Origin of the sequence: Collinsella sp. MSK.8.10 (genome assembly GCF_019041915.1) — a bacterium.
GTDB lineage: Bacteria > Actinomycetota > Coriobacteriia > Coriobacteriales > Coriobacteriaceae > Collinsella.
The window spans coordinates 113,112-170,782 of sequence record NZ_JAHPYF010000005.1; the positions used below are offsets into that span (position 1 = coordinate 113,112).

Here is a 57,671-nt window from a genome sequence, read left to right on the forward strand (position 1 = left end):
ATCGGATAGCCGACAGGTGCGCCGCAAGCGTTCGAGGAGCCACCTGCTCACGCGAAAGCTCGGCAAGATAGCGACGAATGGTGCGCACGTCGGCAGCGAAAGCATCGATATCCTCGCGCTCGCACCAGGCAGCAAAGCGCTCCAACCGCGAGCCATAGGCCGTCACCGTGTTGGGAGAAAGACCCTCGACACGTGCGATGTAGGCGATAAACGAGTCGACGGTGTCGTACAGGTCACAGGCTATGACCGGTCGCCTCCAAACAGATCGGGGCGAGTGGCCAGATAGGCATCAAGGGCCTCAAGCGCACGGTCCGCATAGGCCTGGTAGCGGTCGCGCTTGCTGCGACGCTTACCGTCCTCGAGCGGCGGCACCAGGCCAAAGTTGACATGCATGGGCTGGTAGCCCACGGTGGCAGGATCGGTCGCATAGCCCACGAGCGCGCCCAGGGCGCCCACGCGGGGCAACTCGACGCCCGCGGCACCGATAGCCTCGGCATAGGTGTTGAGCGCCGCGAGCAGACCGGTCGCCACGGCTTCCATATACCCCTCGGTGCCGGTGATCTGACCGGCCAGGCGCACGCCGGTACCGGGCACGGCAAAGGTGCCATCGAGGACGTGCGGGGCGTCGACAAAGGTATTACGGTGCATGACACCGTAGCGGAAGAACTCAGCGTTCTCCAGGCCCGGCACCATATGGAAGACGCGCTTCTGCTCGCCAAAGGTCAGGTTGGTCTGGAAGCCCACCAGATTATAAGCGGTCTTCTCCTTGTTCTCGGCACGCAGCTGAATCGCCGCCCAGGGGCGACGTCCGGTACGCGGGTCGGTGAGGCCGACGGGCTTCATGGCGCCAAAGCGAATGGCGTCCTTGCCGGTGCGTGCAACCTCCTCGGCAGGCTGGCAGGCCTGGAACAGATCGCCGCCCTCAAAATCCTTGAGCACCACGCGGTCGGCCGTGGTAAGCGCCTCGATAAAGGCCTCGTACTCCTCCTTGTTGAGCGGAGCGTTGAGATAGTCGCCACTCCCCTGCTCCTCGTAGCGCGACTGCGAGAACAGCACGTCCATATCGAGCGTGGAGGCATCGACGATCGGCGCCGCGGCATCGAAGAACGCAAGGGCGTCGCCACCGACGAGCTTCATGACCTCTTCGCTCAGCGCCGGCGAGCACAAGGGGCCGGCGGCAATGACCACGTGACCCTCGGGAATCTGCGTGACCTCGCCGTGAATGATCTCGATATTGGGACGGGCGGCAACCTCGGCCTCGACAAGCTCGGAAAACTTGACGCGGTCGACCGCCAAGGCACCACCGGCGGGAACAGCGGCGCGATGGGCGCAATCGAGCAGGACTGAACCCATGCGCTGGAGCTCGGCTTTTAGTAGGCCAGCAGCGGAATCTGGACGGGTCGACTTAAACGAATTGGAGCAGACGAGCTCTGCCAGGTGATCAGTATGGTGAGCCGGGGAGCTCACCTGGGGGCGCATCTCGCACAGCTTTACGGCAAACCCGCGGTCTGCCAGCTGGATCGCGCATTCCGAACCCGCCAGACCGCCACCGATAACCGTCACCTGATCGAACTGCATCTGCAAACACCTTTCTAATTGACACGTTTTCCATTGTGACCGAAGGGCGTCTGGGCGTGAAGGGCAAACTTGGAGGGCGCATACCTTCCATCCATCATGCGCTCGATAAGGCCCTCGAGTTCAAGCGAACCCAAAAGTTTGAGTACGCCGACGGCATCGAGCGAGACGAGCGCCGCGATGTCGTCGACCTTGAGCGGAGAGGCGATGAGCGCATGCATCACGGTCTGCTGTGTTGGATCCAGGTCGGCAATGCCGGGAGCATCAGGGCGCGAGTAGCGCAGGGTGCCGTAGATACGTGAGATAGCCATCTCGATAGATTCCTCGTCGATGATGCAGCAGGCACCGTTCGCAATGAGGTAATTCGTGCCACGCGACTCGGGCGATAGGATCGACCCCGGCACGGCAAGAAGTTCGCGCCCCAAATCCATAGCAGCCTCGGCTGTAGAAAACGTCCCGGAAGGCATACCCGCCTCGGATACAAAGAGGGCTTGCGACAGGGCCGCGATCACGCGATTCCGGCGCGGAAAGGCAAACTTGCGCGGACCCATGCCCCACGGAGAGATCGACACGACCGCGCCACCCGTATCGAGCGTGCGAGTAATAAGCCCCGCGCTCGAACGCGGGTAGACCACGTCGGCGCCCGTCCCCAGCACCACGACGTGTTTGCCGCCGGCGTTGACCGCAGCCCAACCCGAGGCCTGGTCACAACCGACCGCGCCGCCCGAAACAACCGTCACTCCCGCCTCGACCGCCACCTTTGCCGCAAGCTCTGCCACGGCAAGACCATACGGCGAGGCCTTTCGCGCGCCGATGATGGAGAGCGCGGGCGTCGAAAGCGCCTCGGGGTTGCCGTGCACATAGAGCGTCTGAGGTACATCAGAAAGCTCCAAAACGGTCTCGGGATACAACGCGTCACCTGGATGCAGCTCGAAGGTCCCCTCGGCCATCATTGGTCCCTCCTTCCCTGGTACATCGCCGCCTCGAGCACGTGGTCCTGCGTCACTTGCTCGCTCTCGGCGACATCTGCGATCGTGCGCGCAATGCGAACCAGGCGCACGATGCCACGCCCTGTGAGATGCGTGCGTTTGGACAGACCGAGTACGCATTTCTCGGCAGCATCATCGAGCTCAAAGGTCGAAACGACGCCGTCAATGGACCGCGTCTCGTCATCCTCGGCCTCGGCATCCGCATCGTCCATACGAGACTCGCGCCAGGTGCGAAAAGCGCGACCGCGCACAACGTAGTCACGTAACTCGGCCGACGACATACCCTCCGCGCCCTCGATAATCACCTGGGGATCGGGACGGGTCACATCGATCATCATGTCGATACGGTCGGCCAAAGGACCGCGCAGCTTTGCCCGATAGCGCTCGACCATCGATGCCGAGCAGCGGCACGGCACCTCGCGGTCGCCCAAAAAGCCGCAGGGGCAGGGATTGCTCGCAGCGAGCAGCTGAAAGCGCGACGGGAAGGTAAAGGCCCCGTCGACGCGTACGATCCTCACATAGCCGCGTTCGATGGGCTGACGCAGCGTCTGCAGCACACCCGTGGGAAACTCGGCAAGCTCGTCCAAAAAGAGCACGCCGCCATGAGCAAGGCTAATCTCACCCGGGTGCACCGGGCGCCCGCCGCCGATAAGGCCTGCGGTCGAAATACTGTGATGGGGGCTTCGAAACGGCCGATGACCTGCCAATAAGCCATCGATGTTCTCGCCCAAGACCGAATGGATGCACAGTGCCTCCTGCTGATCCTCAACGGAAAGCTCAGGCAGGATGCCGGTCATACGGCGCGCAAGCATCGTCTTGCCCGATCCCGGGGACCCGATCATAAGCAAACCGAGCTCACCCGCTGCCGCCAGTGCCATGCCGCGTTTGGCAACCTCCTGCCCCAGCACGTCGGCATAGTCGAGTTCGGGCTCAAAAGTAGCCTCCACACCCTCGGAATCCAGATAATGCCGCGCGGCATCGCCCATGCCATGGGCAAGCTGAGACAAATGATCTATGAATCCGCAATCCACGCCCGCGAGTGGCACATGCTGGTCTGATCTGCCGGCGATAAAAGACAGCCCCAAATCACGCGCCAATAACTGAAACGCCACCTCGCCCTTGACGGGAAGCACCGTACCGTCCAAGCCAAGCTCACCGGCGATAAGACAACGATCGAGGTTGTCGCGGGGAATCTGACCATCGGCCGCCAATACCGCGATGGCGATGGGAAGATCAAAGCCGCTACCGGTCTTGCGAATATCGCCAGGTGCCAGATTGACCGTAATGCCCGAGCGTGGGATCTCGAACCCGGCGGAGCGCATCGCACAGCGAATGCGACCACGCGACTCCATCACCTCCATACTCGGGATGCCGAGCATCTGAATGCCCGGAACGCCGCCGGCAAGCGAGACCTCGACCGTGACGTGAATCGCCTCGACGCCGCGGATGCAGGCCGCGTGAACGGCAAACGTCTCGAACGCCATCACGACACCTGCCAATCGAACGCGTTGTACTGATGCTCGATCTCGGCGATATGCCCGCCGCGAATGGTGACACCCACGGCATCGAAGCGAATCGCCTTGAGCGGATAATGCTCCATGAGATAGCAACTTGCGATGCGGCGGTAGCGGCGTTGCTTTTGGGCGTCCACGGCTTCCTCGGGAAAGACCCGCGTGGTGCAATCCAGGGCGACGCGTCTGGTCTTGACCTCGGCCATCACCACGACATCGTCGAGCTCATCAAGCAGCACCAGATCGGCCTCGCCCTCGGTGCAACGATAACCCTGTTCCAGCAAGGTGTAGCCGCGCTCGTTAAAGTAGTCGATGGTGATCAGCTCGCCCAGCATGCCCAGCTCGCGGGGACTGAGTCCCTTGATAAACTCGGGCGTCATCGCCCCGCAGTCGAGCTCGCCGTTTTCCCAACGCTCCTTGAGCCGCTGCGTCTTGCTCTTTTTGCTTGCGGCACTCATGGGGTCTCCTTTCCCGCACACTGCATTGCCCCGATGATGAGGGCACCTTTCATGCGGGTAAGTACCGGAAGCAAACCAAAAGCTGACCAAATGCCAACAAAAAACGGGCCGTACGCAACAATGGTGTTGCATACGGCCCGCTACCAGCTGGTTTACAAAACGCCAGGGGTCCCTGTCTCCACAATTGACCTAGAAAAGCCGCTCAGTCTGCAGAAAGTTTCCGCAAAAGCTCACGCGGTGCAGAGGACAAAGTCCATGTTTGCGAATGGCCTCGATATGCTCGGGGCTCGCATAGCCCTTCGACTCGGCCAGATGGTACTCGGGATACTCGGCGTCGTACTCGACCATCATCTCGTCACGCGTCACCTTGGCCATGATGGACGCCGCGGCGATACAGGCGATTTTGGCATCGCCCTTCACCACGTCGCGCTCGTTGGGAACGGCGCCCAAGGGGTTACCATCCATGAGGACACAGTCGGGTTCAAGTCCCGTATCGGCCACGGCGCCCGCGACGGCGGCACGAATGGCACGCGCCATGCCCATCTCATCGATATCCTTAGGCGCGATATGGCAAAAACCGATCGCCGTCGCCACCTCGGCAATCTTCACCGAGAGCAGCTCGCGGCGCGCCGGCGTGAGCTTTTTGGAATCGTTGATGCCCCAGACGCGCGGCTTCATGGGAAGGCACACGGCGCACACCGTCAGGGGACCGGCCACCGATCCGCGACCCACCTCGTCGACACCAACGATCACCCCATCGCCGCCAAGCTCATGCATAAGCTCGTACATGCCATTAACGCGCTCGCGCTCGGCAACCTCTTTGGCATGGCGTTTGAGGGCGCGTTCACAAGCCTTGATCACCTGCTGGCGCGGGTCCTCGCGATAATGCTCCACGAGGGCGGGAGTCTCCTCAAACGTAGCGCTCGCCAACTCACCGGCAACCTGCGATGCCGAAACCGAGCTCGTCATGTTGGCCATACCAGGCCCTCCTTGCATGCAAATCAGATAAAAAGAAGGGCCACCCGAAGGTGACCCTTGTGTCCAAACGAGTGGACAGACGCTGCGATCTTCTTAGCGCTTCTCGGGGATGCGAGCAGCCTTGCCCACCTTGTCGCGGAGGTAGTACAGCTTGGCGCGACGGACGCGACCATGACGAACGACCTCGAGCTTGGCGATCTTGGGGCTGTGAAGCGGGAAGGTACGCTCAACACCGACACCGAAGGACATCTTGCGGACGGTGAAGGTCTCGCGGGCACCGGCGCCGGCCATGCGGATGACGTCGCCCTGGAAGACCTGGATGCGCTCGCGGTCGCCTTCCTTAATGCGGTAGTGAACCTTGACGTTGTCGGCGACGCGAACCTGAGGAATGTCCTCGCGGATCTGCTGACGCTCGATTGCGCGGATGTAATCCATGTGCAATTCCTTACTCTTCTAGAGGTGCCGTACCACCTTGGCCGGCACGTAGTTGAACAAACGTATTCGAGTATACACGCGCGGGTTTCTGCTGCAAGAACAATTTTTTACGCAGACAAAAAGACAAAACCCGCACATGATAATCGCCCGCCTCACGAATGAGGCGGGCGGCATGAAGGGGGCTACGCTAGGCGTCTATACCCAAAACGTTAGGCGGAGCGCTTCGCCTCGAGCTTGGCCTGGGCGGCAGCCAGGCGTGCGAGGGGCACGCGGTAGGGCGAGCAGGACACATAGTCCACATCGGCCACGTTAAACAGGCCCTTGATGGACTTGGGGTCGCCGCCGTGCTCGCCACACACGCCAAAGTGCATGCCGGGGTTGGTGGCGCGACCCTTCTCGACGGCCATGCGCACCAGCTCGAGTACCGCAGAGTCGATGGTCTCGAAGGGGTTATCCTTCAAGATCTTCTTGTGCATGTACAGCGGGATGAACTTGGCCTCGGCATCGTCGCGGGAGAAGCCGAAGGTCGTCTGCGTGAGGTCGTTGGTGCCAAAGCAGAAGAAGTCGGCATGATGGGCGATCTCGTCGGCGACCATGCAGGCACGCGGCAGCTCGAGCATCGTGCCCACGGGAATATTGAGCTCGACGCCTTCCTCGGCGGAAACCTCGGCGATCACGCGCTCGATGACCTCGCGGGTCTGGACATGCTCCGCCGTGATGGAGACGAGCGGGACCATAATCTCGGGACGCGGGTCGACGCCTTCCTTGATAAGGCGGGCAGCAGCCGTTGCCACGGCACGGACCTGCATGAGCGGCAGATCGCTAAAGACGACGGACAGGCGCACGCCGCGTAGGCCGAGCATGGGGTTCGACTCGACCATGCCGTCGATACGACGCAGGCGGGTGCGCAGGACGGCAAGCTCTTCCTCGCTGGCGCCAGCGGCTTCCTTCTTGGTGATGGCGACCTCGAGCTCGCGAGGATTATCCAGGAACTCATGAAGCGGCGGATCGAGCAGGCGAACGACCACGTCGCGACCGGACATAGTCTTGAACATCGCCAGGAAGTCCTCGGTCTGAACCTTGAGCAGGTCGGCCAGGGCCTGCTGCTGCACGGTCTCATCGTCAGACAGGATAAAGCTCTGGATGATGTTCTTACGGTCGCCCAGGAACATGTGCTCGGTGCGGCACAGGCCGATGGCCTCGGCACCAAACTCGAGGGCGAGCTCAGCGTCCTCAGGGTTGTCGGCGTTGACGCGCACGTGGTTGGCGTGGCCATCGGTCTCGTCCAGACGAATCTCGTCGGCCCAGGACAGGATGGTGTCCAGGTCGCCGGTGAGCTCAGCCGAAACCAGATCAACGGCGCCGTCGACGACGATGCCCTGAGTACCGTCGATGGAGATGATGTCGCCCTCATGCAGCACGCGGTCACTGCCCTCGATGTGCACGACCTTCTCGGCGGCGTCGATGTGGAAGCGTTCAACGCCGCAGACGCAGGGCGTACCCATGCCGCGGGCGATAACGGCGGCATGGCTCGTCTTGCCACCGTGACTGGTCAGGATGCCCTCGGCGGCGACCATGCCCTTCAGGTCATCGGGGTTGGTCTCCCAACGAACCAGAATGACCTTGTGACCCTCGTTGGCGCGCGCGACGGCGTCATCGCTCGAGAACACGACCTCGCCCACGGCGGCACCGGGGCTGGCGTTAAGACCGCTGGCCAGCGCCTCGTACTTCTTGGAGGCGTCAAACTGCGGGTGCAGAAGCTGGTCGAGCTGCGCGGGATCGATGCGGCTCACGGCCTCCTCGCGAGTGATCAGGCCCTCCTCGACCATTTCGATGGCGATGCGCAGGGCGGCGGTGGCAGTGCGCTTGCCCACGCGAGTCTGGAGCATCCAGAGCTTACCCTGCTCGATGGTGAACTCGATGTCGCACATGTCGCGATAGTGATCCTCGAGCGTCAGGAACACGCGCTCGAGCTCCTCGCCTGCGGACTCGAGGCCCGGGGTGGTCTTGAGGTCGGCGATGGGCTCGGTATTGCGGATGCCGGCGACGACATCCTCGCCCTGGGCGTTGACCAGAAAGTCGCCGTAGAACTCCTTAGTGCCGTCGGCCGGGTTGCGCGTAAAGGCGACGCCGGTCGCGGAGGTCTCACCCTTGTTGCCAAAAGCCATAGCCTGAACGTTGACGGCAGTACCGAGCTCGTCGGAGATGCCGTGCTGTTTGCGGTAGATGCAGGCGCGCTCGTTCATCCAGCTGCCAAAGACGGCCTGGATGGCAAGGCGCAACTGGAGCTCCGGATCATGCGGGAAGACGGGCTTGCCGCCGGTGACCTCGAGCTCGGGATACAGGGCGGCCTCGACGTTATCAGAGAAGATGCCCTTGAAGGTCTCGACAAGCTCCTGAAGGTCCTCGGCCGAAAGCTCGGAATCGACGCGAACACCGGCGACCAGGCGGGCCTGGGTCAGGGCGTTCTCGAACAGGTCGGCATCAACACCCATAACGACGTTGGAGAACATCTGGATAAAGCGGCGGTAGCTATCCCAGGCAAAACGCGGATTTTGCGTCTGGGCGATGAGCCCCTGAACGGAGTCGTCGTTGAGGCCCAAGTTGAGGACCGTGTCCATCATACCGGGCATGGAAAATGGAGCGCCCGAGCGAACCGACACGAGCAGCGGATCATTGTCGTCACCGAGCTTCTTGCCACAGCGGGCCTCGAGGTCGGCCTCGGCGGCAACGATCTCATCGAGTGCGCCTTCGGGCCAGACGTTGCCGGCACCGGAGTACTCGACGCAAGTCTGGCAGGTAATGGTAAAGCCACCGGGAACCGGCAGGCCGATGCGGCTCATCTCGGCAAGGTTTGCGCCCTTGCCGCCAAGCACGAAGTTCATGGACTTGTCGCCCTCAGTGACACAGGTGCCCTGGGCGTCGGTTCCAAAACGGTAAACCCTCTTGCAATCGCTCACGATACTTCCCCTTCCATGCGCTTACGCGCACGACCGTGGTAACGAATCGACCCGCCGGATGCGGGCCGTGAGGGAACTATACGGCCGGATTTGAACGGGCTTGAGCAGAGGATACGCGGTTTGGTAAACGTGCTAAAACTGGCGGTAAACGGTAGGTAAAGTTGGTTACCTTATGAAGATACCACTAGAGTGTAATTGCAGGTCAGAGGCGGTAGAAACTGCTAAATCGCTTTACCAATATCAGGCTTTTTAGCCGCTCCGATGAGTTTTCTGGGACGGGGATTAAAAAATCATTGAGTACCTAATGATTTTTTAATCCCCGTCCCAGAAAACTCATCGGAGAAAGGACTACTGCTGTTGGGCTCGGCGGGCGGCGCGGCGGGCGCGAGCTTCTTGGATTTCCTCCAAGTGGCTAATGATCTCGGCAGCGCTTTCCTCGATGGCCTTGCCGTCGGTACGCACCACAAAGCAGCCTAGGCGCTTCATGAGGGCACGAGCTTCCTCGAGCTCGCTGCGCACGCTCTCGGGCTCGGCATAGGAGCCGGCAACGGCACGGGCGTAGTCATCGCCCAAGCGGCTATCGCGAATTTCGGAAATCACATCGACGGTCGAAATCAGGCCGAACAGGCGCATCGGGTCGACCTCGTAAATCGACTTCGGCGGCTCCATGCCATGGGCCAACGGAACATTGGCAACCTTGTAACCTTGATAGGCCAAATACATCGACAGCGGCGTCTTGGACGTGCGCGATACGCCCAGTAGCACGATATCGGCACCCGACAGATCGTCGCAACCGCGCCCGTCATCGTGCTCAACGAAATACTCCATGGCCTCGATACGATGGAAATAGCGGTCATCGGTCTTGTGAATCACGCCCGCAACGCCCTTGGGCGGCACGCCGACGAGCGACGACAGCACGGCGAGCGTCGGGCCGATCAGGTCGACCGAACGGATATGCAGCATGCCCAGGTAATCGAGCACGCGGGCGCGAAGCGCCGGATCGACAATGGTGTGGAACACGGCGATATCGCGATGGTCGGCATCGACGCGCGGCCCCACAAATGACTTGACCTGCTCCACGGAGGCCACCTTGGGCAGGCGCAAAACGCGAAAAGCCCCTTCATCAAATTGCCCGGACGCCGCAAGCACCACCTCACAAGCGGTATCGCCGAGAGAGTCGGAGATAACGATAACGGTGGGACGAACGGCGACCGGGCAATCCATGCGGGGCTCCTTTTGCGCTTACGCGCAGGCTGGCTTACTTTTTGCGGGCAAACTCACCGATGTTGGCGATGCCGGAGAAAACGGCCTCGAAGCGGTTGAGCAGCTTAAGGCGATTATCGCGGAGCTGCTCGTCCTTGTCCATGACCATAACCTCGTCGAAGAAGCGGTCGATGGGGGCACGCAGAGCTGCAAGGGCGGCAAATGCGGCCGGGTAATCCTCGGCAGCAAGGGCGGCATCAACAGCGGTCTGAGCGGCCTCGGAGGCGTCGGCGAGCGCGAGCTCGGCCTCGCCCATCAGGCTGCGGTCGTACTCCGCACCCAGCTCGGGCTTGGAGATGTGCGCGGCGCGGGCATAGGCGGTAGCCAGGTTGTCGAAGGTCTCGGCATCGTTCTTGCGGGCCTCGTCGAGCGCGGCGCAGCGGGCGAAGAAGACGGACGGGGCGATGATGTGCACCGCGGAGACGGCGGCAACGGTATCGGCCGGGATCTTTTCGTCGCGGGCCATGCTCACAAGGCGGCCATGGAAGAAGTCGCGAACCTGCTGGGCGACCTCGGCGGCGTCGAACTCAATGCCCCGCTCACTGTAAAGCTCGAGGGCGAAGTCGATGAGCGACGTGGGGTCGATCGGCAGACGGTCGCGCAGGATGTTGATGATGCCGATAGCGGCACGACGCAGCGCGTAGGGGTCGGAGGAGCCGGTCGGGGGCTCGCCGATGGCAAAGATACCGGCGATGGTATCGAGCTTGTCGGCGCAGGCCACGATGCAGCCAGCGGTGCCCTCGGGCAGCTCGTCACCGGCAAAGCGGGGACGATAATGATCGCGAATGGCGTGGGCAACCTCGTCGTTCTCCCCCATCGCGGTCGCGTAATAACCGCCCATCACGCCCTGCTGGCTCGTGAACTCGACGACGGCGTTGGACACCAGGTCTGCCTTGCACAGGTGCGCGGCGCGAGCAGCGTCGGCGGCAAGATGGGCGCCCAGATGAGCCTCGCGGGCGATAGCGAGCGCGAGCTGCTCGATGCGCTCGGACTTGGCGAGCACGCTACCGAGCTTCTCCTGGAAGGCAACCTTGGCCAGACGCTCACGGAATTCGTCGAGGGAGATCTTCAGGTCCTCCTCGTAGAAGAACTTTGCGTCGTCCAGACGGGCGCGCACGACGCGCTCGTTGCCGTCGATCACGCGCTCGGCGTTCTCGGGCTTGCTGTTGGAGACGACCACGAACTCACGCGTGAGCTTGCCCTCGCCGTCATAGATCGGGAAGTAGCGCTGGTTGGTGAGCATGGACTCGCAGATGATCTCGTGCGGGACCTTGAGGAACTCCTCATCGAAGGTACCGACGAGCACCGTCGGCCACTCGCAGAGGTTGATAACCTCCTCGAAGACCTTCTTGGGCGTATCGACATGGCAGCCGGGGCGGGCAGCCTCGACCTCGGCGATACCGGCGAGGATGGCCTCACGACGACGCTCGGCAGAAAGCACGCCGGCGTCCTCGAGCACCTGCTCGTAGACGGCGGGGCTGGCAACCACATGGTCACCAGGGCCAAGTACGCGATGACCACGCGTGGTGTTGCCGCTCGTCACGTCGGCAAACGACACAGGCACAACATCCTCGCCCAAAAGGCAGCAGATCCAACGGACCGGACGAACAAAGGTCGCGTGCTCGTGGCCCCAGCGCTGGCTGCGGTAGTTGGGCCACTGCAGGCCGGCAATAGTCTTCTCGCACAGAGCGGTCAGAATCGGGGTTGCCGGTGCGGAGGGAATATTCTTCTCGGCGAACACATACTCGCGACCGTCAGTGTCCTCGCGACGGACCAGGTCCTCGGCAGCCACACCGCACTTGCGGGCAAAGCCCTGGGCGGCCTTGGTGGCGTTACCGTCAGCGTCGAAGGCAATGTTGGCCGCGGGGCCACGCTTGACCTCGTGAACCTCATCGGTCGCGGTGGCGACGTCGGCCACGAGCGCAGCCAGACGACGTGGGCTCGAGATCACGCGGACCTCGCCGTGGGCCAGACCGGCCTCGTCGAGGCCCTTGGCGATCATGGTGCCAAGCTGCTTGACGGCATTGTTCAGCGGTGCGGAGGGCATTTCCTCCGTACCGATCTCAAACAGGAAATCCTTAGCGTCTGCCATGGCTTACGCCACCTCGCCTTCCTGGTCGGCATTCTCGTTGACTCCGGCGACCTCGGCCATATAGGCCTCGCAGCACGCCTTGGCGACGGCGCGGACGCGCAGGATGTAGTTGGCGCGCTCGACCGCGGACAGGGCGCCACGGGCATCGAGCAGGTTGAAGGCGTGGCTGCACTTCATGACGCAGTCGTACGCCGGCAGCGGAAGCTTGCGCTCCAGGCAGGAATGGCACTCGGCCTCGTAGTCGTCAAACTTCTGACGCATCATCTCGACATTGGCGACCTCAAAGTTATAAGCACTGAACTCGCGCTCATTCTCCAAGAACACGTCGCCGTAGGTCATGGGCGTGCCGTCGGGCAGGTAGCTCCACACCAGGTCGTAGACGGAGTTGACGCCCTGGGCATACATGGCGATACGCTCCAGGCCGTAGGTGATCTCGACAGGCACGGGGTCGACCTCGATGCCGCCCACCTGCTGGAAGTACGTAAACTGCGTGACCTCCATGCCGTTGAGCCAGACCTCCCAGCCAAGGCCCCAGGCGCCGAGCGTCGGGCTCTCCCAGTCGTCCTCGACAAAGCGGACGTCATGGTCGTTGGGGTCCAGGCCAATGGCGGCCAGCGAACCCAGGTAGAGCTCCTGAGCGTTGACCGGCGAGGGCTTGATGAGCACCTGGAACTGATAGTAGTGCTGCATGCGGTTGGGGTTCTCGCCGTAGCGGCCGTCGGCGGGACGGCGGCAGGGCTGCGCATAGCAGGTGCGCCACTCGGCGGGACCGAGCGAGCGCAGCGTGGTCGCGGTATGGAAGGTACCGGCACCGACCTCGGAGTCATAGGGCTGCATAATGACGCAGCCCTGCTCGCCCCAGTACTGCTGGAGGCGCAGGATGATGTCTTGGAAGGAAAGCGATGAAGCGTTCATGCCTCTAATATCCCCTCGTCGAAACGATTACACGGTTAGGTACTGTACTATAGCGGTTTTTAGTCGATAGCGCCGATGCGGTTGAGCGGCCAGTAGCGCACAAGCGCCACAGCGATCAAATCAGAGCGATCGACGGGACCAAAGTAGCGTGAGTCGGCAGAGTTTTCGCGGTTGTCGCCCATCACCCACACGCACCCGTCGGGAACGGTGTAGGGATAGCTTACCTGAGCGCCGGGCGCTTGGACCGAAAGTGGCCAGCTCATGCCCGTCGTATAGTCCTCGTCGAGCGCTTGGCCGTCAACGACCACCTTGCCATCCTGCAGGTCGACCGTCTGGCCGGCCGTGGCAATAACGCGCTTGACAAGAACATCATGCTCGGAGGTGCCATCGGGGTTGTGAAACACCACGATATCGCCCTGCTTGACGGGCTGACCGAGCTCGAGGCTCACCTTTTGCGCCAGGATCTGGTCGCCAATCTCGATTGTGTCCTCCATAGAGCCGGTGGGCACCACAAAGGGCTCGACCACAAAGGTGCGGATCAGGAAGGTGGCCACAAGCGCGATCGCGATGACCGCGATCCACTCAAAAGCGCCCCTCAACGCGGAATGTTGCGTAGGAACCATACTCACTCCTCGCTCTGCGAATACGAAGCGTCAAGGATCTCCTGCGCGTAAGCGCGCTCCTCGGGCGTGAGCCGCGCAGTCTCGATCAGGTCGGGACGCCAGCGACAGGTGCGCTCGATGGCATTCTTGCGGCGCCAGGCATCGACCTTGGCGTGATCGCCGCTCACGAGCACCGGAGGAACGCCCTCGCCGTTGAACTCGGCGGGGCGGGTGTACTGCGCGTACTCGAGCAGGCCTCCGTCCTCGGCGGTCGAGAACGACTCGTCCACGTTGCTCATCTCGTCGCCCAGGGCGCCGGGAATGAGGCGTACGACGGCATCGGCAACGACCATCGCGGGCAGCTCGCCGCCCGTGAGCACATAGTCGCCGATCGACAGACGTTCATCGGCATACGCATACGCGCGCTCGTCGACGCCCTCGTAACGGCTGCACACAAACAGCAGGCGCTCACTTTTGAGCAGGCGCTCGGCCACATGCTGCGTAAAAGGCTCGCCACAGGGGGTAAAGAACACCACAGTGGGCTTAGGACCCTCTGCGCTAATGGCCTCGATGGCCTCTGCGATAGGCTCGACCTTCATGAGCATGCCCTGCCCGCCGCCGTACGGCTCGTCATCGACGGTACGATGGCGGTCGTGCGTCCAGTCGCGCAGGTTATACGCCTTAAAATCAAAAAGGCCGGCCTTGCGGGCGCGGCCCAAAATCGACGTGGACATGACAGGCTCAAACATCTCGGGAAAGACCGAAAGGGTCTCAATCAGCATGTTTTCCTCCCTACTTGTCCATATCGATAAGGCCGTCCATCACGTGGACGGAAATTGTTCCTGCATCGGGAAGATCGAGCACGACCTGCTCGATCACGGGAATCAGTACCTCGCCGTACCGATCACCCTCGACAACCCAAACATCGTTAGCGGGCGTCGACATGATCTCGACGATCGTGCCGAGCGAACCGAAGCGCTCGTCGACCACCTCGCGACCCATCAGGTCGGTATAGGCAGCGTCGAGCGAATCGAGCTCAAAGTCGTCGCGATTTGCCAGCACATAGCATCCCGTGATGCCCTCGGCGGCCGTCAAGTCGTCAATGCCCTCAAACGAGACCAGATCGCCATCGCCCGTATCGGTGACGGACACGACCGTGCAAAAGCGGTCGCGCTTGAGCGCCGGCGGCGTCAGGGCGACGCGCATGCCCGGCTCTAATACAGAAGGAAGCCCCCGCAGCGGCTGCGCGAGGACCTCCCCCTTCCTTCCGTGCGGCTTGACCACACGGGCGATGTTTTTGTACTGGGACCTCAAGGTCCTAGCCCAGAACCTCTACCTCGACAGCAGTGTCGAGGCGAGCGGCCAGTGCACGGGCGAGCGTGCGAATGGCCTTGATGGTACGGCCACGACGGCCGATGACCTTAGCGACGTCATCCTCGGCGACCGAAACCTCAATCGTGGAGGCGTCGTCACCATCGATGACCTCAAGGCTCACGGAATCCGGGTCGTCGACGATCTGAACAACGAGATATTCGACGAGATCGGCGATGCGATCTGAGAGCATTGCCTCACCCTCGAGCTGTGCAGCGTCAACCTCAGGCACGATTTACTCCTCGGCGCCCTCAGCGGCCTCAGCGGCAGCCTTAGCGGCCTCGGCCTCTTTGGCGAGCTGCTTCTTGGACTTCTTGACGACGGTCTCGGTCTTCTCGCCCTCGTTGGCGGCCTTGACCAGAGCAGCGACAGCGTCGGTGAGCTGAGCGCCCTTGGACTGCCAGTCAGCGATCTTCTCGAGATCGAGGTTGATGGTCTTGGGGGCGGTCATCGGGTTGTAGCGGCCGACCTCCTCGATGATACGACCGTCACGCGGGGCGCGGGAATCGGCGACGACGACACGGTAGTACGGACGCTTCTTAGCGCCGTGACGAGCAAGGCGAATCTTGACTGCCAAAGGAAACTCCTCCAACCAAGCAGCTTTAGGCTGCAACTACAAACAAACAGTTGAACATAATACGCCATCGACGCGGGCAGGTGAAGTCCGTGAGACCAACTTCTTCGGTGTAGTCGAGGGCAAATCCATATCTTAGACAAGAATTCGGGATTTGCAAGCACATACACGCACCCCACATGAGCTGCGCGGTATACTCATGACATGGAAAGACGCGAACATACATACGGTTATGAGGATGCCATGGGCGTCACACCGCCTCCCTGGACGGGCCCGGCGGTGGGTCTGATGGACCTTGATGCGTTTTTTGCGAGCGTGGAGATGCTCGATCATCCCGAGTGGCGCGGCAAGCCGCTCATCGTGGGCGGAGACGCCGATTCGCGTGGCGTCGTGTCCACGTGTTCGTATGAGGCGCGTCGCTTTGGTGTGCACTCTGCCATGGCCTCGGCCGAAGCGCGACGCTTGTGCCCGCAAGCCATTTGGACGCATGGGCACTTTGACCGATACCGCGAGGTGAGCGCGCAGGTCATGGCAATTCTCGCCGACGAGACCCCGCGCGTTGAGCGCGTATCCATCGACGAAGCCTTCATCGATATCACACCGGGTCGCTTTGCGCCCGAAGACCCGCTGCTGGTTGCGCGGCGTATAAGCGATCGCGTGGCAGAGCTGGGAGTGACGTGCTCCATTGGCGTGGGCTGCAACAAGACGGTCGCAAAAATCGCAAGCGAGCGGGATAAGCCGTTTGGGCTGACCATCGTGCGCCCCGGAACCGAGCAGCGCTTTTTGGCCGCGCTGCCGGTATCTGCCATGAGCGGCATCGGGCGCTCGGCCGAGGAGCGACTGCGCCGCATGCGCATCTACACCCTCGGCGAGCTATCACGTGCACCGGAATCCACCTTGGCCTCTATTTTTGGCGTCAACGGCGAACGCATGCGCCAGCGTGCGCAAGGACTCGAAATCTCCGAAGTCACGAGTCTCGATGAAGAGCGCGAGGTCAAATCGGTCAGCAATGAACGCACCTTTGCTAAAGATTTGACTGAGCGTGGGGATATTGAGGCGGCGATTGCGCTGCTGGGCGAGTCAGTGGGACGCCGCCTGCGCCGTCAGGGACTAACGGGCGCCACGGTGACGCTCAAGCTCAAGTATTCGTATGGAAACGGTCGCTCGGCACAGCGCCGGCTGCCTCATCCGACCGACGATGAGAACATCTTCGTGGCGGTTGCACTCGAACTGCTCGACAACATCTGGCAGGAAGGAATGCACGTTCGCTTAGCAGGCATCGGCATGAGCGACTTTGACCATCAGGGCGGCATCCAGACTGACCTGTTCTGCGAAGTCGACGACCGCGGAGCCCAATCGAGCGACCGTCGCGACCTCTCGGTCGCTATCGACGCCGTCCGAGACAAATTCGGCGACACCGCCCTTTCCTTCGGCCGCCAATCCCGCTTCAACGATTAACCGCCTTTGGGCAAAAAGAAAGCCGGGCAGGTGCGGAAAACCGCACCTGCCCGGCGATATGCGTGAGGGTAGCTAAACCCCGTCTCAAATGAGCTACTAGAGGAGGTTGAGGGGGAGCTGGGGGGCGTCTCCCCAGAGTTTCTCGAGGCGGTAGAAGTCGCGGGCTTCGGGAGTGAAGACGTGGACGACAACCGAACCGTAGTCCATGAGCATCCAGGTCTTCTGCTCGCGGCCCTCGATGGAGAACGGATGCTCGCCGCAAGCCTCGGCGACCTTCTCCTCGATCTCGTCGACGATCGAATCGACCTGGCGGTTGTTGGTACCGGTGGCGAGCACAAAGTAGTCGCACACATCGGAAAGCTCGGTCAGGTCGAGCACCTGCACGTCCTCGCCCTTCTTGTCGTAGGCGGCCTGCGCGGCGGCGCGGGCGACATCCTCGGCGGCGACACCGCTCGCGGACAGCGAGGCGGCAGTGCGGTCGGACGTGGCGACGAAGCTCTTGTGCTCCACACCTTCAAGAATCTGCTCGTCGGTCATGGTCTCGTCGGCCATGGAATACCTCTTTCTAGACAGCCCGAGCTAGCGCAGCTGGGCGTAATGGTTGTAAATCGTAATAGCCGTGGGATAAAGATAGCGCCCGGACTGGATCACATAGACCAGACCCTGCGCAAAACAGGAGAAGAACAACTCATCGAGCGTCGACTCCCCCACCATCTCGCGCAGGGCATGCGCATAGTCGCCGTGGCGGTTGGGCTCGATGGCATCGGCCACAAAGACCACCATATCGAGCGGCGTCATGTCGCAGGCACCCACGGTGTGACGGTCGACAGCCTGGAAAACGGCCGGCGACAACTCGGGGAAAAGCTGCGGAAGCTCATAGGCGGCAACAGGACCATGCAAAAGCGGCGTCGCGGCGGAAGGAGAGCCGGCAATCTTAATGCCGTAATGCAGAGCGCGCGTAACCAGCTCGTCGTCGGAGAGCACTTTGTCCCAGTCGTGGATCAGACCGGCAGCAGCGGCATCAAAGCGGTCAACGCCGTAGACCTCGGCCAGATGAAGTGCGGTCTCGGCAACACCCAGCGAATGCACATAGCGCTTGCGCTTATCCTTCATGCGAACATCGAGCAGCTCTTGAATGCGCTTGAGCAGCGCGCGCTCATCGCCCTCAAACTGATCCTCTACCGACAACGTAGACCCCCATCACTCAAAATCTTCTTGGCCCAATTCGGCATATAGCCTGCGTTTGCGAATGTAGCCGAGCACGGACTCGCTCGTAAGGTAGCGCACACTCATGCCGCGGGCAACTCGCTTACGAATGTTCGTCGAGCTGATCGCCAGCGCCGGAATCTGAATATAGCGCACGTCGAACGGCAGCCCCGACTCTTTAATTCGGGCACGCGCCGTATCGATATCAAAGCCCGGTCGCGTCGCCGCAATAAAGGTAGCAAGCTCAGCGATTCGTTCGGCATCATGCCAGGTCACGATATCGATAATCGCGTCGGCGCCCGTAATAAAGTAGAGCTTTACCTGCGGCGGGTAAAAGTCGCGAAGGGCATGAAGCGTATCGGCCGTATAGGTTACGCCCGGGCGGTCGATCTCGAACCGGCTCGCCAAAAAGGCCGGGTTCGCGGCGGTGGCGAGGACCGTCATGGCATAACGGTCCTCGGCAGGCGTCACCGGCTTGTCAAGCTTAAAGGCGGGAGACCCTGCCGGCATAAAGAGCACAGCGTCCAAGTCGAGCGACTCGCGCGCCTGCTCGGCAGTCACCAGATGCCCGTAATGGATGGGATCAAAGGTGCCACCCATAATGCCGAGCCTAAACTCCTGCCCGTCCTCTAGAGGAAGCTCGGGCAGACCGATTCCACCGCGCAGCGACATGGCTTACTCGCCCTCCGAGGTCTCGGCATCGCCCGCGGCATCCGCCGCATCGACAACCTCGACGCCTTCATCCGCAGCATCGGCCACGTCAATGACTTCAACGGCAACGTCCTCGCCAGCATCCTCGAGCTCCTCGTACTCCGAGAAGTCCTCAGCGCCCTCAAAGTCAAAGGCGCGCTGGCAAATGCGGACCTCGTCGCCCGCACGGCAACCGGCCTTCTCGAGCGCGTCGTCAACACCCATACGCGCAAACTTATGCTGCAGGTAAATGACGGCTTCCTCGTTTTCCCAGTCGGTCTGGATGACCATGCGCTCGATGGCACGACCGACCACGCGGAAGGCACCGGGCTCTTCCTGGACAATGCGGAAACGCTTCTCACGCTGCAGGCGGCGGCGCTCCCACTCATCGTCGCGCAGGTCGACCGGTTCATCGGAGACCGCCAGCTCGGCGCGGAGCTTGGCCACCTGCTCACCTACGGCAAGCATCAACGTATTGAGACCGGCGCCCGTCACGGCAGACACGGCAAAGAACATATGTCCATCGTCGAGCGCTGCGCGCTTAAGGTCGGCAATCTTGTCGGCCGTACCCGGCGCATCGCACTTGTTGGCGACGACGATCTGCGGACGCTCCGAAAGCTCGGCACCATACTGCTCGAGCTCGCGGTTGATGATTCGATAATCCTCGACCGGATCGCGATCCTCAAAACCACCCGTCATGTCGACGACGTGCATGATCAGGGCCGTACGCTCAATGTGGCGCAGGAACTGATGACCCAGGCCCTTGCCCTCGCTCGCGCCCTCGATAAGACCGGGGACGTCGGCAACGACGTAAGAATATTCGCCGGCACGCACCATGCCGAGGTTCGGCACGAGCGTGGTAAACGGGTAGTCGGCAATCTTGGGGCGGGCGGCACTCATGCGCGCAATGAGCGATGACTTACCCACCGAGGGAAAGCCCACGAGCGCGGCATCGGCCATAAGTTTCATCTCGAGCTCGATCCAGTGCTCCTCGGCCGGCTCGCCTAGCTGGGCAAAGGCCGGAGCGCGGCGCACCGACGTCACAAAGTGCGTGTTGCCCAGACCGCCGGCACCGCCGGGCGCCACGACGACGCGCTCGCCGTCGTGCACAAGGTCGGCAATCTCAAACATCGGGGTCTGTGTCTCGGGGTCGAGCTCGCGCACCACGGTACCCATAGGGACCTTGAGAATCAGGTCCTCGCCGCTCTTACCGTTACGACGGGCACCCTGCCCGTGCGTGCCACGCTCGGCGCGGAAGTGATGCTTAAAGCGGTAATCGATCAGCGAAGACAGCTGAGCATCGGCCTGGATGACGACATTGCCGCCACGACCGCCGTCGCCGCCATCGGGGCCGCCCTTGGGGACAAATGCCTCGCGCCTAAACGACATGCATCCGGCTCCGCCGTCGCCGCCGCAAACGTTAATGCGGCTGATATCGGTGAACTGTGACAACAGAATCGCCTCCTACAAAAAAGAGGGAGACCCTTGAATCCTAAAACTCAAGTGCCTCCCACATATGTGCTCTATGAAGGGTGAATTACGCGTTCGCGAGCGGGCGTACGCTGACCCTGTGCTTGATACCCTTGTGGAACTCAACGGTACCGTCGACCAGCGCGAACAGCGTGTCGTCCTTGCCACGGCCAACGTTCTCACCCGGGTGGATGTGCGTGCCGTGCTGACGGACGAGAATCGTGCCCGTGGTTACCGTCTGGCCGGCATAGCGCTTCGTGCCAAGGCGCTGACCGCGGGAGTCACGGCCATTACGGGAGGAACCGAGTCCTTTTTTGTGTGCCATTGTGTATACCTACTCTTTCGTTACGAGTGTAATCTACTCGGCGACGGGAGCCTCGGCAACAGCCTCGGCCTCTGCCTTGACAGCCTTCTTGGCGCGGGACGTAGCCTGGACCTTCACGATCTTCAGCTTGGTGAGCTGCTGACGGTGACCCTTCAGACGACGATAACGCTTACGCTTGTGGAACTTGAAGACCAGCTGCTTCTCGCCCTTGAACTGCTCAACGATCTGAGCGGTAACCTTGGCCTTGGCCAGCTTGTCGGGATCAGTGACGATCTTCTTACCATCGTTGAGGAAGATAACCGGCAGGGTGACCTTGTCGCCCTCATTGCCCTCGATCTTCTCGACGGTGATGACATCGTCGGTGGCGACCTTGTACTGCTTGCCGCCCGTGTTAACGATTGCGTACATGTTTACTTGCCCTTCATGCATCAGTTAGTGCAACAGCCGAATATAGTAGCAGGCGAAAATACCCCCGTCAACGAGTATGTGGAGCAAATCCACAAGTTCGCACAGGTATGGGGCTGACGAGTCGGCCCTCGTCGTCCTCGCATGCTTGATTCTGACGCTCGACATCGTAGGAGCAGATGGTCACGAGGTCTTGCATACCGGTGGAAACAATAGGTGCATCCACGCCCGGGGTCAAGCCCTGCAACAAAACATCAGCAGCGGAAAGCAAAATTTCCGGACGCATGGAGCCCTCGTTGTCGGCATGGGTGTCGAGCATGAGCACCAAATGGTCCGGGCGCTCCCCCGCCGTGAGCTCATAGCCCACGAGCGTGTGATCCAAATCCAATCGCTTGCTCTTTTTTCCGCGCGCGTAGTCGATGCCATGGTCCGCGCGCAGCGTGTCGATCGCACGACGCACCTCCTCGGCGCTTACGGGCGCCTCGGGATCTAAGTGCAGGTCGATGCGATACGACAGGCGCGTGAGCTGCGCCGTCAACGCCGGCGTGCGCACGTCGATGTACGCCGCCTCAATGGGCGCCAGATCGGCCGGAGACGCCGCAGCCAGGCGCCCAAACGCCTCGTCGAGCGCCACGAACTCGGTCATAAACAGGTCATACCACTCGCAGGTCGACGACGTACCCACCGGTAGCGCCGAAGAGAAGCCCACGCGCATGTGCGGAGAGAAGCCCTGAGTGACGGCATAGGGAAGTCCCGCACGGCGCACGATGCGCTCAATGGTATGGATTACTTCGAGATGGCCCAGGTACTTAAGGCGATCGCGCTTGCCATAGCGAACACGAAGTCTAAAGAGCGAGGGGTTGTCGGTCAGGCGCTCACTCATGCGCGATCACCCATCAATACATTCTTGGCGTGGAGCGTGGGGCAGATCCCGCAGCCGGTGCACGACGTGCGGGTGCAGTCGGGAGTCGTGACGCCCTCGAGCGAGCGACGGTACTCGCGCTCGAGGAAGCCGCGCGTGCAGCCGGGGCTCACGTGCTCCCACGGCAGGCGCCAGTCCAACTCGTAGGGCAGGTGCACGAGCTCATTGAGGTCGATGCCGTTTTTGGCAGCAGCCTCCTTCCAGTTATCGAGCGAGAAATGCTCTACCCAGGCGTCAAAGCGAGAGCCCGAGCGCCAAGCATCGATGATGACGGGCGTCATGTCACGACCGGCGCGGGACAGCGCGGCCTCGATGAGCGAGGTCTCGGCATCGTGGTAATGCACGCGGACGGCACGGTTGCGAACGCTCGTGACAAGCAGCTTCTGGCGACGCTTGACGTCGTCGTAGTCGAGCTGCGGGCACCACTGGAACGGCGTGGCAGCCTTGGGGATAAAGACCGAAACCGAAATGGACACCGAGATCGAGCCGCGACGAGCCTTGGGTACCACGGAACGACCGAGCTCCAGCACGTGATCGGCCAGATTGGCGATGGCCACGATGTCCTCGTCGCGCTCGCCGGGAAGGCCCATCATAAAGTAGAGCTTCATTCGGTTCCAGCCGGCCTCGAAGGCCGCCTTGGCCGCACGGTCCAGGTCCTCCTCGGTCACGTTCTTGTTAATGATGTCGCGCATGCGCTGGCTGCCGGCCTCGGGCGCGAACGTCAGGCCGCCCTTCTTTTCGCCGGCGACCGACTCGGCCATATCCACGCCAAACGAATCCAGGCGCTGCGACGGAATAGACACGCGAATACCCGTATCCTCCAGGCGACGGTTGAGCCTGCCGAGCACGTCGCGAATGCAGGAGTGGTCGGTCGTGGAGAGCGAGGTCAGAGACACCTCGTCATAGCCGGTCTTTTCCAGACCCTGAATCACCGACGAGACGATCTGGTCGGCCGAGCGCTCGCGCACCGGGCGATACGTCATGCCGGCCTGACAAAAACGACAGCCGCGGGCGCAGCCGCGCAGGATCTCGATAGACAGGCGATCGTGAACCAGCTGCGCGTAGGGCACGCATGACTGTGACAGCGGATTCGTGGCGCCGAAATCCTCGACGACGCGCTTGTAGACCACGGTCGGCGCATCCTTGCCCTCACGTGGCACGGTGTAGCCATGCGGCGAGCAGGGCTCGTCATGACGGACCTCATAGAGCGACGGCACGTAGTTGCCGGCAATGGATGCAAGCTGCTCAACAATCTGTACGCGCGGGACTCCTTCATCGCGCAGGCGGCGATGCAGCTGGCAGGTCTCGAGCAGCGACTCCTCGCCCTCGCCGATGAGGATGGCATCGAAGAAGGCCGCGTACGGCTCGGGGTTGTACACCGAGGGACCGCCAGCGATGATGATGGGGTCGTCTTCGCCTCGGTCGGCCGCTAACAGCGGAATGCCAGCGAGGTCGAGTGCCTCGAGGAAGTTCGTCACCGCCATCTCGTGCGGCACATGCAGGCCGACGATATCAAACGAAGCGACGGGCGCAGCACCCTCGAGCGAGAGCAGCGGAATGCCTGCCTCGCGCATGGCGTCGCCCATGTCGGGCCACGGCACATAGCCGCGCTCGCAGGAGATGCCCTCGGCCTGGTTAAGAATGTTGTAGAGGATGGCGATACCCTGGTTGGGCAGACCGACCTCGTATACGTCCGGATAGATCAGACAACAACGGTAATCGGCATCGGCCTTGGAAAGCGTGCCCCACTCGTGATCGATATAGCGGCTCGGTTTCTCGACCTTGGCGAGCAGCGGCTCAATTAAATGAAAACAGTCTTGGTATGCAACGCGCAACGGAAAACCCCTAAGCAGCGAGATCGGATGCGTCTTGGTAGGACGCCATAGGACGGGTAGCGCCCGCGACCGTGGTCACCAGATCGCGAACGCGGGAGAACGTGGCAGTGACCGCCTCGTTGGCACGGCTGTAGTCGACATCGCGCTCGTAGAGCGAAACAAGCGCACGGCCCATGCCGTAGGTGCCCGCGGCAGCAGTGAGCGCCTTGACGGCAAACCCAATATGCGGCGTCTGTTTGACGAGCGCGCGGGTGACCGCGCGGATCACAAGACCGCCGGCAAGCACGCCCACGACCTCGTAGCCGCGCTCAGGCTTAATGCCGCGTCCAAAGACGGCAGCGAGCTCAAAGAGCATGCCCACCTGCGCCAGCGCCATAACGGGATAATCGGCGCCTGGCAAAAACACCAGTGCACCGGTCGCCATATTGGTGAGCGCGCACGAGGTGATGATACGATTGGCCGCCGCGATGCGCATGAAGGCAAAGTTCGCCGCAAAAGCCGTTTCCTTGTCGGTGCGGTCGAGAATCCAGCGGGCAAGCGTCTCGAGCAGATACGTCTTATCGGTTGCCGCTACCACGCCGAGCATGGGCGTGGACTCCTCGATAAACGGCACCTCCACAGCAGACTCGGCAAGCACGCACACGGGCGCGCCGGCGATCACGAGCTCCTGCACGGCACTCTCCAAGCGGTCGGAACCACACGAGAGCACCAGCACCACATCGGTATCGGACTTTGGAGCAATTCGCTCCTCCCCCAGACGCTCGACGCGCACAATGCCCGAGGTCGTCTGCGGCACAAAGGCGTCACGCACCGTCTCGGCCAGAAAGCGCGAGGCGGACGAATCCAGATAGACCGAGACGCGCACCGGCGTATCGGAATCCTTCTTAACGGACGCGCCCATCTTAAAAGCGCGGGTCAGCTTATCTACGGGAATTTTCATAGCAAACCCCTCCAGCGGTTACGCGGCGCCCGAACGATGCCGCCATATGGATTGTACGATACCCACCGTCAGCAGCTGAATCATCATCGAAGACGAACCGAAGCTAATAAACGGTAGCGGAATACCGGTAATCGGCATCATGCCGATGCACATGCCGATGTTTTCGAAGGTCTGGAACGCCCACATGCCAACGATGCCCACACACGAAAGACGCAAAAACAGCGACTCACACTTAAAGGCGACGCGAATCGTCGAAAAGATCAGCAGCACGTAGAGGCACAGGAGCAAAAAGGAACCACAAAAGCCAAAGGTCTCGGACAGAAAGGCGAAGACGAAGTCGGTGTGGAACTCAGGCAGAAAGCCGCCGGCTGACTGCGTCGCATGGCCCAAACCCTTACCAAAGAAGCCGCCCGAGCCAACGGCGATAAGTGACTGCTGCAGGTTGTAGGCATCGTCCGAATCGGCATTATCGGGGTCGATAAAGACCGTCAGACGGTTCATCTGATACTGCTTGATGAGCACATCGTGGCCGAGCAACGAATCAAAGACCGAATCGAGCGCCAGGACGAGGGCCACCAGGCCCACGAGCAGGGCCAGGGTCGACAGCACCCATTCGCGGCGTGCACCGCTCATACAAATGACGATGGCGCCCGAAACAAGCACGACCAGGCCCGAGCCCAGGTCGCCCATGGCAACGACGGCCAAAAACGGAATGGACAGCATGCCGCAGAGCTTGACGTAGTCGCGAACGGTATCGATGCGACCGTTATACTGCGAGCCAAGCGTAGCAATAAAGAAGATGGTGATGAGCTTGGCAAGCTCAACCGGCTGAAATGTCAAGCCGATACCGGGAATCTTGATCCAGCCCGTCATGCCCAGACCGCCCGTATAGGACAGACCCGGAATCTTGGGCGAGAAGATCACGATCAGGTCGATGACGAGCAACGCCGTCGAGAAATTGGAAATACCGCGCAGGTCGGTACGCCAGACCAGCACCGCCAGCACCGCTCCGATGCCAATTCCCAGCAGATGGCGTGAAAACGAGGCATCGGCCTTAAACTGCGAAGCCGACCAGATAATGATGGCACCGTAGGCGACGAGCGCCACAGTAGCCACGAGCACACCGATATGCACCTTTTGGCGAAACGTGCCGCGCGAGGCCGAAAGTTGCTTGTTGACACGGTCCAGGCTGCTGCGAGAGCCGGTCTTGGTTGAACGGAACAGATCCGCCGGAGAAAAATCCATCGCAACCTCCTATCGAACCGAAGAATCGCCCGAGGCCGAAGAGGTATCGGGCTCGTCATAAATCACGCCGAGCACGTCGCGCACGACATGCATCGCGGTATCTGAGCCGCCGCCGCCCTGCTCCAGGACAGTAGCGATGACATACTTGGGATCATCGGCCGGTGCATAGGCGCAGAACCACGCGTATTCGTCCTCGCCACTTTTCTCGCCCGTGCCCGACTTGCCGTATACCTGCGGCGTCAGGGTGCCAAAGTGCGCCGCCAGGGACGTCGATGCCGTGTAAATCACGTCGTGCATGCCGTTGCGAACTAGAGCCAAATCCGAATCGCTGTTGATCTTGGCCTCCAGGCGCTTCTTCTTGCCCTTGCCATTGTACTTATAGGCATCGCCGTCGCCATCGCGCGACACGGCAGATAAAAACACGTGAGGCACGTACTGTTTACCGCCGTTGGCAAGACCCATATAGGCGCACGCCATCTGCAGGGGCGTCACCAGGATGTCGCCCTGGCCGATAGCAATGTTGGTCATATCGCCGGCATTCCACTTGCGGTCCTCGGCAGATGCGTCGGTGAAGTACGACTCTTTCCACTCGGCATCGGGAATACGGCCCGCGCCCTCACTCGGCAGATCGATACCGCAGGTCTTGCCTAGGCCCCAGCGACGAAAGACCTCCTGCAGGCCCTCGGAATGTTTCTCATCATAAAAGAACGCCTTGCCCATGTCGTAGAAGACGGGGTCGCACGAGTTGGCGATACCCGACTGCAGTGTCATGGTGCCGTGGCCGGAATGCAGCCAGCAGTACTTGCCCCACGACTTGCCCAGACCCGTCCAATAGCCCGTGCAGTTGGTCGTCTGCCCCGACGTGTAGGTTCCAAACTCAAGACCGGCCAGTGCCGAGAGCGGCTTGATGGTCGATGCCGACATGTACTGTCCGCTAATGGCGCGGTTGAGCAGCGGGTGCGAACCCTTGTCATCATTGAGCTCGGTCCACACGTCATTTGAGACGCCGCCGATAAAGACGGACGGATCGAACTTGGGCTCGCTCGCCATGCCCAGGATCTCGCCATTGTTGGGATCGAGACACACCACGGCGCCGTTGCCGGCATTGCTGTAGCCAGTGGTCTTGGCAAGCTCGATAGCGCTCGCCAGTGCCGTCTCACAGGCCTGTTGGATCTTAAGGTCGAGCGTGAGCTTAATGTCGGAGCCGGCCTTCGCGGGAACGGCGCCGGCCTGACCGGTCACGTTGCCCGAGGCATCGACCTTGACGGTCTGCTCGCCACGAATACCCTGCAGCAGGTTTTCGTAGTAGCTCTCAACGCCCGCCTGACCCACGATATCGCCCGACTGGTACGTAATCTTGCCAGCAGAAGCATCATCATCGCCAGAGGTTTTCTTATTCTGGGCCTCGAGCTGCTCGGAGGTAATGGTGCCGGTATAGCCCAAGATATGGCATGCCGTCTCGCCGTATGGATACTGGCGCTCGGTACGCTCGGCAATCTTGACGCCCGGGAACTCGCCGGCGTGTTCCTTGATATAGGCAACCGTGGAGCGACGGACGTCCGTCGCGATGGTATGCAGGCTCTGAGCGCCCTCTGTATTGTCCTGAATATTGCGAAGGACCGCCACATAAGGCATTCCAAGCACGTTGGCAAGATGGCGAACCAGAACCTCATCCTCGGCAAGGTCGCGGTAGGCCACGACAGCAAGTGAGGGACGGTTCTGGACAAGCGCCACGCCATTGCGGTCGAGGATGCGGCCGCGCACAGCGGGTGTGGTAACGGTGCGAGTCTGATTACTATTGGCCTGCTTCTCGTAATAGTCCGACGAGACCATCTGCATGCCCCACAGCTTGACGGCAAGTGCCGCAAACATCGCGCCCACACCCGTGGTGAGGATGGAAAAGCGGCCCTTAAAGGCGGTCGCCGCGGTATTGCCCTCGCCCTCGGTGGCGCGCGGAGCCGTTCCATGCTGTGTATCGTAGGTAAAACGGGAATCGCCTCGACGCATGATGACCAGCGCGACCACGATGGCCACAACCAGCACGATACCGGCGATAATAACCGTCATCTGGGAAGACATCTACGGGCCTCCCCTATTTGAGCTTGCGGGTCTTGGGCTTAAAGCGCATACCCGTCTGGCGTCCGCCACGTGCGGAGAATCCATAGCCGGACTGCGGCACGACGCCGGACATCAAAAACGGAATGGCAACCAGACCCGTCAGGATCGAGGACGGCAGCGCATGGCCGAAGATCGCCACGACAAAGCTCGTCTCCAAACCCATAAACAGCAAGATGATGCTGTAGATAACATTAATGACGAGCGCGAAGGCGCCCACAGTGACGCCGCGCGCACTCGGGGTACCGCCCGTCTGACCGACGGCGCTGTGCACCAGGGCAAAAGAACCCACGGTCAGCAGGAGCGACATAACGCCCACCGGCACGGCAGCGGACAGGTCATAAAACAAGCCGCTGCAAAAACCGCACACGACGGCACGGGTCGGGTCGCCCGAGAACACGCTTAGGCACACCAGGATAATCATGAAGTTGACGCGACCGCCCGCAATGGAGATCTGCGGTGCCAGGCCTGCCTGCAGCAGCACGCATACGATGGCGGCGATTACAAACGTGCGGGAGCTCATCCCCTGCTCGTGTAGATCCATGGACATGCCCCCTATTCGTTCGAGCCGGAATCGGTCGTCTCGGACGTGTCGGAACTGTCATCCGAGCTCTCGTCCTTCGTCTTGGTTGCAGCATCGCGCGACGTTCCCTGCGGCGTGCTGTTGGCCGTGCTCACGTCCTCATCCGAGGCCGACTGTTCGTCGGTCAGCGAGGTAATGACCAGCACTTCCTCGTTGTTCTCGGCCGTGGTCTGAGCGCGCACCACAATGGTGTAGTACACGTCGTTTGCCGATTTCTCAACCGACGAGACGGTGCCGAGCGGTAGACCCTTGGGGAACACACCGCCGATGCCCGAGGTCACGATGATGTCGCCGACTTTAACGTCGGAGTCGACGCTCACATACTCAAGACGCAGCGTGCCGTCAGCCTGACCCTGCAGCATGCCCTGGGCGCGCGTGTCCTGTACCATGGCGGACACACCCGAGTTCTCGTCGCCAATCAGGCGCACGGTGGACGTCTTGGCCGAGACTTCGATGATCTGGCCGATAACACCGGCCGAACTCGTCACAGGCATGTTGATGGTAAGGCCGTCGGCAGAGCCTTTGTCGATGGTTACGGTCGAGGTCCAGGCATCGCCCGAGGCACCAACGATACGAGCAGCGGTCGATTTGAGGTTGTAGGTCGACTGCAGCCCGACCAGCCCCTCCAGACGCTCGGCGGTCTTTTGAGCCTCGGAGAGCTCAGCAACCTTAGAGGTCAGCTCCTCGTTTTGCTTCTTAAGCTCGTCAAGCGTGTCCTGCGACGCCGTAAGGTTAGAGAACACGTTGCCGATCGCATTGAAGGGAGCCGCCACGGCCGAGCCCACAAAACGCACCGGCGAGGTAATCGTCGTTACGCCCGAACGCACGGCATGAATCGGCCCTGCCTCGCCCTCGCGGATGTAAAACGTGAGCAGCAACACCGAAATCAGGCTGAAAACAATCAACGGGCGCATACCCGTTGATTGTCGCTTGGTATTCAGATTTGTGGAGAAACCCGAAGATCGTGCCAAATGGAATCCACCTTTTGGAAATTAAGCATTGGTCTGGACGAAGCCGCCATCAAACGCATTGGCCTCGAGCACGCGGGCACAGCCGTTAACGACGTTATCGAGCGCCGTGGGGCTGACGTTGACCGAAACGCCGGTCTCATCGCGCAGACGCACGTCGAGTCCGCGTAGCAGAGCGCCACCACCGGTCAGCAAAATGCCGTAGTACATAAGGTCAGAGGCAAGATCGGGCGGCGTGGCATCGAGGGCGTCCTTGACGGCCTTGGCCATCTCGTCGAGCGGCTTGTTGAGCGCGCGACGAATCTCCTCGCTCTCGATGCGCACGGTCTTGGGCAGACCGGTGATCACGTCGCGACCGTTGACCTCGACGTCGAGCTCGTCCTTGAGCGGCACAGCGGAGCCGACCTTGATCTTGATGTCCTCTGCCGTACGCTCGCCGATGGCAAGGTTGTAGGCATCACGAACGTGCGTGAGGATGGCCTGATCGAACTCGTCGCCTGCAATACGGATGGACTGCGAGACGACGATGCCGCCCATAGCGATAACGGCAACCTCGGTGGTACCGCCACCGATGTCGATGACCATGGAGCCGGTGGGCTCCTCGACGGGCAGGTCGGCGCCGATAGCGGCAGCCATGGGCTCCTCGATCAGATAGGCCTGGCGAGCGCCAGCCTGGATCGTGGCCTCAAAGACAGCACGCTTCTCGACCGACGTGACGCCGGAGGGAACGCAGACGACAACGCGCGGACGCGGGGTCCACGGATAGCGCTTCTCGGACGCCTTATCGATAAAGTAGCGAAGCATGGCCTCGGTAACATCGAAGTCGGCGATGACGCCGTCCTTCAGGGGACGAACGGCCACGATGTTGCCGGGCGTACGGCCGAGCATGCGCTTTGCCTCGATACCGACCGCCAGGATGCGCTCGTCGTTCTTGTCGATGGCGACAACAGAGGGCTCGCGAATGACGATGCCCTTGCCGCGCACGGAGACAAGCGTATTTGCGGTGCCGAGGTCGATGGCAAGATCGCCCGCATAGCTACCGAAGAACATATCCATCAAAGAAAACAACGCAACTCCTGATGTGTTGGATGATTGCTGGAAAACTACTAGATCATCATACTAGCGCAAGCCCGGCACCTCACTTGCGGTGAAGCGCCGGGCAAAGCTAAATCCCATAAGGTCACTACTGGTTGTCAGCAGCCGAGAAATCCATATCGAGCGAGGAAACGGCCCAGCCGATATGGTTGTCGGAGCGCACGAATTTGACGGTGTACTCCTGCTCGCCGCCCTTGGACAGCGATGCCTTCACCTTAGCGGTCGTCTCGGTCATGGACTGATCCATGCCCTCGACGGACACGGTGGCACCCTGCGGAATCGAGGAGATGATCATCGACTTAGCGTCCTCGGACAGGCTCGATGCCAGGCAAGACTCGGCCTTTGCGGTGTCACCGTCGCCGGCAGCCTGGAACAGATCGGTAACGACAGACTCCTGGGACGGGAAGCCAAAGCCGCGCGTGTAGGCAAAGCCCAGACCGCCCGCGGCGATCAAAATGAGCAGAAGCAGCACGATGAAGACTTTGAGACCCGTGTGGCGATGGCGACGACGGACCTTGGCCTGCTTACGATCCTGACGGTCCTGCTGGACCATCTCGGACTCGGACAGCGTAAAGAAGCCGGTGTCCGAGGGATCGGGCATAAACTGACCGGTCGCGCCCGTAGGATCGAGCGGATCGACGGCAGGAGCGTCCATCGCGGGCGCCGGAGCCGTGGCCATAGCCGTCTGGGCAGACAGCGCGGCAAGCGAATCGTGCACGCGGGCAAGCTCATCGGCCTGCTCGGAGGTGAGCTGGTAGATGCCATCGGCAGTAGCGGCGTTAAAGGCGTCGAGTGCGTCGGAGGGACGGCCGGCGGCAGAAAGCGCCTGACCCATGCCGGCGTTGAGCGCACGCGTGTCGTCGCGGGGGCCGGCAAAGTCGATAGCCGTGCGGTAGGTCTCCACGGCATCCGCCGGACGGCCGAGCTTGATGAAGCAACGACCGAGCTCGCCGAGCGCGGCGGCAGGAGCCGGATTGGCGCCATCGATGGCAGCCTGACGGAAGGCAGTACCCGCGTTGGCATAGTCGCCCGACTGGAACAGCGCGTTACCCAGGCCCAGATAGGCCTTGAACGGCGTGGCATAAGAAGCGTCCTGCGTAGCAGCAGAGAACGCCTGAGCGGCCGTCGTGTAGTCGCCCACGGCGGCGAGCGCCTTGCCGCGGTTGGTGAGCAGCGCGCCGCGCTTGCCATAGGTGCCGTCGTTGAGGGCGGCGGCGTAGGCCTCGGCGGCCTCGGCATACATGCCCAGGTGCATCAAGGCGTTACCACGAAGGTGATCGGCCTCGCCCATAATCTCATCGGGAGTCTTTGCCGCCCCAAGCATCTGGGCTGCAGCGGAAAAATCACCCGCGCGGTAAGCGGCGCGGCCCTGTTGGATCAGCTGGCTATTCAAGGAAATCCCCTTTACTCGTGAACGATCTCGACATGGACGATCTCGTCGCCGGCACGCAGCTGCGAAATCACATCGAGACCCTCGACCGTGGTACCAAAGACGGTGTAACCGGAATCGAGGTTATGCTGGGCGCCCAGGCAGAAGTAGAACTGCGAACCCGCGGAATCGGGGTCCATGGAGCGTGCCATGGCAAGGGCACCGTCGACATGGCTGTTGCGCGGATTGGTGGCAAACTCGCCCTTGATGCAGTAGCCGGGGCCACCGGTACCGGGCATGCCGTCGGGGCCCTCAAGACCGGCAGCAACGTCGGCGCCGGACATGTCGCGGGTATTGGGGTCGCCGCCCTGGATGACAAAACCGGGCACATAGCGATGGAACTTAAGGCCATCATAGAAACCCATCGTGGAAAGCTCGCAGAAGTTCGCGACATGAATGGGAGCGCCCTCGCCGTCAAACTTGACCTTGATGGTACCCTTCGACGTCTCGATAACGGCGCACTCGTCGCCGGCAAGCTGATACTCGGGCGTGTAGAGCTCTTTCTTAAAACCAAACATGTGGTTCCTTCCTCGTGCGTTTAAAGCATATTTGTACGAATTGTAGCAATAAGCATGCGCTTACATCAATTGCGCACGTAGGTTATGCCGACTATGGCGAACTAATTTTGGGAACGCTGCTGCGGCTTCCAGGAGCCCACATTGGCGTCGTACTGGTTCAGCGCGCTGTTGCCGCCCTGTGCGATGGGCGCCAGGATCTCGCTTTGGTGGGAACTCATCGACTCGCCATCGGGAATGGCCAGCGAGATATCCCAGCTCTGGCAGATCACGTCGACACGCTCGTACATCCACTCGGCAAGCTGCTTTAAGTGGGCGATGTCGTCCGCATAGACCGTATCGTCCTGATACTTAAGGTTGTTAAGCTCATCTTGCGTCTTTTTGATCTGGTCGCGCAGGGCGTAGGCACTCTGCGACAGCTCCTGGCGGGTGGACAGCGGCGTTCGGAGATAGCCGTTGTTAAAGGAATCGATGACCTCGCCGATCTGGTCCTCGTCACCGTAGGACACGATGGCCTGATACAGACCGTCGAGCCTGGTATAGAGCTGATCATCGGTGAGCACGGTTTCTTCCTGGACCACCTCGGCAGAATCGTCTTGCTTGGTATCGTCCTCAGTCGCCTCGCCCTTTTGGCGCGTAGGGAAGGTCGTCTGCGCGGCCTGGCCAAACTGGTCATAGAAGTCGGGCATAACACCCATGGGATCGGCCGTCACGAACCAATAGGCACCGCCGCAAACGACGGCAAGAACCGCGATGACGATGAGCGGCTTGGGGATATGACGCTTGTGCTTGTGATAGGCGTCCTCGTCGGGGTGCACCTTGCGCTTGGGTTTTTGAGGATCGTCGTGCAGGGAAACCGGCGTGGGAATATCGACCTTGGGAATACCGAAATCCTTATCGAAAGCCGGCAGCACGCAGGTCTCGTTAGGATCGGCGGCGTCCGAAAGCACCGCAGCGGCAGAGGCCGGCGCATGAGGCACCTCGGTATCGATCTGCTCTTGCGTTAGGCGCGGAAAGCCCGCCGTGCGGCCCGCTGCCAGGTCGGATGCGGCCGCGTCCTCAGAGAGGATACCCGGAGCGGGGCGTCCGCATTTGGGGCACGTACGATCATGCGGAGAAAGACGGGCACCGCAACCCTCACAGAACACGAACTCGGTGTGCTCGGGACCATCGCCCGGACCCACATAGGCGTTGCAATAGGGGCAGAACGAGGCGCCGTCCTCGATAGTCTTAAGGCAATGCGGGCAGATCACGGCATCCTCTTTTCGAAGCAATTCAAACAATCGAGGTTAGAGCATAACATCGCCACGGCCCCACAGGAACAAGGCACCAATTCAACATCGCCAGGGCGCGTAGCTACTTCTTCTTTTTGCTTGGCATCGAGACTTTGATGCCTTGGGCGGACTTCGTCACGCGGGAGCGCTTGGCTCCGGCACTCCTCTTTTTCTTGGGCTGGGCCTGGGCCACGCCCTCGAGCGCGCGGGCCTCGGCCTCGCGAACGGTGCGATCTTCGCGGCGCTGCGCCATGTCGGCGGCGAAGCGCTTGGCAAAACGCTCGGCCGTCGAACCCGTCGAGCTCACCTTGCCGCCACCGCGACCCAGGCGGACGCGCACACCGCGGCCAAAACCAGTTGCGGCATGACGACGACGCGGCTTGAGCGAATCCATCATCGTGGCGAGCTTAAAGAACACCGAGCAGGTAAAGACCACGATGACAGCCAAGATAACCATCTGGCCCATCGACAGGTTGGCAATAGACAGCAGCTCCGGGAATCCGATAACGCCCACCAAGATGCCGGCGACTACAAACACAAAGAGCACCACACGTAAGGGCGTGAGCGGCTGCGAGATCCGCCAGATCAGGCTGACGCTCGCCGCGCACGACGTAAGCAGGCACATCGTAGACAGCGTGAGCTGGCTAAAGCCAAACACGCGCGCCACAAAGATATCAAGCGCCGCAGCCAAAATGACCGCAATCGACGCCGGCAGTGCACGCTTGAGCACGTTGGTCAAAAACGCACCCTTCACGCGAGCATTGTTGGGCTCCAGGCCCAACACAAAGCCCGGCGCGCCGATGCAGAAGAAGTTGATGAGCGTCATCTGGATGGGCTCGAAGGGGTACGGCGGCAGCGCGATGCACAGCGCCGCCAGGCCCATCGAGAACAGCGTCTTGGTCAGGAACAGCGACGCCGAACGCTGCAGGTTGTTGATGGAGCGACGGCCCTCGGCCACCACGGCGGGCATCGAGGCAAAATCATTGTCGACGAGTACGATCTCGGCCACGTTGCGCGCGGCATCGGAGCCGGCCGCCATGGCCACGGAGCAGTCGGCCTCCTTAAGCGCCAGCACGTCGTTGACGCCGTCGCCCGTCATGGCCACGGTGTGCTCGCGGCGCTTGAGCGCCTGCACGAGCTCGCGCTTCTGCTGCGGGGTCACACGACCAAATACATGGTAGCGGTCCACTGCGGCATCGAGCTTGGCCGGCGTATCGAGCGTCGTGGCGTCCACATAAGCGTCCGCCCCCGGCACGCCCACCACGCGCGCGATCGACGACACCGTACGCGGGTCGTCGCCACTGATCACGTTGAGGGTCACGCCCTGCTCGTTAAAGTAGCCGATGGTCTCGGCCGCCGAGGTACGAATCTCGTCGCGGATGGTCACAAAGCCCACGGGCTCGGCCTCGCCCACCATATCGCCATCGAGCGTAAAGCCTTCCACGCGCGCCACCACGAGCACGCGGCAGGTATCGGCAAGCTCGGCGACACGGTTCTCGACCTGCGAAAACACACGCTCCGAAAGCACAAACTGCGCGGCGCCCATCACATAGGAGCCCTGCGCAAACGAAGCGCCACTCCATTTTTTAGACGACGAGAACGGAATGACCGACAGCGGCTCAGACACCTCGACCGGGCGATCGGCGTAATAGTTGAGCAGCGCCTGGCAGGTCTCGTTGGCATCGGCCGAAGTCGCACGTGCCACGTTAGCCAGCGCAAAATCGAGCACCGTGGTATCGACGGGAACAGCCGCCTCGTCCGGGCCGGCGCCTAGGCTCACGCCCTCAACCGGCAGCGGATACGTGCCCTCGACCTCCATGCGGCCCGACGTGATGGTGCCCGTCTTGTCCAGGCACAGCACGTCGACGCGAGCGAGCGTCTCGATGCAGTAGAGCTGCTGTGCCAGCACCTTGCGGCGGGCCAGACGCACCGTGGCGATGGCGAGCACCGAAGAGGTCAGCAGTACCAGGCCTTGGGGGATCATGCCCAGCAGGGCGCCCACCGTGGACAGCAGCGCCGACGAAGGCACATGACCAGCCAACAACTCGGAGAAGCACCACGAAAGCGCGCTATCACCCGGGGTTCCCGCGGCATCCCACAGCTCGCTCACACTCGAGGCAAACAACGCCAAACCGAGCGGGATCATGATGATGCTCGCAAAGCGCACGATGGCGTTAAGCGCGTTCATGATCTCGGAATTGACCTTTTTGACGTACTTGGCCTCGTTATTAATTTTGGCCACGTAGTTGTCGGCGCCGACATGGATCACGCGGGCGCGCAGCAGGCCCGAGTCGATAAAGCTGCCGCTCATGAGCTCGGAACCGGGCTGTTTCTTAATAAGGTCGCTCTCGCCCGTCAGCAGGCTCTCGTTCACGAGCGCCTCGCCCGATACCACCACGGCGTCGGCCGGAATCTGGTCGCCGCGCCCCAGGCGGATGATGTCGTCGAGCACGATCTGGTCCAGGTCGAGCTCCACCTCGGCGCCGTCGCGCACCGCGATGGCCTTCTTGGAGGTCAGCAGTGTGAGCTTATCGACCATCTTCTTGGAACGCATGGACTGGATGACGCCAATAGCGGTATTAAGGAACACCACGAACAGGAACGTCAGATTCTTAAACGAACCGGTCAAAATGACCAGGAACGCCAAGATCACGTTGATCAAATTGAACAACGTGCAGAGGTTCTCGATGATGAGCTCTTTGACCGACTTGGTCTTGAGCTCCATGTTGCGGTTGATCTTACCGGCGGCGATGCGCTCCTCGACCTCGGCGGTCGAGAGTCCGCGCTCGATATCCGTTGCTGCCATACCACGTCCCATCACGTCGCGTCGGTATAAGAAAAACCGCCCGGACCATGCGAGGTTCGGACGGTCTTACGTTCGATGGTGCCCCATGTTGGATTCGAACCAACGGCCTTCTGCTCCGGAGGCAGACGCTCTAATCCCCTGAGCTAATAGGGCGAACGACTGGCATTATACCCAAGTGCGCCACGGGCTATCAAAATAAAAGAAAAAGCTTTGCAATTCCGAGGAAGACGCGGCGCAACGGCCCACTTTAGAAGGCAAAAGCGAGTCAGATAGTATAAACTCTCATGCACCATATATACACGGCTCGCGATGCGGGCCGTTTTTGCAAAAGTTATCCATCGAGGTGAGAGGCACACCATGATTGCAATTTTAAAGCAGAGCGCCAGCGACGAGGCCGTCGGCCATATCGTCAGCTGGATTGAGAAAAAGGGCCTGAAGACCGATGTCTCGCGCGGCGAGAACGAGACGATCATCGGCCTGGTGGGCGATACGACCAAGATCGACCCGTTCCTGCTCGAGTCCATGGATGTCGTCGAGCGCGTGCAGCGCGTCTCCGAGCCGTTCAAGCGCGCAAACCGCAAGTTCCACCCCGGGGACTCCGTCATCGACTGCGGCCACGGCGTCAAGATCGGCGGCGACCAGTTCCAGGTCATCGCCGGCCCGTGCTCCGTCGAGGGCGAGAACCTCATCCGCATCGCCCGCCGCGTGAAGGCCGCCGGTGCCACGATGCTGCGCGGCGGTGCCTACAAGCCCCGCACCTCCCCCTACGCCTACCAGGGCATGGGCCCCGCCGGCCTCGACCTGCTGTGCGAGGCGTCTGCCGAGCTCGACATGCCGATCGTCACCGAGATCATGGATCCACGCGACGTGCAGGTCTTCTTGGACAAGAAGATTGACGTCATGCAGATCGGCGCCCGCAACGCCCAGAACTTCCCCCTGCTCAAGGAGGTCGGCAAGACCCAGACCCCGATTCTGCTCAAGCGCGGTATGTCCGGCACGATCGACGAGCTGCTTATGGCAGCCGAGTACATCATGAGCGAGGGCAACGACAACGTCATCCTGTGCGAGCGCGGCATCCGCACCTTCGAGACCCGCACCCGTAACACCTTCGACCTCAACGCCGTGCCGGTGCTGCACCACCTGTCGCACCTGCCCGTCGTCGCCGACCCCAGCCACGCCACCGGCTACACCCGCTACGTCGAACCCATGGCGCTCGCCGCGACCGCCTGCGGTGCCAACGGCCTGGAGATCGAGGTCCACGACGAGCCGAGCCGCGCCTGGTCCGACGGCGCCCAGGCCCTCACCCCCGATCAGTTCGACGACACCATGCGCCGCATCCGAGCCATCCGCGAGGTTGTCTGCCAAGAGACCATGGAGTAGCCCATGGGTACGGTGAGAAACGCGCGCGTTAACCAGGGCGGCCCCAAGTGCGCCGGCATCGTCGGCCTTGGCCTCATCGGCGGTAGCTTTGCCCGCGGCTATGCACAGGCGGGCGTCCGCGTGCTGGCCTGGGACCCCGATGACGATGTCATGACGGCCGCCAGCATGGGCACTGTCGCCGGAGAGCTCAACGACAAGACACTCGGCGAATGCGACATCATCGTCCTGGCTTGCTACCCCGAGGCATGCATCGAGTGGCTCGAGACGCACGCCAAGGCGCTCGCCGACGCCACCGACACCGACGCCATCATGGGCCCCGTGGTAATCGACACGGTGGGCGTCAAGGGCATCGTGTGCGAACGCGCCTTTGAGCTTGCCCGTGAGCACGGCTTTTACTTTGTGGGCGCACACCCCATGGCGGGCACGCAGTACTCGGGCTACGTACACTCCCGCGCCGACCTGTTCCAGGGCGCGCCACTCGTGCTCGTGCCGCCCGCGGTGGACGATGCGCTCAAACTGGAGCTTTTGGGCCAGGTGCGCGAGATGGTGCGCCCCTTGGGCTTTGGCAAGTTCAGCGTGACCAGCGCCGCCGAGCACGACCGCGTCATCGCCTTCACGAGCCAGCTTGCGCACGTGGTGTCCAACGCCTACGTCAAAAGCCCCACCGCCCAGGTCCACCACGGCTTTTCGGCCGGTAGCTACCGCGATCTCACCCGCGTGGCGCACCTCAACCCGCAAATGTGGTCCGAGCTCATGATCGACGACGCCGACGCGCTTGCCTTCGAGATCGACCATCTGATCGACTCGCTTGGCACCTACAGCCGCGCCCTTAAGGACCGCGACCAGCGCTATCTGGAGAATCTCCTTGCCGAGGGCGACCGCATTAAGCGCGCACTCGACGACGAGGCCTCCCACTAGACCACCTATCACGCCAGGTCGAAAGGACCGAAGCTTATGGCGATTACCATCGATATCGACACTGCACGCCCCTACCGGGTGCATGTTGGCACGTTTTTGCTGGAGCAGGCGGGACCGCTCGTGCGCGCCACTGCCGGCGGCACCAAGGCCGTCATCGTGACGGACACCAACGTGGGCCCGCTCTACCAGATGCCCGTTAAGCAGAGCCTGGAGGCGTCAGGCTACGAAGTGAGCATCTGCACCTTCGAGGCCGGCGAGGCCCATAAGCGCGCCGAAACCTATGTTGCCATTTTGGAGTTTGTGGCCGAACACGAGCTTTCGCGCTCCGATGTGATCGTGGCACTCGGCGGCGGCGTCGTGGGCGACGTGGCGGGCTTTGTGGCCGCCACCTACATGCGCGGCTGCAAGTTTGCGCAGATCCCGACGAGCCTGCTCGCTATGGTGGATTCGTCGGTGGGCGGCAAGACCGCCATCGACCTGGCTGCCGGCAAGAACTTGGCCGGCGCCTTTTGGCAGCCGAGCGTGGTTATCGCCGACGTGGGGTGCCTAGCCACCCTCACGCCCGAGCAGTTCGCCGACGGCTGCGGCGAGGTCATCAAGCACGCCGTGATCGCCGACCCGGAGCTTTTCGCCGAGCTGGAGAAGACCCCGCTCACGCTGGAGCTGCTCAACCGCGATGTGGCCCGCGTAGCGCTCATCATCGCCCGCAATATCGACATCAAGCGCGCCGTGGTCGTTGCCGACGAGCGCGAGACCAACCAGCGCAAGCTCCTCAACTTTGGACACAGCGCCGGACACGCCGTCGAGGCCTGCGAGCACTTTGAGCTCGGACACGGCAACTGCGTGTCGATCGGCATGGGCATCATCACGCGCGCCGCGGCTCTGCACGGCATTTGCGATGCTGCACTGCCCGGTCGTATCGAGGAGCTCTGCGCCCGCCATGGCCTCAAGACCCGCTGCGACCTAGATGCCGATGCCGTTTTTGCCGAGGCGCTCCACGACAAGAAGCGCGCGGGCGACACCATCGACCTGGTGATTCCGCACGGCATCGGCCGCTGCAGCATCGACCGCACGCCGCTTTCCACTTTCCACGAACTCATTGCCGAGGGCCTCGGCCAGAAGGGAGACGCATTCGCATGCTAGCCCGCATCACCCCGTCCCCGCTTAAGGGCACCGTTCCCGCCATCGCGTCCAAGTCGATGGCGCATCGCCTGATCATCTGCGCCGCGCTTGCCAACGGCGAGACGCACGTTACCTGCAACACCACCTGCGCCGACATCGAGGCTACGGTGCGTTGCCTTACGGCACTGGGCGCTCGCATCGAGACCGTCGAGGATGGCTTCCAGGTCCATCCCACTATGAAGAGTATTGAGTTTGGCCTGCTCAAGGCACTTGCCGGCGGAACGCTTGACTGCGGCGAAAGCGGCTCCACGCTCCGCTTTATGTTGCCCGTCGCCTGCGCGCTGGGCGCAGAAGCAACTTTTGTGGGCCAGGGACGCCTGGGCGCCCGCCCGCTCTCCCCGCTCTCCGATGAGATCATTGCCGCCGGCTGCGACCTGCAGGGTCTGGGCGGTTTTCCGCTCAAGACGAGCGGCCGCATGCGCCCGGGCACCTTTGTGCTGCCGGGCAACGTAAGCTCGCAGTACATCTCGGGCCTGCTGCTGGCAGCCCCGTTGCTCGCCCAGCCCTCCTGCGTGCAGGTGACCGGCCTCATTGAGAGCCGCCCCTACATCAACCTGACGATCCAGGCCATGAAGGCCTTTGGCGTCGAGGTCAACGTCGAGCGTATTCCGGCCAAGGACGGCCAGCCCGAGGTCACGAACTTCCGCGTGAGCAGCGGCTCGTACCGCACGCCCGGCAGCGTAGCCGTCGAGGGCGACTGGTCCAACGCCGCCTTTTGGCTGTGCGCCGGCGCCATCGGCACCGACCCCATCACCGTCGAGGGCGTGTCGCTGAGCTCCGCACAGGGCGACCGCAACGTGCTTGCCGCGCTTTCGCGCTTTGGTGCCCGCATCGTGCGCTCCACCAACGCCGCCACCGTGCAGTCCGACAAGCTCGCCGGCTTTGAGATGAGCGCCCACGACATTCCCGACCTGGTACCCGTTATCTCGGCCGTGGCCTCGCTGGCTCAGGGCCGCACGTTCATCCGTGACTGTGCGCGCCTGCGCATCAAGGAATCTGACCGTCTGGTCACCACCACCCGCGAGCTCTCCGCGCTGGGCGCACAGGTGCGCATCGCCGGTGACGACCTCATCATCAAGGGTGTCGATGCCTTCACCGGCGGCGAGGTCGATTCGCACAACGACCACCGCATCGCCATGATGGCCGCCATCGCTGCGAGCCGTGCCACCGGCGAGGTCGTGATCCACGGCGCCGAGGCCGTCAACAAGTCCTATCCCGATTTCTTCGACCACTACCGCCTGCTGGGCGGCAAAATCACACTCGAGGAGGAATAGCATGTCCTCGACCTTTGGCAACGTCTTGCACTTAAGCATCTTCGGCCAATCGCACTCCCCCGCTATCGGCTGCTCGCTCGATGGCATCCCGGCGGGCATCGCCGTGGACCAGGAGGAGCTGCAGGCCTTCCTCGACCGTCGCGCCCCCGGACGCGACGAGACCGCGACCAAACGACGCGAGGCTGACGCAGCCCACATCATCGCCGGTGTTGTCGATGGACATACCACCGGCGCGCCCATCGCCGCGATTATCGAGAACACCAACACGCGCTCCAAGGATTACTCCGAGCTGCGCCGCAAACCCCGCCCCGGGCACGCAGATTTCCCTGCGCGCGTGAAGTATCACAACATGCACGACGTCGCCGGCGGCGGACACTTCTCCGGTCGTCTGACGGCTCCCTTGTGCATCGCCGGCGGCATTGCGCTGCAGGCACTTGAGGCCCACGGCATTCAGGTCATGGCGCACGTCGCGCAAATCGGCGGCATCTCCGACCTGCCGATGGACGATATGGTCTATCGCGAGGCCGACCGCAAGGCGATCCTTACGAACGATCTGCCGTGCATTGACGCCGCCGCAGCCGGCCGCATGCGCGAGGAGATCCTAGCCGCGCGCGACGAACTCGACAGCATCGGCGGCATCGTGGAGTGCGGCATTTACGGGCTTCCCGCGGGCATCGGCGACCCCATGTTCGACGGTATCGAGAACCGCATCGCACAGATCGCCTTTGGCATCCCCGCCGTAAAGGGCGTGGAGTTTGGCATGGGCTTTGCCGTCGCCGCCATGCGCGGCAGCGAGAACAACGATCCGTATCGCATCGATGCAGAGTCGGGCGAGATCGAGGTTGAATCCAACAACGCCGGCGGCATCCTGGGCGGTATTTCGACCGGCGCGCCCGTCATGTGGCGCATGGCCGTAAAGCCGACGCCCTCAATTGGCCGCGAGCAACAGACTGTAGACATGGACGCCATGGAAAATGCCGAGCTCTCGGTCCACGGCCGCCACGATCCCTGCATCGTCCCCCGAGCCGTCCCCGTAGCCGAAGCAGCCGCCGCCCTCGCGATTTGGGACGCTCTCCTCGAGGACGCAGGCCAGCTCTAACCCGACTCACCTGAGTTGCCCGTCAACTCTGCCATTACGCGAAAGGGGTCCCCATGGACCTTGCTGACATCCGCCGGGCCATCGACGGCATCGATACCACGCTCCTCAACAGCTTTGTCGAGCGTATGGACATTGCCACCGAGGTCGCCAAGTCAAAAATCGAGATGGGCAAGGCCGTCTTCGACCCCGCCCGCGAGCGCTCCAAGCTCAATAACCTCGCCAGCCGCGCGCCCGAGCGCTACGAGGCGCAGACCATCACCCTGTTCCGTCTCCTCATGAGCATGAGCAAGGCCGAGCAGCAGCGCTACATCAACGAGCTCAAGGGCATCACGGTGTCGCAAAAAGCCCATGCCACGGCCGCAGCCTTTGACACGCCCTTCCCCCAGACGGCCACCGTCGCCTGCCAGGGCGTCGAGGGCGCCTACAGCCAGATTGCCGCGTGCAAGCTCTTTGACGTGCCCGATATCGCCTTCTTTGAGACCTTCGAGGGCGTTATGCGCGCCGTACGCGACGGCTTTTGCGAATTTGGCGTGCTGCCCATCGAAAACTCAACTGCCGGATCGGTCAACGCCGTCTACGACCTGCTCGCCCAGTTCGATTTCCACATCGTGCGTTCACTGCGCCTTAAGATCGATCACAACCTGCTCGTCAAGCCCGGCACTAAGCTCGCCGACGTGCGCGAGGTCTACAGCCACGGCCAAGCCATTGCCCAGTGTGCCGGCTTTATCGAGTCCCACGACCTGCACGCCACCAAGTACCCAAACACGGCCATGTCGGCCGAGATGGTCGCCAACTCCGAGCGCACCGACGTCGCCGCCATCGCCTCGCGCAGCTGCGCGGCACTCTATGGCCTCGAGGTGCTGGAGCCCAATATCCAAGACTCGGACAACAACTACACGCGCTTTGTCGTCATCAGCCGCGAGCCGCGCGTCTACCCCGGCGCTAATCGCACCTCGCTCATGATCACCACGGCCAACGAGCCGGGCGCCCTCTATCGCGTGCTCGAGCGCTTCTACGCACTCAACATCAACCTCATCAAGCTCGAGAGCCGCCCCATCCCCGGCCGCGACTTTGAGTTTATGTTCTACTTTGATCTGGACTGCCCCTTTGGCAGCAAGGCCCTCGACGACCTGCTCGATTCCATCGACGACGTGTGCGAGAGCTTCACCTACTTTGGCAGCTACACGGAGGTGCTCTAGATGACCGATACCGCCGCAACCCGCCCTTACGGTGTGCTGGGCCGCGTGCTGGGCCACAGCTACACCCCGACCATCTACAAAGAGCTGGCGGGGCTTGAGTACGTGCGTTTTGAGCGCGAGCCCGAGGATCTTGAGGCTTTTATGACGGGCGACGAATGGGAGGGCACCAACGTGACCATCCCCTACAAGCGCGCCGTCATGGAATACCTGGACGAGCTGAGCCCGCTCGCCGAGCGCATGGGCAACGTCAACACCATCACGCGCCTGCCCGACGGCCGCCTACGTGGCGACAACACCGACTACTTCGGTTTTCAGTGCCTGGTCGAAGAGCTGGGCGTTGAGGTTGCCGGTAAGAAGGCCCTCGTGCTCGGCGCCACCGGTGGTGCCGGCACCACGGCAAGCATGGTGCTTGGCGACCTTGGCGCCACCGTGGTGCCCGTGGGCCGCTCGAGCGAGGTCAACTACGGCAACATCGCGCAGCAGTCCGACGCCGCCCTGCTCGTCAACTGCACGCCCGCCGGCATGTTCCCCCATTGCCCCGACGCGCCATGCACGCTCGAAGGGCTAGATGCGCTCGAGGGCGTTATCGACATTGTCTACAACCCCGCCCGCACGGGCCTGATGCTCGAGGCCGAGCGCCGCGGCATCCCCTGCATCGGTGGTCTGCTTATGCTTGTGGCACAGGCGGCGCAGGCCGTTGAGCGCTATACCGGCCAGGTCACCCCGCGCAAGCGCATCTTGGACGTAACGGAGCGCCTGTCCCGCCGCGAGCAAAACATTGCCCTGATCGGCATGCCGGGTTCGGGCAAAACCCGCGTGGGCGAGCAGATCGCAATGCTGACGGGTCGCGAGCACATCGACCTGGACCGCGCCCTCGAGGAACGCCTCGGCATGCCCTGTGCCGACTATATCGTCGAGCGCGGCGAGGCGGCCTTCCGCGAGCAGGAGACGGCGGCCCTGGCCGACATCTCCAAGCGCAGCGGCCTGGTGCTCTCCACCGGCGGCGGCGTGGTAACGCGCGACGAGAACTACCCGCTGCTGCACCAGAACAGCCAGATCGTGATGCTCGACCGTAAGCTCGATGAGCTCGCACACAAGGGCCGCCCCATCACCGCACGCGACGGCATCGATAAGCTGGCCGAGCAGCGCATGCCACGCTACCGCGCCTGGGCCGACCACATCATCGACTCACGCGACTGCGCCGCCAACACCGCCCAAGCCCTCCTCGAGACTCTCCCACCCGCTCTCTAACCTAAGCCACCACAAAGGGGACAGGCACCTTTGTGGTGGCTTTCCAACCGCAAAGGAAACAACCATGAAAGCACTCGTCATCAACGGCCCCAACCTCAACATGCTCGGCATTCGCGAGCCGGGCATCTATGGCAGTGACAACTACGACTGCCTGGTCCAGATCTGCCAGGAGGCAGGTGCCGCGCAGGGCTTCGACGAGGTCGAGGTCTTCCAGTCCAACCACGAGGGCAGCATCGTCGACAAGATCCAGGAGGCCTACGGCAAGGTCGACGGCATCGTCATCAACCCGGCAGCCTACACGCACACCAGCGTGGCAATCCTTGACGCCCTCAAGGCCGTCGCCATCCCTGCCGTCGAGGTGCACATCAGCGCCGTAGAGACGCGCGAGGACTTCCGCCAGGTGAGCTACGCCCGCCTGGCCTGCTTCGCCACCATCACCGGCGAAGGCCTGCAGGGCTACGCACATGCGCTAGAGCTGTTGAAAGAGCATCTGGAAAAGTAAAATGCCAACCCCAACAAACAGCAGCGGCTTGCTCGCGCTCGGCTCCAACAGCACACAAGATGAAAAAAGCCCAGACCACCAAGCGGTCTGGGCTTAATAAACGATGGTGCTCCATGGCGGATTCGAACCGTCGACCTTGGGATTAGAAGTCCCCTGCTCTATCCAACTGAGCTAATGGAGCAAATAACCGCACGCCCAAGCAAGCGCAAGCCTGTCAGGCGCAAGTAATTATAACCTAGTTGAACTGCTCGCGGTACGCCTTGCAGACCTCATCGACCGGGCCGTCCATGCGAAGGTCACCCTTCTCAATCCAAACGGCACGCTGGCAGATGCGCTCAACCTGCTCCATAGAGTGCGAAACGAACAGAACCGTCACGTCGCCGCTCTGGATAAAGTGCTGGATGCGGGCCTCACACTTTTGCTGGAAGAACACATCACCGACGGACAGCGTCTCGTCAACGATCAGAATATCGGGCTCGGTAATCGTCGCGATTGCAAAGGCGATACGCGCCACCATGCCCGAAGAGAAGTTCTTAAGCGGCATATCGACAAAGTTCTGCAGCTCAGCGAACTCGATAATGCCGTCAAAGTTGGCGTCGATGAACTCCTTGGTATAGCCGAGCAGGGCGCCGTTCAGATAGATGTTCTCGCGGGCGGTCAGCTCGGGGTCAAAGCCGGCGCCAAGCTCAATCAGCGGCGCGATGTTACCGTGCACCTTAACACTGCCCTCGCTAGGCTCAAGAACGCCAGCGATAATCTTGAGCATCGTAGACTTGCCGGAGCCATTGGTGCCGACCAGACCCACAACCTCGCCGCGATGAATATCAAACGAGATGTGCTTGAGCGCCCTAAACTCCTCAAAGAACAGCTCGTGCTTGGCAAGCTTAATGAAGTACTCCTTGAGGTTGGTCAGCGACTCGGACGCCATGTTAAAGATCATGGTGACGTCGTCGACCTCGACAGCCAGAGGCTGCTCGCTGTAATCAACAACAGATTCAGTCATCACAGCACTCCTTAGATGTAGAGGATAAATTTGCGCTCGGACTTATGGAACACGGTATAGCCAATAATAAGCGCAAGAACCGCCCAAGCGACGCACATACCAAACGTCATAAGCGAGGGCGTAGTCTGGAACAGGAAGATATCGCGCATAAACTGCAGGTAGTTGAACATGGGGTTCGCATACATCAAGATACGCACGAGATGCGGCATTTGCGCAATATAGTCAGTCGTCCAGAAGATGGGCGTAATGTAAGTCCACGCCGTAATGACGACGCTCCACAGATGCATAACGTCGCGGAAGAAGACCGTAAGGGCAGAGAGCATCATGCCCAGGCCCATGCAGAAGCACATAAGCAGCAGCAGGCAAACCGGCAACAGAATCAGGTGCCAAGAAGGCATAACGCGGAACCACAGCATGACGATGGCGACGGCGACCAGCGAGAAGGCAAAGTTGACCAGCGAGAAGAGCACCTTCTGCACCGGGAAAACCCAGCGGTGCACCTTAACCTTCTTGAGCAGAGGGGCAGCGCCCACGATCGACGTCAGGGCCTGGTTAGTAGACTCAGACATGACGGCAAAGGTGATGTTACCCACGATCAAGTACAGCGGGTACATCTCGGGCGTCATTGAGCCATTGCGGCCCTGGCCAAAAATCGTCGAGAACACGATGGCCATGACGATCATCATCAGCAGCGGGTTGAGCACCGACCATGCGACGCCCAAAACGCTACGGCGATACTTGATCTTAAAATCCTTGGTAACCAGCTGACGAAGGATAAACGCGTCCTTCTCAAATTCGTTCTTAGCAAACGTCGCAGGCAGACTGCGAGTTTCTTGTTGCTTTGTCTGATCCGACACGGATGCAACTCCTTTACTCGTAATCGTTGACAAACGAACAGTATAGACCCGACGGCCATGCAAACGATTCGCGCAACAAAACTGGAGAACTAACCCACATCTTAGGATGCCAGGCCCAAACGGCTATACTTTCTAGGATTGAATGTATAAGGAGCATTAAGTGAATTCTGAATCCATCGCCGTCATCATCCCTTGCTACAACGAAGCGCTCACGATCGGCAAAGTCATCGACGACTTTCACCGCGAGCTTCCGCAGGCGACGGTCTATGTCTATGACAACAACTCGTCGGACGATACCTCACGCATTGCCACCGAGCACGGCGCCACAGTCCGCTTTGAGCCCCGTCAGGGAAAGGGCAACGTGTGCCGCCAGATGTTTCGCGATATCGACGCCGATTGCTACCTGATGGTCGACGGAGACGACACCTACCCCGCCGAGGCGGCCAAGGCCCTCTGCGAGCCCATCCTTAACGGCACGGCCGACATGACCGTAGGCGATCGCCTTTCCAACGGCACCTACGCCGAGGAGAACAAGCGTGCCTTCCACGGCTTTGGCAATAATCTGGTCCGCGCCATGATCAAGTGGATCTATGGCTACAGCTTCGATGACGTCATGACAGGCTACCGCGCCATGAGCCGCCCGTTCGTTAAAACCTTCCCAGTGCTTTCCGAGGGCTTTCAGATCGAAACCGAGCTCTCGATCCACGCCGTCGACCACCGCTGGCGCATCAAAGATGTGCCCATCGAGTACCGCGACCGTCCCGAGGGTTCCGAGTCCAAACTCAACACCGTGAGCGACGGCATTAAAGTCGTTACGATGATCGGCACGCTGTTCAAGGACTACCGCCCGCTGAAGTTCTTCAGCCTCGTTGCGCTTCTGTTCGCGGTATTCGGCCTCGCCCTGGGCATGCCCATCGTTGTCGAATATTTCCAGACCGGCCTCGTCCCGCGCTTCCCCACCGCTATGCTCGCCGCCTCGTTTATGTTCCTGTGCGGCCTGAGCCTTGCGACCGGCTTCATCCTAGATTCTGTAGCAAAGGTCGAAAAAAAGCAGTGGGAGGTCAACGTGTACAGCAAATACGCCTACGACGACCAGCCCGGCCACCCTACTTCCATGCCAAGCGAGAGGTAGATCTTCCGCAAAATACTATTGGCACCACTGCGCAGATAGCCACCAACAAGAAAAGCCGCCGTTAAAGAACGGCGGCTTTTACTCTCGAAAAGTTAATAGCGGCTAGAGCGTCTTGATGTACTCCCCCAGCTCTTCCTCCCAGTCGGGCATGTGGAAGCCGGCAGCCTCGAGCTTGGACAGGTCGAGCGCGGAGTGGACCGGGCGCGGGGCGACGGGGCCGGCGGCGCTCGCGTAGTAGTCGGCGGTCGATACCGGCACGACCTTCTCGCCGTTGCCGTTGGCGGCCTCGAAGACGGCGCGGGCGATGTCGGCCCAGCTCCTCACGGCGCCCGCGCCGGTGCAGCCGTAGGTGCCGTAGGGGGCCTTGCTCTCCAGCACGTGGAAGATGGCGGCGGCCATGTCGCGCGTGAAGGTCAGGCGGCCCAGCTGGTCGTCAACGACGGTGACCTGCTCCAGGGCGTCGTCCGCGGAGGCGCAGCGGTCAGAGAGCATGCGCATGGTCTTGACGAAGTTGTGCCCCTCGCCGATGACCCAGGAGCTGCGCATGATGTAGTGGCGCGGGCAGCCGGCCACGGCGATGTCCCCCGCCGCCTTGGTCTGCCCGTAGACGGACAGCGGGCTGAACGGCTCGTCCTCGTCGTGGACCTCGGCGGTGCCGTCGAAGACGTAGTCGGAGGACACGTGGACGAGGGTGATCCCGTGCTCGGCGCAGGTGCGTGCGAGGAGGGCCGGCCCGGTCGCGTTGGCCTTCCAGGCGATGGCGCGGCCCTCGGGGGTCTCGGCCCTGTCGACTGCCGTGTAGGCGCCGCAGTTGATCACGGTGCCGTAGAGCGACCAGTCGTACTGCGCGTAGGCGTCCGGGTCGGACATGTCGAAGGTGTCGATGTCGCAGAAGTCGAAGTCCTTGGCGACGCCGCGCTCCTCGGCGAGCGCGCGGACCGCATGGCCCAGCTGGCCGTTGCAGCCGGTGACGAGGGTGCGCCTGGGCGCCATGGGGACGACGTCCCTGAGGTACGGGTGGTTGAGGTCGGCCTCGGAGACCGTGGCCTGGTCCAGCGGGATCGGCCACTCGATGGCGAGCTCGGGGTCGGCGAGGTTCACGAAGGTATAGGTCCTCTTCAGCTCGAGCGACCAGTGGGCGTCCACCAGGTAGGTGTAGGCGGTGCCGTCCTCGAGTGCCTGGAAGGAGTTGCCCACGCCGCGCGGGACGTAGATGGCCTTGGAGGGGTCGAGCACGGTCGTGTAGACCTTCCCGTAGGTGGCGCTGCCCTCGCGCAGGTCCACCCAGGCGCCGAAGACCGAGCCGCGGGCCACGGAGATGAACTTGTCCCAGGGCTCCGCGTGGATGCCGCGGGTGACGCCGCGGCTGTCGTTGTAGGAGATGTTGTTCTGGACGACCTTGAGGTCGGGGATGCCCAGGGCGGTCATCTTGGCGCGCTGCCAGTTCTCCTTGAACCAGCCGCGCGAGTCGCCGTGGACGGCGAGGTCGACGACCTTGAGGCCCTCGATGCCGGTCTCGGCGACGGAGAGGTCCTTCTCGAATGCGATGTCTGCCATGTGGGAAAAGCTCCTATCGAAGAGGTTGTATAACCGGGGCGCCCGCGCGGGGACGCAGGATCATCCCCATGCCCTGCGGCCCCGCGCGGGCGCCCCGCGGTGCGGTTCGCCGGGATGCGGTCTTACTGGCCCTGTGCGCGGTAGCGGGCCTCGGTGGCCTCCTTGGCGGGGCGCCACCAGGACTCGTTGGCGACGTACCAGTCGATGGTCCGCTTGAGCCCCTCGGCGAAGTCGGTGTGGGCCGGCCTCCAGCCCAGCTCGCGCTGGAGCTTGGTCGAGTCGATGGCGTAGCGGCGGTCGTGGCCGGGGCGGTCGGCGACCCAGTCGAAGTCCTCGGGGTCGCGGCCCATGGCCTCCAGGATCATGCGCAGGACGGTGATGTTGTTCTTCTCCCCATTGGCGCCGATGAGGTAGGTCTCCCCCATGCGGCCCTTGGTGAGGATGTCCCACACCGCGGAGCTGTGGTCCTCGGTGTGGATCCAGTCGCGGACGTTCTCGCCCTTCCCATAGAGCTTGGGGCGGACGCCGTCGACGATGTTCGTGATCTGCCTGGGGATGAACTTCTCCACGTGCTGGTAGGGGCCGTAGTTGTTGGAGCAGTTGGAGATCGTGGTGTGCAGGCCGTAGGTGCGGGTCCATGCGCGCACGAGCATGTCGGAACTCGCCTTGGTGGAGCTATAGGGGCTCGAGGGCTTATACGGCGTCTCCTCGGTGAACTTGGCGGGGTCGTCGAGCGCCAGGTCGCCGTAGACCTCGTCGGTGGAGACGTGGTGGTAGCGGACGCCATATTTGCGGACGGCCTCCAGCAGGCGGAAGGTGCCCTCCACGTTGGTGCGCAAGAACGGCTCCGGGTCGGCGATGGAGTTGTCGTTGTGGCTCTCTGCGGCGTAGTGCACGATCGCGTCGTGGCCGGGGACGATCCTATCGAGCAGCTCCGCGTCGCAGATGTCACCGACGACGAGCTCGACCCTGTCCTCGGGCAGCCCCGCGATGTTCTCGGGGTTGCCGGCGTAGGTCAGCTTGTCCAGGACGGTCACGTGGACGCCCGGGTGGTTCTTCACCACGTAGTGCACGAAGTTGCTGCCGATGAAGCCGCAACCGCCCGTGACGATGATGTTCTTAGGTTCAAAAATCTCAGACATGAAAATCCAATCTGAAGCAAGTACAGCTTCTTTAGTATGCCGCAGGAAGTGACGCCGCGACACTATTCAACAAAACTATCGGACATTTCGGCATGCGATAAGAGCCATGACCTTCGCAGAATTACTTCCCCTACAAAACGCCTCCGGAATGCAGTCTTTGTCGTACCGGAAGACCGAATTCCCAGTTTTATCGCGTAAGTACTTATAGAAGAAGTCTTCCCAGCTTTTAAACTTCTCACTGTTTACAAAGGCTTCTGGGGTTTCCAAAACCGCCTTAACATCTAACCCTGAAATTACGCCAGAGCTCAGCAGAAGCCACTCGAATGACTCGGGAAGACAAACCGTAACAGTATCGCGATGAATGTCTTGCAGCTTAAGGACGCGGTCCGCATAGCACCCAAATGCCGCTCCGTCCGCGACAACAAACACGCGATCGTCGAAATGCTGATCCAACCAGCCCAAAATCGCGCTGTTCGTCATGGCCGAAGCACAGGTAAGCTCACTATCAGCGAAATGCCGTTCAAAGAACTGGAAACCAGACTTACTGTCCTCGCATAGAAGGATAGAAAAGTCCTGTTTTGGCGCCGACCGGGAAATAGCATAACGATGATTCCCGCGATCTTGATAAACAGGGACGAAAGAATGGTATTTTCCGCTCGTCTTAATCTTGTAAATCTCATCCACGCTATACGGAAGATTGGGGAAATCAGCCCTTGAGATCAGCACGAAATAATTCGAGGAATACAGTACATGATGAGCAAACTCATCAGAATGGATCTCTTTTAAGCCCTCATCGACAAATACAATCGAGTCATGAACGGACGAAAGCTGGTTTCGCCAATCATAATCGGTCAAAGCGACACAGGGACAATCACATTGCAAGGAAACACCCGACTGCTCGCCCGTTCGCATGTAGTCTGCGACCATGTCAAACAGTGTCGTCTTACCCGTGCCGCTATCGCCACGCACAATAGTGATGTTCCGCTTGATGGTAAATGTGTACTTAGTTCCCCTACGGCGGGAAATCTTAACGAGATGCGAACCGTTCATAAGCAGTACCTACAGATACGGAATCGACTCGTGAATCAATTCGGCCATGTTGTGAACGATTCGGCCGCTATTCACGACTTTAATTTTAAAATCCTCGCGACCAAAGTCCATCACATGATAGAGATTCACAACGAGCTTGCGGCCTTTCGCCATGTCGAGAATCCACTTGGCACAGTTGTCACCACAGGTAGAAGCGTTAAAAATATGCTTACGATCAAATCTCATAAGCAGCAGCGTTTTCACGCCACCAGAAAGCTGGAGTGGGGAGATGGATCCAAGCACAGGGCTTTCGATGACGTTTTCGGAGACAACAACCGATCGATCGACATCTTTAATTATCGAGACTGCATAGGGATCCGTAATCCAAGAAGACCGGTAAGAGTTTTTGAAATATGTCGCTGTGTTGTAAATCGCTTCTGGCATATCGCCAAAGTAGACGCTTAACACATCCACTCCCAATCATATTGTCTTTATGGTCAACGTAATCATAACGAAAGGGGCCACCAGATAAACGGTGACCCCTAAAAGAAAACAAGCTTGCGCTAGTACTCGCGTGGGCTATTGACGATCTCGCCGGCGGCGACCTTCTTCAGGTGCTGCCCGTAGACCGACTTGCCGTAGGCCTTGGCGGCCTCCTCCAGCTCGGCGGTCGTGATCCAGCCGTTCTCCCAGGCAATCTCCTCGGGGACCGAGACCGGCAGGTCCTGGGAGTGCTCCACGGCGCGGACGAACTCCGCGGCCTCGTGCAGGCTCTCCATGGTGCCGGTGTCCAGCCACGCGTAGCCGCGGCCGAGGGTGACCACGGACAGCGTCCCCTCCTCCAGGTACATCTGGTTGAGCGTGGTGATCTCCAGCTCGCCGCGGGCCGACGGCTTAACCTCATGCGCCTTGGCGGCGACGTCGCCCGGGTAGAAGTACAGGCCGGTGACGGCGTAGGAGCTCTTGGGGCGCTCGGGCTTCTCCTCGATGGAGACGGCCCTGCCCTCGCCGTCGAACTCCACGACGCCGAAGCGCTCGGGGTCGTCCACGTGGTAGCCGAAGACCGTGGCGCGGCCCGACTGCGCGTTCTCGACGGCCTTCTTCAGGTGGCGGCTGAGGCCGTTGCCGTAGAAGATGTTGTCGCCGAGCACCAGCGCGCAAGGCTCGCCGGCGATGAACTCCTCGCCGATGGTGAAGGCCTGGGCCAGGCCGTCGGGGCTCGGCTGCTCGGCGTAGGAGAGGTTGACGCCGTAGCGCGAGCCGTCACCGAGCAGGCGCTCGAAGTTGGGCAGGTCGGTCGGCGTGGAGATGACCAGGATGTCCCGGATGCCCGCCAGCATGAGGGTGGACAGCGGGTAATAGATCATGGGCTTGTCGTAGACCGGCAGCAGCTGCTTGGAGGTCACGAGCGTGAGCGGGTATAGGCGGGTGCCGGACCCGCCGGCGAGGATGATGCCTTTCATAAAAATCCTCTCGATTGACAATCGTTGAGCAAAAGCCGCTGATTACAGATGCATAGTTAATTAAATTATACGCACCGGCAGCAACCTCCCCGTCTTCTTATTTAAATCGGACAGCAGAAACACGCAACTCTTTCTGCATTTCTAGCGAGGCAACAAATGAAAAAGTACAATGAGCAGTGTCCAACAAACGAAAGGCAAACCATGCGAGTCGTAACAACCGGAGTATGCAGAGGAAACTGGAAAATCTACCAGCAACTTAAAATCGAAGGCGTCCATGAAGCCTCCAGCGTAACAGCTCAAGCAACTACGGACGATAATCGCCGTTTGCCTTTATCCCTTCTAAATTTCAGGGACAATAGCGACGAACCGAACTCGTACGTTCTTGTAATCCCTGATCCCGATGTTCGCACCATCATAATTGAATTAAATGAAATTGATTCAGACGGTCGCACTCTGAGCAGCGACTCTATTTCACTCAATTGCAAGAACATAAAATGGGAGTCTCGTCTTAACTACAAAATAAAACCCGAAATGTGCAGCAAACTTAGAAACTATGATGACGTTTCAGAGTTTGACATGGCAACGATTGATTTTTGGCAGTGTATTGAGGATTCAAACGAATATATCCTTAGGTGTACGGTAAGAACTCCGTACCGTAGCGACTCACAAATCAAGGTTCGCTGCCTCGATCGATCCCTCAACGAAGTCAATTTGACTACCGTCGATTTCGGCTCAAATGTAACAAGCGTTGGATTCGCTGCTGGGAAAAAACAGCTTGAAACGCAGCTCTCAGTCCGAATGCCAAAAGCGTTCGATCGTTACTACTTTATTATTGACGATCAAAATCATCCTTCATTCAGCTCATTCGACTGTCTCACACCCGATAAACTTGGCTTACTTCTAGAAGAAACTAACTTCCTTTTTACCCATGCACAGTTTGATCCTGAATACCCCGAATGGTTCACGGAGCATAAGGCAACCATTGGAGCATTGGAAAAGCAGAGAAAAATAGCCTTTACCAGCGCTCCGAAGTTCAGCATTATTGTCCCTCTTTACAACACGCCTATTCCGTTTTTTAACGATATGGCGGAATCCGTTAAGGGCCAGTCTTATGCAAACTGGGAGCTCATCCTAGTTGATGCAAGTCCAGACAATCAGGAACTAAAGGCTCGCGTTGAGCATGAGGTAGCCCGCGACAACAGAATTAAATCAATTACCCTTGCCGAGAATAAGGGCATTTCCGAAAACACAAATGCCGGAGTAGCTGCTGCTTCGGGCGATTTCGTCAGCTTCTTTGACCATGACGACATCCTTGAACCGGATTTGTTGTTCTCGTATGCCGAGGCAATTGAAAACAATGATAACGTTGATCTTCTTTATTGCGATGAAGACAAACTCATGCCCGATGGAAAGCTGGCACAGCCGTTCTTTAAACCGGATTTCAATATCGATTTACTCAGAAATAATAACTATATATGCCACATGCTTACCATCCGTAAGTCCCTTCTTGACACTCTAGAACCGAATACGAAAGAGTTCGATGGAGCCCAGGATCATAATTTGACTCTCCGGGCCGTTGAAAAGGCAAGGAATGTCCACCATGTTGCAAAAGTTCTATATCACTGGCGCCTAAGCGAAACATCAACCGCGGCTAATGCCGACAGCAAGCCGTATGCCACTATCGCAGGAATCAAAGCAGTTCAGAATCATTTGGACAGGCTTGGGCTCAATGCAAAGGTCGAACAGGCACGTCGTCCCTTTACATATAAAGTAACCTATGCCGCGCCAGATTCCCATCCGCTCGTTTCGATCATCATTCCAACCAAAGATTACGCTAATATCCTCGATAACTGCATTACGTCAATTGTCGAGAAATCCACATACGACAATTACGAGCTTGTGATAATCGAAAATAACAGCACGGAAAATGCGACGTTCGAGTATTACGATAAGTTACAAGCCAAATACCCTGATATCGTTCGCCTTGTTACCTGGGAGCACGAATTTAACTTTTCCAAGCTCATGAACTTTGGAGTGGCCCGTGCCAAGGGAAATTATCTCTTGCTGCTGAATAACGACACCGAAGTGATTACGCCCAATTGGATTGAAACTATGCTTGGCATCTGCGCACGCGAGGATGTTGGCGCAGTTGGTGCAAAACTCTACTATCCCGACAACACCATTCAACACGCTGGCCTATGCGTCACGGGCGGCGTGGCAGGACATCTCTGCCAAAGCATGCCAAAAGACAACTGGGGCTATTTTGCACTCAACGATGCGCAGCAAGATTTCAGCGCCGTCACGGCGGCTTGCATCATGACCAAACGAAGCGAATACGAAAAAGTCGGAGGTTTCACCGAAGAGCTTCAAGTCGCATTTAATGATGTTGACTTTTGCCTAAAGCTTCGCGAGATTAACGATCTGATTGTATACACGCCCGAAGTCGAGCTGTATCATTACGAGTCAATTTCTAGAGGCGTTGAAAACAACACGGACAAGCAGATTCGCTTCCACAAAGAGGTCGCGTACATGAATTATCGCTGGGCAAACTACTATGTCGAAGGCGATCCATACATGAACCCGAATTTCACCGTGGGAGAACCTGGAAATCGCTATTACCACTTGTGAGATCCAAATGCAACCTCACAATAGGTATTAGCAATATCATTGCACTATAGATAAGGGGATGGGACCTCCATTCCCCCGTCCCCTTATTACGGCGACTTAATTTTGAGTTACTGATTCCTTTTTCTGTATTTAGAGAAAGAAATCTCATAGACCATTTCATTGGGGGTTGGCAAGAGGACTATTATGTAAGAAGACTCCAGCAAGCAGTTAAAGCTAATCTGAACCTCGCAACGCTAAAGTCACTGCCAGTTCCTGTTTTGAAGAATGGGAGAAGACTAGAATACGAGCGGAAGGTTATTCCATTGGAGAATGCCATGGAGAGCTACGCCGCCGAAAGCAGAACGCTAGCGAATTTGCGTGACACCTTACTTCCCAAGCTGATGTCGGGCGAGATTGATGTGTCGGGGCTTTAGATCGATTAGCATTAGTCGGGTCGGGTTAGGAATGCGGTTTTGAAGATTGCAGATATTTTATCCAATCACATTGTTCCTTTCGAGACGGAGGACATGAAGCTCAAAAGCCTCTTTAGCTTCTTTTTGCATCTTGCACCAACGATCAGCAGTTCGAGTGCGGGTGATATCCCGAAGGCTGGACTTGCTCGGACTTTGGCAAGCTTTCTTCGTGAAACGAGAATTCAGAATGACTCATTCCGATTCTATACGTCCGGAAGCATTAACAAAAAGCAACTCGAGCGTTATTCCCTATCCAGTTCTTCGACGGTGTCACGGAAAAGCAAGTGTTTCATCTGCAGCAGAAAATCTGCTGACGAATGCAAATGAGCTGTTTGCTAAGACATTTGCGCAATTCAATTGCCCACAGCAACGTGTATCTATTGAATAACAACCGAAAGTATATTCTCTTCGACGACTTCAATACCAAGCAGAATCGTTCAGCGAGAATATTGCTTTCGCAAGGTGATTTAAAAGTTTTGAAGAAATATTTACGCTGAATAATCGGTCTAGAAGTAGGTGGCGTAAATGGACGATGTGGTTATAACGGCAATTGCGACAGCGGGTTCTCAACTCGCCACTCTCGCTGCAAAAGGAACAGC

The 57,671-nt window shown here is 60.4% G+C and carries 53 protein-coding genes and 2 tRNA genes (1 of these 55 only partly in view); 12 read left to right on the forward strand and 43 right to left on the reverse strand.

Annotation, left to right across the window (positions count from 1 at the left end):
- From KTF55_RS06845 to rpsP, 16 genes are all read right to left on the reverse strand, one after another.
- Positions 1–244 carry the 5' portion of a tyrosine recombinase XerC gene (locus KTF55_RS06845; protein WP_217108181.1) on the reverse strand. It extends 677 nt beyond the left edge of the window, so 244 of the gene's 921 nt are visible here — the first part of the coding sequence; its start codon is at positions 242–244; its stop codon lies off the left edge, out of view.
- On the reverse strand, positions 241–1,578 hold the full coding sequence (gene trmFO / locus KTF55_RS06850; RefSeq protein ID WP_217108150.1) for a methylenetetrahydrofolate--tRNA-(uracil(54)-C(5))-methyltransferase (FADH(2)-oxidizing) TrmFO: 1,338 nt from the start codon (positions 1,576–1,578) through the stop codon (positions 241–243). The genes KTF55_RS06845 and trmFO overlap by 4 nt, the downstream gene beginning before the upstream one ends.
- A gap of 14 nt (positions 1,579–1,592) precedes the next feature.
- Entirely contained in the window at positions 1,593–2,525 is a 933-nt protein-coding gene (locus KTF55_RS06855; RefSeq protein ID WP_217108151.1) for a DNA-processing protein DprA, read from the reverse strand.
- Complete coding sequence (locus KTF55_RS06860) at positions 2,525–4,048, reverse strand: YifB family Mg chelatase-like AAA ATPase (protein WP_217108152.1); 1,524 nt, start codon at positions 4,046–4,048, stop codon at positions 2,525–2,527. Before KTF55_RS06860 ends, KTF55_RS06855 begins: the two co-directional genes overlap by 1 nt.
- Positions 4,048–4,533 carry a YraN family protein gene (locus tag KTF55_RS06865; RefSeq protein ID WP_217108153.1) on the reverse strand — a complete coding sequence of 162 codons (486 nt, stop codon included), beginning with the start codon at positions 4,531–4,533 and terminating at the stop codon, positions 4,048–4,050. The genes KTF55_RS06860 and KTF55_RS06865 overlap by 1 nt, the downstream gene beginning before the upstream one ends.
- A 189-nt stretch (positions 4,534–4,722) precedes the next feature.
- Positions 4,723–5,511: a ribonuclease HII gene (locus KTF55_RS06870; RefSeq protein ID WP_217108154.1), complete on the reverse strand. Its 789-nt coding sequence runs from the start codon at positions 5,509–5,511 to the stop codon at positions 4,723–4,725.
- Positions 5,512–5,604: 93 nt separating this feature from the next.
- Entirely contained in the window at positions 5,605–5,946 is a 342-nt protein-coding gene (gene rplS, locus KTF55_RS06875) for a 50S ribosomal protein L19 (protein WP_006236098.1), read from the reverse strand.
- A gap of 209 nt (positions 5,947–6,155) precedes the next feature.
- Positions 6,156–8,906: a pyruvate, phosphate dikinase gene (ppdK, locus tag KTF55_RS06880; RefSeq protein ID WP_217108155.1), complete on the reverse strand. Its 2,751-nt coding sequence runs from the start codon at positions 8,904–8,906 to the stop codon at positions 6,156–6,158.
- Between the two features lie 348 nt (positions 8,907–9,254).
- Positions 9,255–10,130: a pyruvate, water dikinase regulatory protein gene (locus tag KTF55_RS06885; RefSeq protein ID WP_217108156.1), complete on the reverse strand. Its 876-nt coding sequence runs from the start codon at positions 10,128–10,130 to the stop codon at positions 9,255–9,257.
- A 34-nt stretch (positions 10,131–10,164) separates the two neighbouring features.
- On the reverse strand, positions 10,165–12,261 hold the full coding sequence (glyS, locus tag KTF55_RS06890; RefSeq protein ID WP_217108157.1) for a glycine--tRNA ligase subunit beta: 2,097 nt from the start codon (positions 12,259–12,261) through the stop codon (positions 10,165–10,167).
- A 3-nt stretch (positions 12,262–12,264) separates the two neighbouring features.
- On the reverse strand, positions 12,265–13,176 hold the full coding sequence (locus KTF55_RS06895) for a glycine--tRNA ligase subunit alpha (protein ID WP_006236091.1): 912 nt from the start codon (positions 13,174–13,176) through the stop codon (positions 12,265–12,267).
- A gap of 59 nt (positions 13,177–13,235) precedes the next feature.
- Positions 13,236–13,799 (reverse strand): signal peptidase I, encoded by a 564-nt coding sequence (lepB, locus tag KTF55_RS06900; RefSeq protein ID WP_055285127.1) that lies wholly within the window; start codon positions 13,797–13,799, stop codon positions 13,236–13,238.
- A gap of 2 nt (positions 13,800–13,801) precedes the next feature.
- Positions 13,802–14,560, reverse strand: a complete 759-nt coding sequence (gene trmD, locus KTF55_RS06905; protein ID WP_055285126.1) for a tRNA (guanosine(37)-N1)-methyltransferase TrmD — start codon at positions 14,558–14,560, stop codon at positions 13,802–13,804.
- A 10-nt stretch (positions 14,561–14,570) separates the two neighbouring features.
- On the reverse strand, positions 14,571–15,092 hold the full coding sequence (gene rimM, locus KTF55_RS06910; protein ID WP_118405508.1) for a ribosome maturation factor RimM: 522 nt from the start codon (positions 15,090–15,092) through the stop codon (positions 14,571–14,573).
- A gap of 4 nt (positions 15,093–15,096) precedes the next feature.
- Positions 15,097–15,342, reverse strand: a complete 246-nt coding sequence (locus KTF55_RS06915) for a KH domain-containing protein (protein ID WP_171021534.1) — start codon at positions 15,340–15,342, stop codon at positions 15,097–15,099.
- A gap of 42 nt (positions 15,343–15,384) precedes the next feature.
- Positions 15,385–15,726 carry a 30S ribosomal protein S16 gene (rpsP, locus tag KTF55_RS06920; protein ID WP_022094749.1) on the reverse strand — a complete coding sequence of 114 codons (342 nt, stop codon included), beginning with the start codon at positions 15,724–15,726 and terminating at the stop codon, positions 15,385–15,387.
- A gap of 201 nt (positions 15,727–15,927) precedes the next feature.
- On the opposite strand from rpsP, the gene dinB reads away from it, so the two are divergent.
- Positions 15,928–17,181, forward strand: coding sequence for a DNA polymerase IV (gene dinB / locus KTF55_RS06925; protein ID WP_217108158.1), 1,254 nt, complete (start codon positions 15,928–15,930; stop codon positions 17,179–17,181).
- 96 nt (positions 17,182–17,277) lie between these two features.
- Here the strand turns inward: dinB and rsfS are convergent, their stop codons facing one another.
- The 19 genes from rsfS to KTF55_RS07020 all read right to left on the reverse strand — a co-directional run bounded on the left by rsfS (position 17,278) and on the right by KTF55_RS07020 (position 37,157).
- Positions 17,278–17,733: a ribosome silencing factor gene (gene rsfS, locus KTF55_RS06930; protein ID WP_035138582.1), complete on the reverse strand. Its 456-nt coding sequence runs from the start codon at positions 17,731–17,733 to the stop codon at positions 17,278–17,280.
- Between the two features lie 27 nt (positions 17,734–17,760).
- Positions 17,761–18,294: a bis(5'-nucleosyl)-tetraphosphatase (symmetrical) YqeK gene (yqeK, locus tag KTF55_RS06935; RefSeq protein ID WP_217108182.1), complete on the reverse strand. Its 534-nt coding sequence runs from the start codon at positions 18,292–18,294 to the stop codon at positions 17,761–17,763.
- An 87-nt stretch (positions 18,295–18,381) separates the two neighbouring features.
- The gene (gene nadD, locus KTF55_RS06940) at positions 18,382–19,059 is read right to left on the reverse strand and encodes a nicotinate-nucleotide adenylyltransferase (protein WP_217108159.1); all 678 of its coding nucleotides are present in this window, start codon (positions 19,057–19,059) and stop codon (positions 18,382–18,384) included.
- A gap of 3 nt (positions 19,060–19,062) precedes the next feature.
- Positions 19,063–20,529, reverse strand: a complete 1,467-nt coding sequence (gene obgE, locus KTF55_RS06945; protein ID WP_217108160.1) for a GTPase ObgE — start codon at positions 20,527–20,529, stop codon at positions 19,063–19,065.
- Between the two features lie 85 nt (positions 20,530–20,614).
- Positions 20,615–20,872 carry a 50S ribosomal protein L27 gene (gene rpmA, locus KTF55_RS06950; protein ID WP_006236075.1) on the reverse strand — a complete coding sequence of 86 codons (258 nt, stop codon included), beginning with the start codon at positions 20,870–20,872 and terminating at the stop codon, positions 20,615–20,617.
- A 33-nt stretch (positions 20,873–20,905) separates the two neighbouring features.
- A complete protein-coding gene (gene rplU / locus KTF55_RS06955) occupies positions 20,906–21,280 on the reverse strand; it encodes a 50S ribosomal protein L21 (protein ID WP_035138585.1) in 375 nt (124 codons plus the stop codon).
- Positions 21,281–21,347: 67 nt separating this feature from the next.
- Positions 21,348–22,160: a TIGR03936 family radical SAM-associated protein gene (locus tag KTF55_RS06960; RefSeq protein ID WP_217108161.1), complete on the reverse strand. Its 813-nt coding sequence runs from the start codon at positions 22,158–22,160 to the stop codon at positions 21,348–21,350.
- On the reverse strand, positions 22,157–24,034 hold the full coding sequence (locus tag KTF55_RS06965; protein ID WP_217108162.1) for a TIGR03960 family B12-binding radical SAM protein: 1,878 nt from the start codon (positions 24,032–24,034) through the stop codon (positions 22,157–22,159). The genes KTF55_RS06960 and KTF55_RS06965 overlap by 4 nt, the downstream gene beginning before the upstream one ends.
- Before the next feature lie 10 nt (positions 24,035–24,044).
- Complete coding sequence (locus KTF55_RS06970) at positions 24,045–24,974, reverse strand: YcjF family protein (RefSeq protein WP_217108163.1); 930 nt, start codon at positions 24,972–24,974, stop codon at positions 24,045–24,047.
- Positions 24,975–24,992: 18 nt separating this feature from the next.
- The gene (locus KTF55_RS06975) at positions 24,993–26,219 is read right to left on the reverse strand and encodes an FtsW/RodA/SpoVE family cell cycle protein (RefSeq protein WP_022094759.1); all 1,227 of its coding nucleotides are present in this window, start codon (positions 26,217–26,219) and stop codon (positions 24,993–24,995) included.
- A 9-nt stretch (positions 26,220–26,228) separates the two neighbouring features.
- Positions 26,229–28,298, reverse strand: a complete 2,070-nt coding sequence (gene mrdA / locus KTF55_RS06980; RefSeq protein ID WP_217108164.1) for a penicillin-binding protein 2 — start codon at positions 28,296–28,298, stop codon at positions 26,229–26,231.
- A gap of 13 nt (positions 28,299–28,311) precedes the next feature.
- The gene (locus KTF55_RS06985; RefSeq protein WP_022094761.1) at positions 28,312–28,878 is read right to left on the reverse strand and encodes a rod shape-determining protein MreD; all 567 of its coding nucleotides are present in this window, start codon (positions 28,876–28,878) and stop codon (positions 28,312–28,314) included.
- A gap of 11 nt (positions 28,879–28,889) precedes the next feature.
- Positions 28,890–29,831 (reverse strand): rod shape-determining protein MreC, encoded by a 942-nt coding sequence (gene mreC / locus KTF55_RS06990; RefSeq protein WP_117820550.1) that lies wholly within the window; start codon positions 29,829–29,831, stop codon positions 28,890–28,892.
- A 78-nt stretch (positions 29,832–29,909) separates the two neighbouring features.
- Complete coding sequence (locus KTF55_RS06995) at positions 29,910–30,941, reverse strand: rod shape-determining protein (RefSeq protein WP_006236061.1); 1,032 nt, start codon at positions 30,939–30,941, stop codon at positions 29,910–29,912.
- A gap of 127 nt (positions 30,942–31,068) precedes the next feature.
- Entirely contained in the window at positions 31,069–32,373 is a 1,305-nt protein-coding gene (locus KTF55_RS07000) for a tetratricopeptide repeat protein (protein ID WP_055309859.1), read from the reverse strand.
- Positions 32,374–32,384: 11 nt separating this feature from the next.
- Entirely contained in the window at positions 32,385–32,927 is a 543-nt protein-coding gene (locus KTF55_RS07005) for a peptidylprolyl isomerase (RefSeq protein ID WP_006236059.1), read from the reverse strand.
- A 101-nt stretch (positions 32,928–33,028) separates the two neighbouring features.
- Complete coding sequence (locus tag KTF55_RS07010) at positions 33,029–34,177, reverse strand: zinc ribbon domain-containing protein (protein WP_217108165.1); 1,149 nt, start codon at positions 34,175–34,177, stop codon at positions 33,029–33,031.
- Positions 34,178–34,280: 103 nt separating this feature from the next.
- Complete coding sequence (locus KTF55_RS07015; protein ID WP_217108166.1) at positions 34,281–37,004, reverse strand: HAD-IC family P-type ATPase; 2,724 nt, start codon at positions 37,002–37,004, stop codon at positions 34,281–34,283.
- Positions 37,005–37,080: 76 nt separating this feature from the next.
- Positions 37,081–37,157: transfer RNA gene (locus KTF55_RS07020), tRNA-Arg, on the reverse strand.
- A gap of 204 nt (positions 37,158–37,361) precedes the next feature.
- On the opposite strand from KTF55_RS07020, the gene aroF reads away from it, so the two are divergent.
- From aroF to aroQ, 8 genes are all read left to right on the forward strand, one after another.
- Positions 37,362–38,384, forward strand: coding sequence for a 3-deoxy-7-phosphoheptulonate synthase (gene aroF, locus KTF55_RS07025; RefSeq protein WP_196031211.1), 1,023 nt, complete (start codon positions 37,362–37,364; stop codon positions 38,382–38,384).
- A gap of 3 nt (positions 38,385–38,387) precedes the next feature.
- Positions 38,388–39,302, forward strand: a complete 915-nt coding sequence (locus KTF55_RS07030) for a prephenate dehydrogenase/arogenate dehydrogenase family protein (RefSeq protein ID WP_217108167.1) — start codon at positions 38,388–38,390, stop codon at positions 39,300–39,302.
- Between the two features lie 36 nt (positions 39,303–39,338).
- The gene (gene aroB / locus KTF55_RS07035; RefSeq protein WP_217108168.1) at positions 39,339–40,445 is read left to right on the forward strand and encodes a 3-dehydroquinate synthase; all 1,107 of its coding nucleotides are present in this window, start codon (positions 39,339–39,341) and stop codon (positions 40,443–40,445) included.
- Positions 40,439–41,758 carry a 3-phosphoshikimate 1-carboxyvinyltransferase gene (gene aroA / locus KTF55_RS07040; protein WP_217108169.1) on the forward strand — a complete coding sequence of 440 codons (1,320 nt, stop codon included), beginning with the start codon at positions 40,439–40,441 and terminating at the stop codon, positions 41,756–41,758. The genes aroB and aroA overlap by 7 nt, the downstream gene beginning before the upstream one ends.
- A 1-nt stretch (position 41,759) precedes the next feature.
- Entirely contained in the window at positions 41,760–42,857 is a 1,098-nt protein-coding gene (aroC, locus tag KTF55_RS07045; protein WP_117840303.1) for a chorismate synthase, read from the forward strand.
- A gap of 53 nt (positions 42,858–42,910) precedes the next feature.
- On the forward strand, positions 42,911–44,056 hold the full coding sequence (pheA, locus tag KTF55_RS07050; protein ID WP_217108170.1) for a prephenate dehydratase: 1,146 nt from the start codon (positions 42,911–42,913) through the stop codon (positions 44,054–44,056).
- Positions 44,057–45,307, forward strand: a complete 1,251-nt coding sequence (locus KTF55_RS07055) for a shikimate kinase (RefSeq protein WP_217108171.1) — start codon at positions 44,057–44,059, stop codon at positions 45,305–45,307.
- A 64-nt stretch (positions 45,308–45,371) separates the two neighbouring features.
- A complete protein-coding gene (gene aroQ, locus KTF55_RS07060) occupies positions 45,372–45,809 on the forward strand; it encodes a type II 3-dehydroquinate dehydratase (protein WP_217108172.1) in 438 nt (145 codons plus the stop codon).
- Positions 45,810–45,913: 104 nt separating this feature from the next.
- On the opposite strand, the gene KTF55_RS07065 is transcribed toward aroQ, so the two are convergent.
- The 3 genes from KTF55_RS07065 to KTF55_RS07075 form a co-directional block, all read right to left on the reverse strand.
- Positions 45,914–45,990: transfer RNA gene (locus KTF55_RS07065), tRNA-Arg, on the reverse strand.
- A 54-nt stretch (positions 45,991–46,044) separates the two neighbouring features.
- Positions 46,045–46,812, reverse strand: coding sequence for an ABC transporter ATP-binding protein (locus tag KTF55_RS07070; protein ID WP_006236046.1), 768 nt, complete (start codon positions 46,810–46,812; stop codon positions 46,045–46,047).
- Between the two features lie 11 nt (positions 46,813–46,823).
- Entirely contained in the window at positions 46,824–47,669 is an 846-nt protein-coding gene (locus KTF55_RS07075; protein WP_022094778.1) for an ABC transporter permease, read from the reverse strand.
- 160 nt (positions 47,670–47,829) lie between these two features.
- On the opposite strand from KTF55_RS07075, the gene KTF55_RS07080 reads away from it, so the two are divergent.
- Entirely contained in the window at positions 47,830–48,801 is a 972-nt protein-coding gene (locus KTF55_RS07080) for a glycosyltransferase family 2 protein (protein ID WP_217108173.1), read from the forward strand.
- Between the two features lie 102 nt (positions 48,802–48,903).
- Here the strand turns inward: KTF55_RS07080 and KTF55_RS07085 are convergent, their stop codons facing one another.
- From KTF55_RS07085 to rfbA, 5 genes are all read right to left on the reverse strand, one after another.
- Positions 48,904–50,358, reverse strand: coding sequence for a sugar nucleotide-binding protein (locus KTF55_RS07085; RefSeq protein WP_217108546.1), 1,455 nt, complete (start codon positions 50,356–50,358; stop codon positions 48,904–48,906).
- Between the two features lie 122 nt (positions 50,359–50,480).
- Positions 50,481–51,500: a dTDP-glucose 4,6-dehydratase gene (rfbB, locus tag KTF55_RS07090; RefSeq protein WP_217108547.1), complete on the reverse strand. Its 1,020-nt coding sequence runs from the start codon at positions 51,498–51,500 to the stop codon at positions 50,481–50,483.
- A gap of 75 nt (positions 51,501–51,575) precedes the next feature.
- Entirely contained in the window at positions 51,576–52,550 is a 975-nt protein-coding gene (locus KTF55_RS07095; RefSeq protein ID WP_006236235.1) for a hypothetical protein, read from the reverse strand.
- Between the two features lie 9 nt (positions 52,551–52,559).
- Positions 52,560–52,997, reverse strand: a complete 438-nt coding sequence (locus tag KTF55_RS07100) for a DUF4869 domain-containing protein (RefSeq protein WP_349100083.1) — start codon at positions 52,995–52,997, stop codon at positions 52,560–52,562.
- A 95-nt stretch (positions 52,998–53,092) separates the two neighbouring features.
- Positions 53,093–53,992, reverse strand: coding sequence for a glucose-1-phosphate thymidylyltransferase RfbA (gene rfbA, locus KTF55_RS07105; protein ID WP_217107898.1), 900 nt, complete (start codon positions 53,990–53,992; stop codon positions 53,093–53,095).
- A gap of 156 nt (positions 53,993–54,148) precedes the next feature.
- Between rfbA and KTF55_RS07110 the strand changes: the two genes are divergently transcribed.
- Entirely contained in the window at positions 54,149–56,620 is a 2,472-nt protein-coding gene (locus tag KTF55_RS07110) for a glycosyltransferase (protein ID WP_217107899.1), read from the forward strand.
- 314 nt (positions 56,621–56,934) lie between these two features.
- On the forward strand, positions 56,935–57,033 hold the full coding sequence (locus KTF55_RS10150) for a restriction endonuclease subunit S (protein ID WP_367303218.1): 99 nt from the start codon (positions 56,935–56,937) through the stop codon (positions 57,031–57,033).
- Positions 57,034–57,671 lie beyond the last annotated feature (638 nt).

Coding starts and splice junctions, on each gene's coding strand:
- trmFO (WP_217108150.1), bottom strand. CDS start 1,578: ATGCAGTTCGATCAGGTGACGGTTATCGGTGGCGGTCTGGCGGGTTCG.
- KTF55_RS06855 (WP_217108151.1), bottom strand. CDS start 2,525: ATGGCCGAGGGGACCTTCGAGCTGCATCCAGGTGACGCGTTGTATCCC.
- KTF55_RS06860 (WP_217108152.1), bottom strand. CDS start 4,048: ATGGCGTTCGAGACGTTTGCCGTTCACGCGGCCTGCATCCGCGGCGTC.
- KTF55_RS06865 (WP_217108153.1), bottom strand. CDS start 4,533: ATGAGTGCCGCAAGCAAAAAGAGCAAGACGCAGCGGCTCAAGGAGCGT.
- KTF55_RS06870 (WP_217108154.1), bottom strand. CDS start 5,511: ATGGCCAACATGACGAGCTCGGTTTCGGCATCGCAGGTTGCCGGTGAG.
- rplS (WP_006236098.1), bottom strand. CDS start 5,946: ATGGATTACATCCGCGCAATCGAGCGTCAGCAGATCCGCGAGGACATT.
- KTF55_RS06885 (WP_217108156.1), bottom strand. CDS start 10,130: ATGGATTGCCCGGTCGCCGTTCGTCCCACCGTTATCGTTATCTCCGAC.
- glyS (WP_217108157.1), bottom strand. CDS start 12,261: ATGGCAGACGCTAAGGATTTCCTGTTTGAGATCGGTACGGAGGAAATG.
- KTF55_RS06895 (WP_006236091.1), bottom strand. CDS start 13,176: ATGAACGCTTCATCGCTTTCCTTCCAAGACATCATCCTGCGCCTCCAG.
- lepB (WP_055285127.1), bottom strand. CDS start 13,799: ATGGTTCCTACGCAACATTCCGCGTTGAGGGGCGCTTTTGAGTGGATC.
- trmD (WP_055285126.1), bottom strand. CDS start 14,560: ATGCTGATTGAGACCCTTTCGGTCTTTCCCGAGATGTTTGAGCCTGTC.
- KTF55_RS06915 (WP_171021534.1), bottom strand. CDS start 15,342: ATGCTCTCAGATCGCATCGCCGATCTCGTCGAATATCTCGTTGTTCAG.
- dinB (WP_217108158.1), top strand. CDS start 15,928: ATGGAAAGACGCGAACATACATACGGTTATGAGGATGCCATGGGCGTC.
- rsfS (WP_035138582.1), bottom strand. CDS start 17,733: ATGGCCGACGAGACCATGACCGACGAGCAGATTCTTGAAGGTGTGGAG.
- yqeK (WP_217108182.1), bottom strand. CDS start 18,294: ATGAAGGATAAGCGCAAGCGCTATGTGCATTCGCTGGGTGTTGCCGAG.
- nadD (WP_217108159.1), bottom strand. CDS start 19,059: ATGTCGCTGCGCGGTGGAATCGGTCTGCCCGAGCTTCCTCTAGAGGAC.
- rpmA (WP_006236075.1), bottom strand. CDS start 20,872: ATGGCACACAAAAAAGGACTCGGTTCCTCCCGTAATGGCCGTGACTCC.
- rplU (WP_035138585.1), bottom strand. CDS start 21,280: ATGTACGCAATCGTTAACACGGGCGGCAAGCAGTACAAGGTCGCCACC.
- KTF55_RS06960 (WP_217108161.1), bottom strand. CDS start 22,160: ATGAGTGAGCGCCTGACCGACAACCCCTCGCTCTTTAGACTTCGTGTT.
- KTF55_RS06970 (WP_217108163.1), bottom strand. CDS start 24,974: ATGAAAATTCCCGTAGATAAGCTGACCCGCGCTTTTAAGATGGGCGCG.
- KTF55_RS06975 (WP_022094759.1), bottom strand. CDS start 26,219: ATGGATTTTTCTCCGGCGGATCTGTTCCGTTCAACCAAGACCGGCTCT.
- mrdA (WP_217108164.1), bottom strand. CDS start 28,298: ATGTCTTCCCAGATGACGGTTATTATCGCCGGTATCGTGCTGGTTGTG.
- KTF55_RS06985 (WP_022094761.1), bottom strand. CDS start 28,878: ATGGATCTACACGAGCAGGGGATGAGCTCCCGCACGTTTGTAATCGCC.
- mreC (WP_117820550.1), bottom strand. CDS start 29,831: ATGCGCCCGTTGATTGTTTTCAGCCTGATTTCGGTGTTGCTGCTCACG.
- KTF55_RS06995 (WP_006236061.1), bottom strand. CDS start 30,941: ATGGATATGTTCTTCGGTAGCTATGCGGGCGATCTTGCCATCGACCTC.
- KTF55_RS07005 (WP_006236059.1), bottom strand. CDS start 32,927: ATGTTTGGTTTTAAGAAAGAGCTCTACACGCCCGAGTATCAGCTTGCC.
- KTF55_RS07015 (WP_217108166.1), bottom strand. CDS start 37,004: ATGGCAGCAACGGATATCGAGCGCGGACTCTCGACCGCCGAGGTCGAG.
- aroF (WP_196031211.1), top strand. CDS start 37,362: ATGATTGCAATTTTAAAGCAGAGCGCCAGCGACGAGGCCGTCGGCCAT.
- KTF55_RS07030 (WP_217108167.1), top strand. CDS start 38,388: ATGGGTACGGTGAGAAACGCGCGCGTTAACCAGGGCGGCCCCAAGTGC.
- aroB (WP_217108168.1), top strand. CDS start 39,339: ATGGCGATTACCATCGATATCGACACTGCACGCCCCTACCGGGTGCAT.
- aroA (WP_217108169.1), top strand. CDS start 40,439: ATGCTAGCCCGCATCACCCCGTCCCCGCTTAAGGGCACCGTTCCCGCC.
- aroC (WP_117840303.1), top strand. CDS start 41,760: ATGTCCTCGACCTTTGGCAACGTCTTGCACTTAAGCATCTTCGGCCAA.
- pheA (WP_217108170.1), top strand. CDS start 42,911: ATGGACCTTGCTGACATCCGCCGGGCCATCGACGGCATCGATACCACG.
- KTF55_RS07055 (WP_217108171.1), top strand. CDS start 44,057: ATGACCGATACCGCCGCAACCCGCCCTTACGGTGTGCTGGGCCGCGTG.
- aroQ (WP_217108172.1), top strand. CDS start 45,372: ATGAAAGCACTCGTCATCAACGGCCCCAACCTCAACATGCTCGGCATT.
- KTF55_RS07070 (WP_006236046.1), bottom strand. CDS start 46,812: ATGACTGAATCTGTTGTTGATTACAGCGAGCAGCCTCTGGCTGTCGAG.
- KTF55_RS07085 (WP_217108546.1), bottom strand. CDS start 50,358: ATGGCAGACATCGCATTCGAGAAGGACCTCTCCGTCGCCGAGACCGGC.
- rfbB (WP_217108547.1), bottom strand. CDS start 51,500: ATGTCTGAGATTTTTGAACCTAAGAACATCATCGTCACGGGCGGTTGC.
- KTF55_RS07095 (WP_006236235.1), bottom strand. CDS start 52,550: ATGAACGGTTCGCATCTCGTTAAGATTTCCCGCCGTAGGGGAACTAAG.
- rfbA (WP_217107898.1), bottom strand. CDS start 53,992: ATGAAAGGCATCATCCTCGCCGGCGGGTCCGGCACCCGCCTATACCCG.
- KTF55_RS07110 (WP_217107899.1), top strand. CDS start 54,149: ATGAAAAAGTACAATGAGCAGTGTCCAACAAACGAAAGGCAAACCATG.
- KTF55_RS10150 (WP_367303218.1), top strand. CDS start 56,935: ATGGAGAGCTACGCCGCCGAAAGCAGAACGCTAGCGAATTTGCGTGAC.